We start from the raw sequence: 57,671 nt of genomic DNA, 5'->3' as shown, positions 1-57,671 counted from the left end.
CCTGGTCGGCCGGCACGAAGACACCCGCCGACCAGCGAGGACCTCGCGCGGACTCCACCGTACTCGGTAGTCGCCGTGCGCCCCAGCGTGACCTCACAGGGCGAGTCGCTTGGCTCCGCTCCGACGTTCTCGACGAAAGAGACCACTGATGCCTTCGAGCGGAATCGAGATGGTCAGACTTTCCCAGGTGACGTGCATTGCGCGTCGTGTGCCTGCTGATACATGTGGGCGAGGTCTATCAGATCGATGAACGTTCTGAAGGAAACGTCGGAGCCGTGTGCCACGTCGCTGAGGACAGTGGCAAGGTCTGCAGCGAGTCGCACGTCCAGGTGAGGTCGGATGCGAACACGCTCGGGTCCACGACAACCGGGCCCGTTTTCACTGTCCGCCCCGTTTCTGAGAAGAGCCGCGTCTAGGCTTCAGCGATGCGAGCCCGGGTGACGGCCGACCTCTCCTCAGTGAGGGTACCCGGCTGTGCCTCGTCGATTTTCGACATGTCCGCTCCTTACACATCTGCCCTGCGGCGGGCGTTCACATGGTGGTGTGGCCAGGACGCGCCGGCGTCGGCGTGACACCGTCTTGCTGCGCGACGCGCCCTGACCGGAAGGCGAGGATCGCCATCGCCACGAGCATGCGGTGACTCGATATCCAACCAACCCATGTTCGCGCCTGTGCGTCCCTTCGCGGACCGCTCTCGAGCGCTTACTTCAATCTGCAAGATCACCTACGCCGCGATCCTTGACGAGCCATCGCGGACGGCATCGACGTTGTCGAGTCGTACGAATCATCCGGTCGGTTCAGCCTGCTCTACGGCGGCCCATGAGCCGCCGACTTCTGAGATTTCAGCTCTCCTTGGTTGAGGCCTCGCCCAGCGCGGCAAGCGCCTTGCGAAGCGTCTCGGTCCACGCACCGGCGGTGGCGGGGTCGGTGTGCGAGCCGTGGTGACCCGGGAAGGTCACGAACGGCACCCCGAGCTCGTCGGCAATCCGGCGCGAGGTGCGACCGAACGGCAGGCCGAGGCTCAAAGCGCCGGCACCGACGACGACGTTCACGCCGTTCCCGGCGATCGCGGCCAGGTCGGGCTTGTAGTTCGTGAGCGGCAGCATCTGGTATTTCACGTAGAAGTCGGCGAACTCGAGTCCTGGCATGGCGTCGGCGTTCGGCCGCAAGGCCTCGACTTCGGCCTGGGTGAACGGCTTGCCGGCGTTGAACGGCAGCTGCGAGAGCAGAAGGAAGTCGAGGAAGCCCTGCTTGGGTCCTTCCGTCCACGCCGTGCGGTAGATCTCGGCGATCTTCGTCTGCAGTTCGCCCGCATCGGGCAGCACACGGATCACCGGTGGCTCGTGGACGACCAGACCCGCAACGACGTCGGGGATGTTCTTGCCGAGTTCGAGTGCGACCTCGGCTCCTGCGCTGTTGCCGAAGACAGTGGCTCGTTCCACCCCGGCCGCTTGCAGGACGGCAGCGACATCGCGGGCCTGCTGGCCGATTTCGTAGCGGCGCGGTTCGCGGCCTGTGCTGCGTCCGAACCCGCGCGGATCGTAGGTGATCACCGTGTGGTCGGTGGCGAGCGGGCCGGCGACGAGAGAGTAGACCGAGGCATCGCCCGGCGTGCCGGGGAGAAGGACGATGGGTGCGCCGTCGCCGCGAACGTCGAAGACGATCTCGTCGCCTTCGGCCGTGACGCGGTCGGTGCGGATGTCGGTGGTGAGAGTGTTCTGGATGGACATTGTCGTTGACTCCTTGCCATTTGGGCGGTGACTTCGGTCGCCGCCGGATATTGGATGGCCTCCGCCGTTGCGGTGGTTGATGTACACGATCCCGCTCGCTCGCGGGTCATCGCGCCCGTAGAACTCCCGGGTCGCACCCGGGCATCCACGCCAGACCCCTGGTGGAAGCGGTAGTGGCACGGATTGTGGGAACTGAAAGCGCGCTCGGCTGGTGGTTGACAATCGTTGGCGCCGTACTTGGGGCCGCGGCCGCGCTCCTCTTCACGATCGGTGCTCAGGGTTCGGCTCTCGCGGCGGCCGGAACCGGGTGGTACCGACCAAAGCTCGGCGAGCGCGCGATTAGTGGCTGCACCCGCCCGCAGAAGGACCGGCAATCGAGCCGTGACGTGCGGGGCGGATGCTCGGTTGTCGGGCTGGTCGACAATGGGCTGCATGGATGCCATTGAGGGCGCTCCCGAGGTTTACGAGATCGTCTTTGAGAATGAGCGTGTGCGCGTACTTCGTTTCGTGACCCAGCCGGGTCAGGCGTGGCCGTTGCATCAGCATCCGGATTCCGTGGCCGTTTCCCTGTCGGACTATCGCATCCGCAACACCATTCCCGGTTACGCGCCAACCGAGCGCGCAAGCCGACTCGGGGACGTTCGTTGGATCGACGCCACATCGCATACGGGACAGAACACCGGAGACACGGAGATGGTCGGCCTGATCGTGGAACTCAAACCATGACCGTCGCGATCTGCGGAACCAGCCCGCGTCCGGACCCCCCTTCCTACGGAGCTCACGTCTAGCCTGATGCGTCCATCCTCCGACTCACCACCCTTGGCCAAGGTCTTGACCTGCACCGGCGGGCTCGCTGACGGGAGGATCGCGGAACCGCGGGCGATCTCGTTGTCGTGCTTGCTGCTGGGTCCTTTACGCGATTGAGCAAGTGCCGTGGCGGCGGCGGCGGCGTAAAGTGAGTCGCCTGGTGGTGTTGTCAATGACGAACACGAAGCTCCCTTGTTTGGCCGGGTTGCACGCGTCATGCGCGTCCCCTCCCTATAGGCGTCCCAGCGCCCACGGCGCGCATCAATGACCATCGCGCGATGGCCGACTTCTTCACACCCTCGACATTCGACTGGCCAGAGCGCCCCGATGCATCCCCGGCGGGTGGTTTCCTGATCCAACGCCGTAGCGGGAACCGAAACTTCGAGGTCGTTGTCGCATGGCCCCACGGCGGGCTGGCGTACTTCGCGCGGGACAACGGCCCGGTGCCACCGCGATGGATTGGACCGACACGCTTCGGCCACGGTCACTACCTGGGAGCATCGGTCACCGAGTCAGACAACAGCACATTCAACTACTCCGATGTCAAGAACCTCGAAGTGGCGGCCGTCCGCGACAACGGCACGGTGGAGCACTGGTGGATGGAGAACGGTGGCGGCTTCGTCTGGCATCAGGCGGAGACCGTTCTCTCCGGCGCTATTGGTGTCCCCGCATTGGTCTATGGCGGCGCGGAGCTGAAGCAAGGCGTCCTGGGGATCGATCTCGACCAACACCTCAGCGGTGAGATGCACCTCATCTGCCCCTTGGCGGGCGGCGGCTTCGCGTACCAAAGCAAATTGGATGTCAACGGCACTGAGCTTTCACCGGCGGCCATGGCGCTCCCCGATTTGTCGGCATGGAAGAACCATCAGGCTCCCTTGCCGTCTGGCCCGGAGATCCTGAGCGACCGTCAATTCGTGGGCGCGGCCGTTGTCCTGCCGCCCTGGCCCAGCGCCCGTTTCGCGGCCAGCTGGAGCCAATTTCGGGAGAACAGCAACATCCTCTCGGCCGGGGTGCTGGTCGCCGTGGTGTCGGATCGGGGGGCGCTGACACTCTTCGAGTGGGGACCGAAACAGGTACTGGGCGCGCCGGGCGGGGTCGTGCTCGGATGGCAGCAAGGACTGAGTATCACCACCCCAGAAACCGGCGACGGAGCCCCTGGACAGGTGCTGCGACCGTGCCGTGGGCGTCCCAGCATGTTCCAAGGCGACTACGACTTGGACGACACTGTGTTCTTCCCCGTCGACAACGGCAAACACTTCGGCAACATCGAGCTTGTCGCCCCCAACAAGACCGGCGGCATCCATCACCTGTGGCGAGACTGCGGTTCCCCGTACGCGTCAGAGCCCCTCGACAGGATCTGGCGCTATGCCACCCTCATCGGGTCAGAACTCTACGACGAGGTCTCGCTCATCCAAAGCAACTTCGGCAACGCCGACCATGGCAACCTGGAACTGGTCGCGCGCCGCTTCGACCAGAATGGCTTCGACTTCTTCTGGCGCGACGAGAACTTCAACTGGCACGGCCCCGAACACGTCGGCCCCCCGGGAACGACGTCCGCACCACTGACCATCGCATCCGAGCCGACCGCGGACGACTTCGTCCACTGGCATACCGCCGACGCGAACGGCGCCACCGGAACACTGCACGATGGTGTCGTGACCCTGACCGGCCCCATGGGCACGGCGTTCTACTTCCACGATGACTACCCGAACTTCAGTTCCGAACGATTCACCCCACGGCTGAGCGCAACCGGCATGGTCGAGATCAGAGGAGGAGTCGAGCGCTCTTCGAATGCGGGCTTCCCCCACAGCGAGGTCGTGGAGTGCGTGGGATCGAACTTCGCCGTCTTCTTCGCGCCCTGGCCATCCTCTTATGGAGGACTTCCGATCGTTCGACGTGTATCAGTGTCAGCCGCGCGCGGAGACAATTACGCTCGTCCTCACTGCGCGCCTTACGGTGGTCGTGGCACCGCACCGAATTGCGGACGGTGACGCGAGCGCCGAGTCGTCGAGACGGGAGGCGGAGCTGGAAATGGTCATGTCTCAGCTGTTCTCCTCGGCGCGGACGTACCGGGCGCGGACGCCGCTCATCGGATCGCGTCGAAAGTCCCGGCGTGCGATCATCGTGCCTACCAGGCCGATGCTCGCGATGATCGCTCCCATTGTGCAAAGCAGTGGGAGCACCCACAGCCCCGCCGTTGCGGTCAGCACCGCAATGGCGACGCAGAGGATGACGACCACAATGAGCGTGATCCCCATCCTGCGTTGCGAGTCCCGCTTGCTGTTCAGCCATGCCGACCACTGGGGTTCTTGTGGCAACCACCACTCCCAGTCGGCGGGGAGCGGCATCAGGCATCCAGGCGGTCTTCGGTACTCGGTGACAGACAACCCGATGTACTCCGACACCCACTCCTGGCCTGGCTGAGGCCACCCAGGTGGCGGGTTGAACCGCATCGGCAGCTCCTCCCGCCAGCCCTGCTCCGACGTACCCGTCTCGGCCTCGAAGGCCTTGGAAGGCGCCGCGGCGCGCCTGCCCATCCGCCAAAGTTTGTACCAGCTCGCTGAGAGCTCCGAATCGGCCGCGATTTCCGCGGCCTTCTCATCATCGAGGAGCAGACCCATGTTCCGTCGGGTCACGTCGTGTGTCAGCGCGAGCCGGAACTGTTCCAGCGTCGTGTCGCCACGGTCGTCGCGATCGGAATCTTCCGAGGCCGGCCGCGACGGTGCAGCCTCGTCCTCCCGCTCCCAGCGGGAAACACCTGGGGCCGCTTGCGATGACTGAGACGCCGCGGTGGGTCGATCGGCCGCCGCCAGCGCGATTGCCGATTGGTTGATGAGGGCAGCGAACCCGCGGGCGCTGGCCACGACGGTGCGATTGTTCTTTCGCGCAACCGCACAAACGAGGAATGTCGTCGGTCCCTCGACGATGAGATACAGATCGCGATCATCCACCCGCTCGGGCAACGCCGACGTCGTCATCCCGATAGCTCCTGCTCGCCCGACCGTGAGCCGTCGGTTTACAGTGTCCGAGTCGTCAATGCTCGCCCTCAGTCCCGCGAGAGGGTGCACCAAGCCGTTCTCGTACCCCTCAATCAGCGACGTGCTCGTGAGCCGGAGCGTCACTTTCCATGTCGACAGCGTCGCGATGACGCCATCTGACACGTTCGCCGCCTTATGTTGCCGCACGATGCGAATCATGGTTACGACGAACGAGACGAGGAAGATGACGAGGACGATTGCCAGCACAACGCCGAAACCGATCATCCCCATGTCGGCGAGCATAGCCACCACCGGCAACGGCAGACGGAGTGATTCCTATCGCGCGGCGTCTTCTGTGCGCGTGATGAGGTTGCGCATGTCGAGGTGGGTGGCGAGCATCGCCGGCAGGTCGGCGTCGGGGGCCGACGAAGCCGACGCCATCACGCGCCCAGGCGTGCCATGAGACGTACCCACCCCTGCGCGTTCCCCTACCGGCAACGAACCACCAGAGTGCGGAGACACTCGAGGAGTCACCACGTCGCCTGGCGCACGAACTGAGAGGCGAGTAGCGTCTGCGCCAGCGCGGGAAAGGTGAGCGCATGGCGACCCCAAGTTCTGACAACACCGCCGAGGTGGCGGGCCCCAGCTCGGAAGCCGCGAGTCAGGCCGCGAACGCCGCATGGCAGCGCCAGCTCCCGATGCGGTTCAACCCGCCGCCCGGCTGGCCGATACCGAGCCGCGCATGGATTCTGCAGCACATGGGACGGGGAATGTCCGACGCGTGGAAACCTGTGGATGCCCCGCCGGATCCGCCCGTTGACTGGCCGTGGTGGGTCCGGCAGGAACCCGCGTGGACTGCCTGGATCGAGAGGGAGAAGCGCTCCTTCCGGGGCCTGCCGTGGCTCGTCGCCGCGCTTGTCGCCTCACCAGTCGTGATAGTCCTCCTACTCCCCCTGACGGGAGCGACGGTGGTCGCCACTTTCGCGGCGCTGGCTCTCGCCTGCGGCGTGATGGTGATCGCCACACGACGCAGTCAGTTCCGTAGGGACCCGGTGGCGCGATTCCGCGAGCAACACCGGGACGAATGGATGCCGATCCTGAATGAATCCGACTCTGATCCCGGAGACCAGGGCGGCTGTAGGCGAGCGCGCCGCATGGGGGGCGACGTTACCTGACTCCGCTTCGGCGGCGGCTCAGGCGATTGATTCCTATCGTGCCCCTTTGGGGTCGCGGGGCCAGACCTAGGCGTCCCTAAAGATGTGTGGCGTGCGGTCTTCCGCGTCTGCTGCATCCATTCACCCGTCCACTCCGTCCGCCCACCGGTGCCCATATCCGGGCATGGCTGGGATAGGGACCCGCCTACGAGGCCCGGCGATGTTGGTCCGGGAGCTTAGCCCGCCGCCAACACCAGCAGCAGGATCCCGGCGACGAGGACTGTCAGCAGTAGCCAGCTTCCCCATTCCGGCCATTTCCCGGGGTCCCACGGGCCTGGCGGGAGGTCGAGAGCCTTGTGTATGCGGGCTTCCTCTGTGGCCAGGTCATGTAGCGCGTCCGAACGGCCCTCGCTCGCGTCTTCGTGATTGGGGTCGACGAACGACCCGCCGAGCACCCGCGCCCGTTCGATCTGGATCTGCGCCAACCGTCCACGGAGCAGGTCAGGGTCGTCGCTGCTGGAAGAAGCGCTAATCCGTGTGCGACCGTGCACCTGGAGGCTCTTGCGCGTTTCGACGACAGGGCGCATGACGGCACGCTCGTACGGTGGAATGTCGGGCTGATGCCAGGTCAGAAGGAGTCCGCCGTCGAGTGTTTTGGCGATCATGCCGTGACCGCCGTGGCGGGTCAGAAGCGGCACCGAATCATGGATCCACCGGCCGGTGATGCGGCCCGTTTCGGACCGACTTATGCCCATGGCGGATCCATTGATGGTGGGACTGGACCACAGCATGACGAGTTGTCCCGACCGGAGGCGGTGCAGGAACGGGCCGGCACCGTCGCGCGTCGCCCAGGTCGCATCCGAAGCCTGGAACAGCAGGATGCGCTGTCCGACGGGATGTGTGAGGTCTGCACTGAGGCGTTGGGCCACGATCTCGCTGTCGCCGAACTGGGTCCGGTCGTGGCAGAACACGATCCACGGGTCACCGGCGTCGTCCAGGTGCAACGTGCCGCCGGAGCAATCCCACTCGACCGGTGTGAGTGGGCCGTCGCTCCACGGCAGATACGGCCCCGCGGGACGGTCCGCAACCAAAACCTGCGTCCCGCGGGCGACTCCGTTCGCGTCGAATGTCGCGAACATGAAGTACCGGCCCGCGTGTGCGTGCACTTCCGGTGCCCAGAAGTTGCGATCAGCCCAGAATCCCGCTGGCGAACGGAACGCGGGAAATGGTCCCTGCCAGGACTCCAGGTCGGTGCTGCGGTAGCAGTCGAATCCCGAGGCCAGGGAGTCCATGAACTCGACGTGTCCGCTGCCGAACAGGTAGTACGCACGTTCGCTGCTCACGGTGAGGAGGAATGGGTCGCGCACGCGGATGTCCGCGATGGGTTGAGTTTCACTGGGATCCATCGCGCCTCCTTTGACCTCTGTCGACGGGCTGGCGCGTTCTGCCGCCCTCGCTTCCATTGTGTGGCCACGGGCGGAAATGTCCACTGGGCCGCGAACGTTTGATTCCTGGTGACTCATAGGAGCGCCGCGTGAAGAGTTTGGTAATACTCGTGTGACCACATTGAGCTGGGCGAGCCTACTGAACAGGGTCATCGCTGCAGGGAAGGTCGGATGAGTGGACTCCTCTGAATGCGCCGCCGTGCATGGAGTGCGTGCCCAAGATGGTCACTCCGTCGCCCTCTGCCGGATTGGGCCCGATAATTCTCGCCGGGCGCAGCCGGCAACGGCACCGACCACGCTCTACTCACGGGCGAGGGTGGGATGGGTGCGATTCGTAGCCCCCTGGAAGGAGCGTTCACCAAGTGCTGGTTCGCACAGGGCGCGAAGGCACCGACCACCTGATCGGCAGCAGTGGTCGCAGGCCGCATCCGGCATGTATGTCTTTTGTAGTGAGCAGCGATGCGTGGCCTGGGGAGTGTCCGGCGAGTAATCTCTGAACCAGGCGGCCCTAAGGGGAGGTGAGGGCATGCCCGATGCGAGCGGGGACGTCACTGGTTCGGCGGGTTCCCCGGAGTTCGGTGCGGGTACCAGTGAGGAACAGTTTCGCCAGGCTTTGACCAGGCCGCTGTCCCGCCTGAAGTTGGGGATCGACATCAGCGACGAGGATGCCGCGTCCATCGCGGCGGACGAGACCCTGTGCGCTCGCTGCTACGACGCGTGGCTCGCGAGCAAGACGAGCAACGATTCTCCCGGCGGCTCGACCGAGAGGCGTCGATCGAACGGGGACGAGCAGGAAGCCTCCTGGCGACGAGCGCTGCCGATGCGCTTCAATGCTCCGCCCGGCTGGCCAGATCCTAGTCACGATTGGGTAATGGAGCACATCGGGTTGCCTATGGCCGATTATCGGAGGCCGCCAGGAGCGCCAACTGCTTATCCCGTGAACTGGGAGTGGTGGATACCCCAGGATCCCCACTGGACCGAGTGGGTGCAGGGAAAGCGGCGCTTCTACGGAACGTTGGCAGGTTTCCTTGGCTTTGCGTTCGTGGGATGTGTCGCGATTGCTGTCACGTCCGGCTGGCAGGGTGCGTGGCCCGGGGGCGCAATTGGCGCGATGGTTGCAGGCTTTGGCCTCGTCGGAGTAGGCGTCGAGTATGTGGCGTTCCGGAAGGACCCGATGCTCAGTTTCCGCGGCGAGTACTTCAGAGACGCGGAGTAGCTCCAGGAGGGCAGGAGCCTTCACCGTTGAGCGATGCCGACAACACCCATTCCCGTCGGTCTACCGGGCATCAGCCGCACGTTCGCGAAGCGGATCGGAGCGCGATTCGAGCCACGCCTTGATCTCCGGGACGCAGTAGCGAAGCTCCTTGCCGACGTGAAATCCTCTCGGCCCCTCACCGCCTCTGCGCAGATCGTAGATCACCTGCGGCTTGACGCCGAGGTATTCCGCGAGCTCGCTGTCGTGAGCATCCGGTCGAGTCCGTCTGCGGCGTAATCCCTCATGGCAAGGAGGTGCGCCAGGTGCTTCGCGGCGAGCCCAAATGACTCCATCCACACCCGCCCCAGACACGCACGATCGCCGCCGAGACCGCCAATATGGCGAATAAATGACCCGTCGGCCAATGGCCCAACCCCTTCCGGGGGCAGGAAATGCCAGATGATCAGGTGAGTGTGGAGCCACCTAAGGGAATCGAACCCTTGACCTATTCATTACGAGTGAATCGCTCTGCCGACTGAGCTAAGGTGGCGTGCCTCGCTCGGCGAGTTGCACGATCAACGATCTTACAGTGTCGCGAGAGCGCTCGCGAACCGGCTGAGGACCGGAGGCCCTATCCGCAGCGGAGGCCGTCTTCGGGGACGGTCCCGTCCACGAAGTAGTTCACGACAGCGCGGTCGACGCACTTGTTGCCCTTGTTGTACCCGGTGTGGCCCTCGCCGACACGTGTGATCAGCACACCGGACGACAGCTGGTCTGCGAGAGCGACCGCTTCCTTGTAGGGAGTCGCCGGGTCGTTGGTCGTGCCGATCACGACGATCGGCGCGGCGCCCTGGGCATGTATCGGCCCTGGGACGCCGGTCGCTGGGTAGGGCCACACCGCACACGGATCGGGAGCGAACCAGTAGGGGGCGATCGTCGGCGCCTTCTCGTCCAGGACGGCCTGGGCCTGGGCCTTCTGGTCGGCCGTCGCGTCGTGCGGATAGTCCATGCACGTGTACGCCCAGAACGGCTCGAGCAGGCTGTCGACGTATCTGCCGTCTTGGCGCCGGTAGTAGGAGTCCGCGAGGAGGAATGCGACATCCGGGTTTCCTGCGAGCGCATTGCCGAGGGCGACGGTGAGAGTCGGCCAGCTGGCCTTCACGTACAGAGCCTCAACGATGGCCTGCGTAAGGCTCGAAGCGCCGAGCATGCGGCCATCCGAACTGGGCAGCGGGTCGCGTTCGACGCTCGACAAGAGCGTGCCCAGATCGGCCAGCGCCTCATCGACCGAGCCGCGGAACGGGCAGTCGTTGCCGGCGAGGCAATCGCTCATATACGCCCGCAGCGCCGATTCGAAGCCGATGCCCTGCCCTACGGCCGAGTCCAGCAGCGACACCGATGGATCGATGCCGCCGTCGAGGACGAGTCTGCCGACGCGCTCGGGGAAGAGCTTCGCGTAGGTCGCTCCGAGGAGACTCCCCCACGAGTAGCCGAGGTAGTTGAGCTTCCGGTCGCCGAGGACTGCGCGAAGCAGATCCATGTCGCGCGCGGCGTTCTCGGTCGATATGTACGGCAGGATTCCGTGGCTGTTCGCGTCGCACGCGTGGACGTAGGCGCGGTTGCTGTGGGTCACCTCGTCGGTCCAGGCTTTCGAGCCACGAGCAGCAGCCGGGATGTCGAACAGGTAGGAATCCATCTCCGCCGCGTCGTAGCACTTCACGGCCGTGGACTTGCCCACGCCCCGCGGGTCGAAACCGATGACGTCGTACGAAGCGCGCAGGTCGCCCACGAAGAAGTCGAGCGAATCGCGGACATAGGGGATGCCGCTCGCGCCGGGTCCGCCCGGGTTGGTCAGAAGCGACCCGATGGCGTGGCCACTGTCGGCACGATGGCGGATCACGGCGAGCTGGATGTCTCCCCTCGCCGGGTCGGACCAGTCGAGCGGCGTTCGGACGGTCGTGCACTCGAACGTCTTGTGGCACACGGACCAGTCGAGTTTCTGCTCGTAGAACGGGAGCAGACCGGAGTCGACAGCCGTGGTGTCCGGCGCCTTGCTCTCGGTCGAGCGGGGCGCCGCCTCGGGGATCTGCGAGTACAGACACCCGCTCATCGCCTGGGACGCCAGAGCCAGTCCCGCGATGACAGCAAGGAGGCGGGAGGCGCGGCGGGGGCGGTGATTCACGGGGTCCTTCCGCTCGCGACGGTCACGAGCATGCTCTCGAGGGCGAGGGCGGGGGCGGCGTTCTGTTCGAGGTTGCGCCGCGTCTCGGCGATGCGGTCGACGACAGCCAGCGTGCGCTCAGGGCTCCAGCCGCGTGCAAGCGCGCCCAATTCCGCTGCGAGCTCGGTGTTGATGAGCTCATCGCCGCGGCCGAACTGCAGCATGAGGACGTCGCGGAACATCGACTCGAGGTCGGTGAGCACGCGATCGAGTCCATCGCGGAGGCTGCGGGTCGCCCGCCGCTTCTGATCGTCTTCGAGGGCCGAGAGCTGTGCACGCACCGCAGGGGGCACGGGCGCACCGTCGGCGAGGCCGAGCGTGTGGAGCAGGCTCGCCCGCTCCGCCTCGTCGCGCTCCGCGGTGAGGGCCTTCGCATCGTCGGTCGCCGCGAGGACGATCCGCCCTGCGACCTCGACGGCGTCGCCCACGCCGCGGACTCCGAGTACGGCACGCAGCGTGTGATCGCGGCGCGCGCGGGCCGCGGCATCCGTCGCCAATCTCTGCGCCATGCCGATATGTCGCTGGGCATGGCGAGCGGACTGCTCCGCGATGGCGCGATCGACCCCGGTGCGCTCGGAGATGAGGGCCGCGACATCCGCGACTTCGGGCTCGCGCAGGCGCAGCGTGCGCACGCGCGAGCGGATCGTGGGCAGCAGGTCGGCGTCGCTCGGCGCGCACAGTACCCACACGGTGCGCTCGGGAGGTTCCTCGAGCGCCTTCAGCAGGACGTTGGACGTCCGCTCGGACATGCGATCAGCGTCCTCCATCACGATCACGCGGTATCGGCCGAGCGACGGCGAGAAGTAGGAGCGCTCGACCAGAGCGCGTGCGTCCTTGATCGAGATGATGACGCCCTCGGTGCGCAGCGCGGTCAGGTCGGGATGCGTGCCCGCCAGCACCTGGCGCATGGCCGGTTCGTCGTCCGCCTCGGCGATGAGCGCTGCTGCGAATGCATATGCCAGCGTCGAGCGACCCGACCCTGGAGGACCGGTGATGAGCCAAGCATGGGTCATGGCGGACGGGTCGGATGCCGCCTCCTGCAACGCCGTGACGGCGTCGGCCTGCCCCCAGACGGCTCCCCAGGGGATGTCGGCGGCAGTGGCGACGGCAACCGCGCCGTTCTCAGCGGCGTCCCCGTCGAGCGCCCTGGAGTCCATGAACTCAGCCTAATCCGCGGTTGGGACGTGCCCGGTCCACGTGGATCCGATGACCAGTGAGACCCGCCCGCGCACCTCGGCTGCGAGCTCGTCGGCGGAGCGCGCGGCATCGAGCACCAGGAATCGCTCAGGCTCAGCTGCGGCCAGGGCGAGGAACTCGGCGCGTACGCGGACGTGGAATTCGTCCTGCTCGGACTCGAGCCGGTCGAAGGGCTTGTCGTCGGCGTCGAGGCGCCGGCGTGCGTCATCCGGATCCAGATCCAGCAGCACCGTGAGGTCGGGCAGCAGCCCTCCGGTGGCCCACACCGAGAGGTCACGGACTTCGTCGCGGCCGAGGACGCGGCCGGCTCCCTGATAGGCAACCGAGGAGTCGAGGTAGCGGTCCTGGATCACGATGTCGCCGCGGGCGAGGGCGGGGCGCACCACCGTCTCGACGTGGTGGGCACGATCAGCCGCGTACAGCAGCGCCTCGGCGCGGGGCGCCACCTCGCCGCGATGATGCAGCACGATGTCGCGGATGAGCCGCCCGACGTCGGTTCCTCCCGGCTCGCGGGTGCGCACGACCGTCATGCCCTCGGTGGTCAGCCACTCCTCGAGCAGCGCCGCCTGCGTCGTCTTGCCGACGCCGTCGCCACCCTCGAAGGTGACGAACAGACCCCGGTGGGTCACTTCTTCGCCGGCGCCTTTCGGGTGGTCGTGCGCGGGGCCGTGGCACGCTTGGGCGCCGGACCCTTTGCCCGCTTGTCTGCGATCAGCTGAACGGCGCGTTCGAACGTGATCTCCATGGCGTCCTCGCCGCGCGGGATCGTCGCGTTGGTCTCGCCATCGGTCACATACGGTCCGAAGCGGCCGTCCTTGAGCTTGATCGGCTTGCCGCTGGTGGGGTCCGCTTCGAACTCCTTCAGGGCGCTGCTCGCGCCACGGGCGCCGTACTTCGGCTGGGCGTACACCGCGAGCGCTTCGTCGAGGGTGATGTCCAGGAGCTGCTGCTCACTGGCGAGCGTCCTCGAGTCGGTGCCCTTCTTCAGGTATGGACCGTAGCGCCCATTCTGGGCGGTGATCGCATCGCCCGACTCGGGATCGGTGCCGACGATGCGGGGCAGCTCGAGCAGGCGCAGAGCGGTGTCGAGGTCGACGGTGTCGACCGACATCGACTTGAAGAGAGAGGCGGTGCGGGGCTTGGGCGCGACCTCCTTCTTCGCGCCGCGCTTCTTCGGCGCGGGCTCCGGCGCCTCGATCACTTCGCCGGTCTCGTCGTCGATCTCCTCAGCAGTGGGCGGGTCGACCTCCTGCACGTACGGCCCGTAGCGACCGTCCTTGACGACGACCAGCTTGCCGTTGGCAGGATTCTCACCGAGGACCCGATCACCGGCGACAGGCGCGTCGATGAGCTCCTGCGCCTTGGCCGGCGTGAGCTCATCGGGAGCCAGATCCTCGGGTATGTTCACCCGCCGCGGATCCGCGTCGGGATTCGATGGGTCGGCGATCTCGAGGTATGGCCCGTACTTGCCGAAGCGGAGGGTCGCCACGTCGCCGATCGGCGTGGAGTTCAGCGCGCGCGCATCGATCTCGCCGAGGTTGTCGACGATGTTGCGCAGGCCCACCTGCCCTTCGGACCCGAAGTAGAAGTCCTTCAGCCAGTCGACCCGCTTCTGCTCGCCCCGGGCGATCGCGTCGAGATCGTCCTCGAGCGCGGCCGTGAAGTCGTAGTCGACCAGATCGGCGAAGTGCTCCTCGAGCAGGCGCACGACGCTGAACGCGAGCCAGCTCGGAATGAGCGCCTGACCGCGCTTGGTCACATAGCCCCGGTTGAGGATGACGTCGATGATGCTGGCGAAGGTCGACGGCCGGCCGATGCCCTTCTCTTCGAGAGCCTTGACCAGGCTCGCCTCGGTGAACCGGGGCTTGGGGCTCGTCGCGTGGCCCTTGGGCACGACGTCCTTGAGACGCAGCACATCACCGACCGCGAGCGCGGGCAGCGCCTGGTCCTCCGCCTTGTCCGCGTCGCCGCGCTTCTCGTCGTGGCCCTCCTCGTACGCGTCGAGGAATCCGCGGAACGTGTAGACGGTGCCGGATGCCGTGAACTCGGCCTTGCGGCCACCGGCATCCACCGCGATGGTGACAGTCGTCGTCTCGTACTTCGCGTCCGACATCTGGCTCGCCATGGTGCGCTTCCAGATGAGGTCGTACAGGCGCTGCTCGTCACGGTCGAGTTCACCCGACACCTCGGAGGGCGTGCGGAACGTCTCGCCCGACGGGCGGACGGCCTCGTGGGCCTCCTGCGCGTTCTTGCTCTTGTTGGCGTAGACCCGCGGGTTGAGCGGCACGGCCTTCTCGCCGAACAGCGCAACGGCCTGCTCGCGCGCGGCCTGGACGGCCTGCGTGCTGAGGGCCGTCGAGTCGGTGCGCATATAAGTGATGAAGCCCTTCTCGTAGAGACGCTGGGCGACGTTCATGGCGTGCTTGGCGCTCATCGAGAGCTTGCGCCCGGCCTCCTGCTGAAGGGTCGACGTGGTGAACGGTGCGCGGGGGCTGCGCGTGCCGGGCTTCGACTCCACATTCGAGACGGATGCCGGCCCCGCGGTCTCGATCGCCGCCGCCAGAGTGCGGGCGGCGGTCTCGTCGAGGACGAGCACGGCCTTTTTGAGCTCGCCGCGGTCGTCGAAATCGGTGCCGCGCGCGAGCGGTGCGCCGTCGACGCGGGCGAGACGAGCGGCGAAGGATGCCGCGTCCTTCACCGCGAGGGTTTCGATGTCCCAGTACGACGCCGACACGAATGCCATGCGGTCGCGCTCGCGCTCGACGATCATGCGGATCGCGGCAGACTGCACGCGGCCCGCGGAGGTGCCCTGCTGGACCTTCATCCACAAGACAGGGCTGACGTCCCAGCCATAGAGGCGGTCGAGGATGCGGCGGGTCTCCTGGGCGTCGACCAGGGCGAGGTCGAGATCACGCGTGTGATCGACGGCCTCGCGGATCGCGTCCTTGGTGATCTCGTGGAAGACCATGCGCCGCACCGGCACCTTGGGTTTGAGCGCCTCGAGCAGGTGCCACGCGATGGCCTCGCCCTCGCGGTCCTCATCGGTGGCGAGCAGGAGTTCGTCCGCGCTCTTGAGCGCTCGCTTGAGCTCGGCAACGGTCTTGCGGCCGCGCTCGCTCTCGACGTAGTAGGGGTCGAAGCCGTTCTCGATGTCGATCGAGTACTTGCCGTACGCCTGCTTCTTGTCGGCAGGGATGTCCTTCTTGTCCGCCAGATCGCGGATGTGCCCGACCGAGCTGAGCACCTCGTAGCCATCGCCGAGGTAGCCCTGAATCGACTTCATCTTCGTCGGGGACTCGACGATGACGAGCTTCTTTCCTTCTGCCAACGGGGCTTCCTTTCTTCGACGCACACCATACACGCCGAACACCGGGGTTCAAGCTGTGAGCACCAGATCAGCCCGGGGGCCCCGCACGTGCCGACGCCGTGGCTGTGACCAGTCCGAAGCGGCCCGAGATGCTCACCGTCGCCGTCACGCCATCGATCTCGCAGCCGTCGATCACGCCGCCCGAGACGGTCGCGAGGCGCGCCGCGAGTTCGCACGGTACACCCGGCACCGCACCGGACGCCGCGTCCGCCGCGGCCAGTGCCGCGGCATCCGCACCCGCTGCCAGACGCTGGCTGAAGACGGCGGCGGATCCGACGGTGGCGAGCCCGAACGTAAGCGCGGTGGCGCAGCCGATCAGCCCGACGGCGGAGAGTGTGCCGGGCATCAGAGGCCGCCGGCCAGAGCGCAGCTCGAGACGCTCACCGTGAGCGGAAGGCCGACAGCGGGTGCGGTCGCCGTCACGCACACGAGGTCGTCCCGCTGCCGGATCCCTGCGACAGCTCCGGCCACCGCCTCGCCCACCGCGCTCCGCACCCGCGCGTCGGCCTCGCCGCGCGCCGCGAGCCGGGCGGCATCGGCCACGGCGTCCTGCAGCCGCACCTGGCGCGCACTGGTGCCGAGGGCAGCGACCCCCAGCATGAGCACGAGCACCACGGCGGGCAGCGCGACGGCGAACTCCGCGACGACCGATCCACGGTCGTCGACTACGCCCATCACGCAACCGTGAGAGCGCGGCGAACGAGATCCGTCAGGATGCCGCGCACCTCATCGCTTCGCATGATGACGACCAGCAGGCCCGCGAAGGCGACGGCGGCCATCGTCGCGATGGCGTATTCGGCGGTGGCGGCACCCGTGTCGTCGGTGAACAGCCGGGCCGCGCGGCGGCGGGTGAGAGGGGGAAAGGACATGTCAGCTCCTGTCGTGGGCGGTGATGGGCACGGTCGTGTCAGAGCGAGAGCGACATCGTCGCCATGACGCTCAGGAGCATCGGTGCGACGCCGAGCAGAAGGAAGGCGGGGAGCGTGCAGACTCCGAGCGGAAGCAGCAGCCGCGACGACAGTCGGGAGGCCCGCAGTCGCCCGTCGATGCGGGCGCGCTGGCGCGCAAGCGCGGCCGAAGCACGCAGGAGGTCGACGGCCGGCGCGCCCGCGGTGCGCGAGAGCGACAGGACGGCCGCGGACTCGGCATCCACCCCCCGCTCGGTCGCCTGTTCGACGATCGCGGTCGCCCGGTCCAGTGAGACTCCGCCGCTGACGGCGATCGCCAGCAGTTCGGCGTCGAGGCCCGGGATGCCGTCGGCCGCCGTTGCTCGTCGAACGAGCACCGCGTTCCATCGATGCGCGGCGACACTCAGCGCCACGCCGCCGAGCAGGCACAGAAGTCCCACAGGCGTGCCGAGCAGGACACCCATGGTGTCGAACCCGAGACAGGCCCCGAGTGCGAGACCCACCAGCGGAAGCCAGCCGATCAGTCGCGCGGTGCCCGCCGGCTCGGCGAGTGCGACGCGCACGTCGTCGACCGCCTCCGCCGCGTCGCGCAGCGCCGCCGCCAGCCCGCGGAGGCTCTCTGCCAGGGGTGCGCCGACCGTCGTCGCCACCCGCCACGCCGCGGCCACCTCAGGCCAGGTGCTCCGACTCTGCGCCCTGCGCCGTCTCGATCGCGGCGGGGACGGCGGCGCGGCCTCGAGGATCGCGTCGGAGAGCGGGATGCCGCGGCCCACAGCGTCCGTCACCCGCGCGGCACCGGCATCCCCCGCGTCGGCGAGGTGACTCCATGCGCGGGCCGGCGGGATCCCCGCCTGCAGCAGCACGGCGAGCCTGAGCACGGTCTCATCCGCAGACGCGGAAGACACCGCGACCCCTGCGGCAGCGGCGCGCGCAGTCAGGCGGTTCACCATGCGACTTCCTCGATCCCGAGTCGTCCTGCCCCGTCGAGCACGGGCCGGCCCACGCCGGCGAGCCGGCGCATGCCGCCGGGATCGTGGGCGACGTGGAGGACCAGCCCGATCGCGCTCACCACCTGGCGGGCGAGGGCCTGATCGCCGAGCCCCGCGAGGGCGCCGAGTGCCTCCAGTCGCGCGGGAACGTCGTCGAGGCTGTTCGCGTGAAGGGTGCCCGCTCCGCCGTCGTGGCCGGTGTTGAGGGCCGCCAGAAGTTCGCGCACCTCTTCCCCGCGGCACTCCCCCACGACGAGCCGATCCGGCCTCATCCGCAGGGCTTCGCGCACGAGCCGAGCCAAGTCGATGCCGCCGGCGCCCTCGAGATTCGCCTGCCGAGCTTCGAGGCGCACATGGTGCGGGTGGTCGATGCGAAGCTCGGCGACATCCTCGATCGTGACGATCCGCTCCCCGAACGGCGCCGCCGCGAGCAGTGCCGCGAGCAGCGTGGTCTTGCCCGCTCCGGCCGCCCCCGTGACCAGCAGGTTCTCGCGCCGGCGGACGGCGTCGTCAAGCAGCACGCGCGCAGCGGCGTCGAACATTCCGCGTGCCTGCAGCGCATCCAGCGAGACGAGCCCCAGACGCGGGACGCGGATCGAGATCGCGGTGCCCTCCGCGGCGACCGGTGAGAGGACGGCATGCACACGCACGCCGTCCTCATAGCGGACGTCAACACACGGCGTCGCGTCGTCGATGTGGCGGCCGCCGATCCCGATGAGTGCCACAGCGAGCGCGCGCACCTCTTCTTCTGCGGCCCGCCACGAGGCGACGGGCACTGCGCCACCGCCTCGGTCGACGAACAGGCCGGATGCGCCGTTCACGAAGACGTCGGTGACGTGGGGGTCATCGAGGTACGCCGACAGCGATGCGAGGGCGGGATGACGACGGTAGCGGGCGGGCGGGGCATCCGGTCGAGGCTGGGTCTGTGGCGCGCGTTCTGCCGGCATGCGTGCAGGCTCGGGCGTCGAAGGCGAAGACGGCGTGGGCGCCGTTCGCTGCTGGACGACGAACGGATGAGGCATGTCATGACGCTAGGCGCCGTGCACGCCGCCGATCGCGGGCATGCGGTCGGCGGTGGATGACGGCGGCGAATCTCCGCATTGGGGAGGAGGCTTCAAGAAAGAGGGCGGCATCCCATGGGGGGAATGGGATGCCGCCACGCGCGACACCACACTTCGGGGGGTGATTCGGGTGCCGCAATGCCAGAATCGAATGTTCGGCCGCTGAAGAGCATATGCGAATTCATGCATCGTTCCAAACAAATCCAAGCCGCGCCGCGCGATATATCAGTCGGGTCCAAATTCCCCGACCACCCACTAACGGAGGTAGTGCCGAGGACCCCCCCGTGGGTACATTGCGTGACAGACTCGCCGGTATCCGGCCGCCGAATCGAGTGCGGCGCAGCCGTGCATCGAGACCACCCATTCCGCCGCAAGGGAGCGCGCCCATGAGCAGCCAGATCGACCACCTCCTCACCGAGACGCGCCGCTTCGCGCCGTCCGCGCAGTTCGCGGCAGACGCCGTCGCGACCCGCGAACTCTACGAATCCGCCGCCGCCGATCGCGAGGCGTTCTGGGCCGAGCAGGCGCGGGCGCTGCACTGGCACACTCCGTTCACCCAGGTGATCGACTGGTCCAACCCTCCCTTCGCGAGGTGGTTCGACGACGGCGCGCTCAACGTCGCGTACAACTGCCTCGACCGCCACCTCGACACCGGCAACGGAGACCGTGTCGCGCTGCTCTGGGAGGGCGAGCCCGGCGACGAGCGCCGCGTCACGTACGCGGAGCTCACCGACGAGGTCAAGCGGCTCGCGAACGTCCTCGAGGGCCTGGGCATCGGCGAGGGCGATCGCGTCGCGATCTACATGCCGATGATCCCCGAGGCCATCGCCGCGATGCTGGCCGTCGTCCGTGTGGGCGCGATCCACTCGGTCGTGTTCGGCGGCTTCTCGGCTGACAGCCTCCGCGCCCGCGTCGACGATGCCGGCGCCAAGCTCGTGATCACCGCCGACGGCGGCTACCGCAAAGGCAAGGTCTCGCCGCTCAAGCCCGCTGTCGACCTCGCCCTCGCCGACCGGAACGGGTCCGGCGTGCAGGAGACGGTCGAGCACGTGCTGGTCGTCCGCCGGGGCGGGAACGACGTGGAATGGACCGAGGGACGCGACCTGTGGTGGCACGACGTCGTGCCGGCTGCGTCCGCAGAACACGAGGCGAAGGCGTTCCCCGCCGAGAACCCGCTGTTCATCCTCTATACGTCGGGCACCACCGGCAAGCCCAAGGGCATCCTCCACACCTCAGGCGGGTACCTCACGCAGGCGGCGTTCACCAACCGGGTCGTGCACGACATCCACCCGGAATCCGATGTCTACTGGTGCACCGCCGACATCGGCTGGGTGACCGGGCACAGCTACGTGACCTACGGCCCGCTCGCGAACGGGGCGACCCAGGTGCTGTACGAGGGCACCCCCGACACTCCGCACCCGGGCCGCTGGTGGGAGATCGTGCAGAAGTGCGGCGTGACGATCCTCTATACGGCGCCCACGGCGATCCGCTCGTTCATGAAGCTCGGCCGCGCGATCCCGAAGAAGTTCGACCTGTCATCGCTGCGGGTGCTCGGCTCGGTGGGCGAGCCCATCAACCCCGAGGCATGGATGTGGTACCGCAACGTCATCGGCGGCAAGACTGCGCCGATCGTCGACACGTGGTGGCAGACCGAGACGGGCGCGATCATGATCTCGGCCCTGCCCGGCGTGACCGAGACGAAGCCCGGCTCAGCCCAGGTGCCGCTGCCGGGCATCTCGATCGATGTGGTGGATGAGGACGGCACGCACGTCGGCAACGGCAACGGCGGACTGCTCGTGGTCACCGAGCCGTGGCCCAGCATGCTGCGCGGCATCTGGGGCGACCCGGAGCGGTTCGTCGAGACGTACTGGCAGAAGTTCCAGAAGCAGGGCTTCTACTTCGCGGGCGATGGCGCGAGGCTTGACGAGGACGGCGAGGTCTGGCTGCTCGGGCGGGTCGACGACGTCATGAACGTGTCGGGGCACCGCCTCTCGACGACCGAGATCGAGTCCGCGCTCGTCGCCAACGAGGCCGTCGCCGAGGCCGCGGTGGTCGGCGCGTCGGATGAGACCACGGGTCAGGCGGTCGCCGCGTTCGTCATCGTCAAGCAGTCCTATCTGGCCGAGCACTCCCCTGACGGCCTCGCCCAGTCGCTGCGGGCATGGGTCGGCGAGCAGATCGGCCCGATCGCACGGCCCCGCGACGTCTACATCGTCGAGGAGCTGCCCAAGACCCGCTCGGGCAAGATCATGCGGCGCCTCCTCAGGGATGTCGCCGAGGGCCGCGAGGTCGGCGACACCACGACCCTCGCCGACACCGCCGTGATGAGCGTGATCAGCGCCCAGGTGAGGTAGTGCGGAGAGTCCCCGACGGCTACCCGCACGGCCCGGCCGCCGCACTCGCGGCGGGCGCCGCGCTGGAAGCGCTGGAAGCGCTCGACGAGCCTCGGGCGATCATCCTGGTCGAGGGCGTCAGCGACCAGATCGCAGTCGATGCGCTCGCCCGCCGACTCGGCATCGACGTCGAACGCACGGCCACCCTGCCCGTGGGCGGCGCGCAGGGACTTCGCCGGATGCTGCACACCATCGTCGCCCGGTTCCCCGACGCCCGCCTCGGGGGGCTGTACGACATCGCCGAGGCCGACGTCGTCCGGCGCGCCCTCGAGGACTCGGGTCTGCTGCAGCACGGCGGCCGGCCGCAGGATGCGGGATTCTTCGCGTGCGCCGCCGACCTCGAGGACGAGCTTCTCCGCGCCTGCGGGCCGGCACTCGTCGAGGAGTGCCTCGCGGTCAACGCCGACCTCACCGCGTTCCGCAGGCTGCAGCAGCAGCAGGAGTGGCGCGGTCGCCCCTTCGACGAACAGGCTCGGCGCTGGATCGCGAGCGGTGCTCGCCGCAAGCTCCGGTACGCCCGGATCCTCGTCGACGCTGCGCCGCTCGAGCGGATGCCGCATCCCCTCGTCGCGGCGCTCGAGTGGGCGCGTCAGACGTAGGAGAAGACGACCTCGACCTCGACCGGAGCGTCGAGCGGAAGGACCGGCACCCCGACCGCCGAGCGGGCATGCCGGCCATTCTCGCCGAAGATCTCGCCCAGCACCTCGCTCGCTCCATTGATGACGCCGGGCTGCCCGGTGAACTCGGGAACGGATGCGACGAACCCGGTCACCTTGACGACGCCGGTGAGCCGGTCGACGCCCCCGACCGCAGCCGCGGCAGCGGCGACGGCGTTGAGGGCGCACTGGCGCGCATGATCCTTCGCGTCGGATGCCGGCACGAGACCGTGTCCGTCGCCGACCTTGCCTGTCTCGGGCAGCGAGCCCGACACCACGGGCAGCTGTCCCGCGGTGAACACGAGATCGCCGTGCGCCTTGGCGGGGACGTAGGCGGCCACCGGGGGCACGACAGCCGGGAGGTCGATGCCGAGTTCGGCGAGTCGCTGCGACACGGTCATCGGATCAGCGCTCCTCGAACTGCTTGGCGGCCTGGGCCGCGGCATCCAGGCCCGCGTTCGCGGAGGCGCTGGAACTCGAGTCGGCGGGTCGCTTGAGATACGCGACGAGACCGCCCTCGGGGCCCTGCACGACCTGCACGAGCTCCCACCCCTGCTTGCCCCAGTTGTTCAAGATGGCGGAGGTGTTATGGATGAGCAGCGGCGTGGTGAGGTATTCCCACGTGGTCATGGATTCTCCGGAAATCGCGGCGGATGCGGGGTGAACGGCGCTCTGGCGCGGGTCCGTCAAGGGATCGCCCAGGTATCTCCCCTACGATCAACCCTATGCCTGATACGAAACGAACGGCTAGCGGTGTGCTCGGCGGTATCGCCGGCCTCGTCGGCCTGAGCGCTGTCGCGGGTGTGCTGATCGCCGCCACCGTGACCCCTGCCGTCGCCCTATCCGGTGCCGCTGCCTCGAGCGCCATCACGATGTTCGACCAGCTTCCCAGCGTCCTCAACATCGACAAGCTGATGCTTCCGACGACCCTGTACGCCAAGAACCCCGCGACCGGCAAGTACATCGTGATGACGCAGTTCTACGATCAGAACCGCTCTCCGGTCCAGTTCGACCAGATCGCGCCGGTCATGTACGACTCGATCCTCTCGAGCGAAGACCCCCGCTACTACCAGCACGGCGGTGTGGACCTCATCGGCACGACGCGTGCCATTCTCACCAACCTCAAGGGTGGCGGCGAGACCCAGGGCGGATCCTCGATCAGCCAGCAGTACGTCAAGAACATCCTCGTGCAGCGATGCGAGGCCACCGCGAAGACCGACGACGCGCGTTACAAGTGCTGGACCGACGCGACGACGGCGGTCGGCACCGAGGGCGTCCAGCGCAAGCTCCAGGAGATGCGCTACGCCATCGCCCTCGAGCAGAGGTACTCCAAGAACGAGATCCTCCTCGGGTACCTGAACATCGCCAATTTCGGCGGCACGACCTACGGCATCGACGCGGCATCGCGGTACTATTTCGGCGTCGCGGCGAAGGACCTGAATCTCGCGCAGGCGGCTACGCTCGCCGGCATCGTCCAGAACCCCAACACATACCGCATCGATCAGCCCGGTGGATCCATCAGCGACTCGAAGGGCAACACGTACAACAAGGCGCCCGACGGCTCGATCAAGGATGTCCCCAAGGGACAGCTGGCCGCTCTCGACACAATGCTCGCGCAGGGCAAGATCGACAAGGATCAGTACCTCAAGGCAGCCGACGGCTACAGCGCAACGAAGGGTCGTGAGCTCTACGTGCTGAGCCGTCTGCTCAACGACGGCAAGATCACCCAGGCCCAGTACGAGCAGGCGGTGCTCGCGCCCATCAGCCCGAAGATCACGTCACCCAAGACGGGCTGTGCAGCAGCGACCGGTGTGGAGTACTTCTGCCAGTATGTGCGCTACATCATCGAACGTGACCCGGCCTTCGGCGCAACTCCTGAGGCGCGCACCGAGATGCTCCGCCGCGGCGGCCTCAACGTGTACACGACGATCGACCTGAATCTGCAGTCGATAGCGCAGAGCCGAATGAACGAGGTCACCCCGACTTCGGTACCGGGCGCACGGTTCGGTTCGACGTCCGTCTCTATCGAGGCCTCGACTGGGCGTGTCCTGTCCATCGCGCAGAACACGAAGTTCAGCGAGACGGTCACCGGCGACGACAACTATTCGGCGGTGGTCTTCGCGGGCGACAAGAAGTTCGGACAGTCCCAGGGCTTCAACGCGGGCTCGACGTTCAAGCTGTTCACGCTCGTGGACTGGCTCGAGAAGGGTCACTCCCTCAACGAGGTCCTGAACGGCCGCAACCGGGTCATCAGGACCTTCCCCGACAGCTGCTACAACGGCGGCACGTACGTGAACGTCGACAACTGGAAGCCCGGCAACTTCGGCGGCGGTGGAGGGTTCTTCGGCACGCCGATGCGGTTCACCGCGCAGTCGCTCAACTCCGGATTCATCGCGATGGCGTCGCAGCTCGACCTGTGCGACATCGGCAAGGTCGCGAGCAAGATGGGCGTCACCCGCGGAGACGGGGACCCGATCCAGATGCAGGGCCCCAACCAGGTCATCGGCTCGGACAACGTCTCGCCGATCGCGATGGCTGGCGCCTATGGGACGATCGCGAACAACGGCATCTACTGCCAGCCGCGGGCGATCGACAAAGTCACCGACTCCGACGGCAAGGAGATCACACTTCCGGCACGCACGTGCACCCAGGTGGTCGATCCGAAGGTCGCGGCCACCGCCGCCTACGCGCTCAAGGGAGTCATGGCGAGCGGAGGCACCGGCTCGCAGGGGAACCCTTATGACGGCACGCCGCTCATCGGCAAGACCGGTACGCACCAGGCGCTGCAGACGTGGCTCATCGAGGCGAACACGAGAGTTGCGACCGCCAACTGGGTCGGCAACGTCGAGGGCAGCCTCGACCTGTTCCACACATACGCCAATGGGATGGTGCTGTCGCAGATGCGGTACAGCCTCGCGAAAGCCATCCAGGGATACGTCGACTGGACCTATCCCGCGGGCGACTTCCCCGCCCCCGACAGCAACCTCATTCGCCAGGTGCTGACCGATCTCCCCAACGTCGTGGGCATGTCCGTCACCGATGCGACGAACACGCTGAACGCCGCCGGTTTCGACGTCATCCTGGGCGCCCCTGTCGACTCCTCCGAGGCGGACGGGATCGTCGCGGCGCAGAGCCCCGGCGCGGGCAAGGTCGCCGGCGGCACGCCCGTCACGATCAGCCCGAGCAATGGCCAGGGCATCGCGATCCCCGAGGTGTCGGGCATGCCGATCCAAGACGCGATCAGCACCCTGCGCGGAGCCGGGTTCGGCAATGTCAAGCCTGGTACCTGCAAGCAGGACGACTCGGCGGATAAGCCGGTGGCCACGGGCACGTCGCCGAGCGCCGGCACGGTCGTCAACCGCAACTCCGGGATCGCGGTCGACTACGCCTCCAAGGTCTGCGCAGGCGGCAAGGGCAAGGGCAACAACGGCTAGTGCCGACATCCGCATCTCGCACCGCCCTCACCGCGCTCACCGCGGTGGGGGCGGTCGGTGCGGGGGCCGCGATCTGGGGCATCGGCATCGAGCGCTACCTCTTCGCGATCCGCGTCCACGAACTGCCGCTCCTCCCGCCGGGGGCGGCGCCGATCCGCGTGCTGCACCTGTCGGATGCTCACATGGCGCCGTGGCAGCACCGCAAGCAGCGCTGGATCGCCTCGCTCGCGTCGTCGCTCGAGCCGCATCTGGTCGTCAACACGGGCGACAACCTCGGCCACACCGATGGGCTGCGCGGGCTGCGAAGGGCGTTCGACCCGCTGCGGGGCATCCCCGGCGTCTTCGTCCACGGGTCGAACGACCACGCGGCGCCCTCTCCGCGCAATCCGCTTCGGTACTTCACCGGCCCCTCCAAGATCAAGACCATCGCCGAACCGCTGGACACCCGAGCGCTCGACAGCTACCTGACGGATGAGCTCGGATGGCTCGATCTCAACAACCAGGTCGGGTCGTTGGATGTCGCGGGCGCGCGCGTCGATGCGTTCGGTGTGAGCGACGCGCACCGTCGCTGGGATCGGCTGGACGCCCTCGCCGATCCGCTCGCCGATCTGCAGGAGGACGAGGACCCGGTCGTGACCCTCGGGGTCACGCACGCGCCCTACCGACGCGTGCTCGACACCTTCACCGACCTCGGCGCGGACATGATCTTCGCCGGCCACACGCATGGCGGGCAGGTGCGGGTGCCGGGCTTCGGCGCACTGGTCGCGAACTGCGACCTGCCTCTCCGCCAGGCGAGGGGACTCAGCACCTGGTCGCATCGCGCCCGCACCGTGCCGCTGAACGTGAGCGCCGGTCTCGGGCAGTCGATCTACGCCCCGGTGCGCTTCGCCTGCCGCCCGGAGGCGTCGCTCATCACGCTCGTCCCCCGCGACCCCGACGCGTTCGGAGCAGGGTCCGCCATCGGGTAGACTCGGGGGGTTGCCACGGGGTGTGGCGCAGCTTGGTAGCGCGCGTCGTTCGGGACGACGAGGCCGCAGGTTCAAATCCTGTCACCCCGACAGCAGAGAGGCTCCGCCACCACGGCGGGGCCTTTCGCCGTCCGATGAGGGGATCACGAATGACGACACCGCGGCTCGTGGCTTTCGATCTGGACGACACACTCGCGCCATCCAAGAGCCCCGTCGATCCGCGCATCGCGCACCTGCTCATCGCCCTCGCCGAGCGGGTCGACGTGGCGATCATCTCGGGCGGCCAGCTCGCGCAGTTCACGTCGCAGGTCGTGGATCGGCTTCCGGATGCCGCCCCCGCCGTCCGCTCACGGATCCACCTGCTGCCGACGTGCGGCACGCAGTACTACCGGCTCACCGCGACCGGCATCGAGACCGTCTATGCCCACTCGTTGACGGACGACCAGAAGTCTCGGGCGCTCGGCGCAGTGGAGACCGAGGCGAAGCGACTGGGGCTGTGGGAGTCCCAGACGTGGGGAGACATCCTGGAGGATCGCGGCTCGCAGATCACGTTCTCGGCGCTCGGCCAGCTGGCTCCGCTCGCGGCGAAGACGGCGTGGGACCCGACGGGCGACAAGAAGAACGCCCTTCGCGCGGCGGTCGCGGTTCGCCTTCCCGACCTCGAGGTGCGTTCCGGCGGCTCGACCTCGGTGGACATCACGCAGCAGGGTATCGACAAGGCGTACGGCATGCGGCAGCTCGCCGAGCAGTCCAGCATCCCCCTCTCCGACATGCTCTTCGTCGGCGACCGGCTCGATCCCGACGGCAACGACTACCCGGTGCTGGCGATGGGCGTCAAGTGCCACGCCGTCGACGGCTGGGAGGACACCGCCGCGTTCCTCGAGACGCTCATCCCGACGCTGCCCGAGCGCTGAGACGCGGTTCGCGTCAGGCCTTGGCGACGGGCCGGGCGCGAGGGGCCCGAGCCACCGCTGCGGGCTGCGCGATCGGCACGAGCCGCGCGAGCTGCGTCACGTGCTTCGGCTCGAGCTCGGCGAGGCTCGACACTCCGAGCAGCCGCATCGTGCGCTCGATCTCGGTGCGCAGGATCGTGATCGTGCGGTCGACGCCCTGCCGTCCGCCGGCCATCAGCCCGTAGAGATACGCGCGGCCGATGAGCGTGAACTTCGCGCCCAGGGCGATGGATGCCACGATGTCGGCGCCGTTCATGATGCCCGTGTCGATCATCACTGTCGCGTCCTTGCCCACCTCGCGCACGACCTTGGGCAGCAGGTGGAACGGGATCGGAGCCCGGTCGAGCTGGCGCCCGCCGTGGTTGGAGAGGATGATGCCGTCCACCCCGGCGTCGATGAGGCGCGCCGAGTCCTCGACGTTCTGCACGCCCTTCACGACGATCTTGCCGGGCCAGAGGTCGCGGATGACGGCGAGGTCGTCGAAGCTGATCGTCGGATCCATCGCCGCATTCAGCAGCTCGCCGACAGTGCCCCCGCCGGTTGAGGAAAGCGATGCGAACTCGAGCTTGGGGGTGGTCAGGAAGTCGTACCACCACCACGGGCGCGGAATCGCGTTGATGATCGTGCCGAGAGTCAGCTGCGGCGGGATGGAGAACCCGTTGCGCTTGTCCCGCAGCCGGGCCCCCGCGATGGGCGTGTCGACCGTGAACTGCAACGTGTCGAAGCCGGCCGCCGCCGCGCGCCGCACCAGCCCGTACGAGATCTCACGGTCGCGCATGACGTAGAGCTGGAACCAGTTGCGCCCGTGCGGGTTGGCCGCCTTGACATCCTCGATCGAGGTCGTGCCGAGGGTGGAGAGCGTGAACGGGATGCGGGCGGCGCCGGCCGCGGACGCTCCGGCCGTCTCACCCTCGGTCTGCATGAGCCGCGTGAAGCCGGTGGGTGCGATGCCGAACGGCAGCGCGCTCGGCCCGCCGAGGATCTGCACCGACGTGTCGACCTCTGGGGCCGGACGCAGGATGCCCGGGTGGAACTCGATGTCCTCGAATGCCTGCCGCGCCCGCGCGAGCGAGAGCTCGCCCTCTGCGGCACCGTCCGTGTAATCGAAGGCCGCCTTCGGTGTGCGGCGCTTCGCGATCGCGCGCAGATCGTAGATCGTCAGCGCGGCGTCGAGGCGGCGCTTGCGTCCGTCGAGCTCGGGCTTCTTGAATTGCATGAGCTCGAGCAGCTCAGCGGGCCGTGGTATCTGACGCGCAACCATGGTGGTCCTTTCAGGGCGTGGTGCGGGCGAGGCCCGCTTCGGCGTAGTAGTCCGTGATGTGGGCCTCGACCAGGCCGCGGGCACGAGCCGCGTCACCGGCGTCGACGGCGTCGAGGATGTCGCGGTGCTCGCGGCGCAGGCGTGCGGCGGTCGCCTCCCAGTCCGGCAGCCGGGCTGCACCAGACTGGACGTACGACTCGATCGCGGTCCGAAGTCCCCCCATCATCGCCGCGATGACGGAATTGCCGGATGCCTCGGCGAGGGCGAGGTGCAGCTGGGCATCCAGGGCGAGGAACTCTGCCGTGGTCAGGTCTGCGGCATCCATCGCATCGAGCACGAGGTGCGCATCGGCGGTGGAGTGCACGCGATCGCCGGCGAGCCGGTCGACGACCGCCGACTCGAGGACCAGTCTCGTCTGCACGACGTCGTCGAGCGGAAAGCCCTGAGCGGCGACCTGCAGTCGCAGCAGGGTCGACATGCCGCCGTCGGGCGTCGCGATGATGATGGCGCCGGATGTCGGACCCGAGCCGGTGCCGGTGCGGATCAGTCCCATCACCTCGAGCACCCGCAGCGCCTCGCGGACGCTCGACCGCCCGACCCCGAGGGTCGCGGCCAGCTCGCGCTCGGGAGGCAGCCGGTCGCCGGGAACCAGGCGGCCGTCGAGGAGATCGGTCTCGATCTTCTCGAGGACGACTCGCCACGCGCGCGCGGTGTCGGTCACAGTCCTCCTCGAGTATGGTCTGACCACAGTAGCGCGTGGTCTGACCACATGCAACCGATTACGCTCGGTGACATGGATCCGCTCCTCCTCGTCCTCATCGTGGCCGCCGTGACCTGCGGGTTCTGCTGGATCGCCTCGCTCATCACGAAGGACACCTCGTGGGTCGACCGCATCTGGTCGATCGTGCCGGTCGTCTACGTCTGGATCTTCGCGGTCTCGGCGATCGTCGACGGCCGGGATGCCGCGCGCGTGGTCGTCATGGCGGTGCTCGTCACCGCCTGGGGGGCCCGCCTGACCTTCAACTTCGCCCGCAAGGGCGGGTACACCGGCATGGAGGACTACCGCTGGGCGGTGCTGCGGGGCCGCATGACGCCGTGGCAGTTCCAGGTCTTCAACCTCCTTTTCATCGTGCTGTACCAGAACGCCTTGCTGGTGCTGATCACCACGCCCGCATACATCGCGTGGCAGAACCGCGCACCGTTCGGCCCCTGGGACCTGGTGTTCACAGTGCTCTTCGCCGCGTTCCTCGTGGGCGAGTTCATCGCCGATCAGCAGCAGTGGAACTTCCACGAGGCGAAGAAGGCCGCGGGCGGCTCGCTCGAGCCCGGCTTCGTCACCACGGGGCTGTTCGCGTTCAGCCGGCATCCCAACTTCTTCTTCGAGCAGGCGCAGTGGTGGGCGTTCTATGCGATCGGCGCGGCCGCGGCCGCGGCATCCGGTCTCGGGGTCTGGGGCGGCGCCGTCAACTGGACGATCCTCGGCGCCGGGCTGCTGACCCTGCTGTTCATCGGGTCGACCATCTTCACCGAATCGATCACGTCGTCGAAGTATCCCGCGTACGCCGACTATCAGCGGACGACCTCGATGCTCGTCCCGCTCCCCCGCCGGCATCGCGGCACAGGCGAAGCGGCATCGCGCGCCTGACGGGCCGCTAGGGGCGGGTGGCGCCGAGTCGACCGCCCGACTCCCTCAGGTAGCACGAGGCGCACAGCGACTCGTAGCTGACCTCTGCACCGTCGATGGCGACCTGGTCGCCGTCGAAGACGAAGCGGCCGTCGACGAGCCGGCCGTTGAAGAGAGCCTTCCGTCCGCAGCGGCAGATCGTCTTCAGCTCCTCCAGTGTGTGCGCGAGTTCGAGAAGACGGCGCGACCCGGGGAACGCCTCGGTGAGGAAGTCGGTGCGGATGCCGTATGCCAGCACCGGCACGTCATCCAGCACCGCGATTCGCAGCAGGTCGTCGACCTGCTCGCGCGTGAGGAACTGCGCCTCGTCGATGAGCAGGCAAGCGACGTCTGCGGGAGGGCGCGAGAGCCCCACCAGCTCATCGTGCGTGTACCGCACGTGCGCGCGATGCTCGGCGAAGAGGTTGCGCGCCGAGTCCCCGGGACCGATGAGGAAGTCGACGGGACGCGTCATCCCCAGCCGGCTCGAGATCTGATGTGCGCCCTTGGTGTCGATCCGGGGTTTCGCGAGCAGCACATGCTGGCCGCGCTCCTCGTAGTTGTGCGCCGCCTGCAGCAGGGCAGTCGACTTGCCGGAGTTCATCGCCCCGTAGCGGAAGTACAGTTTCGACACTCGGCGAGTCTACGGAACCCGGGATGCCCGCGGTCCCCGTTCAGATCCGCTCCCACGGCTCGATCGGCCCGGGAATCTCGACGAAGCTGGGCGCGGCGACCGCGACCTCGGGGATCCTGGGCAGCCACGCCACGTCGCGGACCGCGACCTTGGCCCGAAGATGCGCCCGCTCGAAGGCGAGCTGTCCGTCGGTCAAGGGGATGCCCGGGCTCACGGCATCCATCCGCAGCACGCGTGAGCCGTCGAATCGATAGCCGCGGACGCATGCCTCGGCCTGCAGCGCCGCCAGGTAGTGCCCGATCGCATCGAGCGGATCGGCACACGCCCGGAAGCGGTCGAGCTGCGGGTGGCGGGTGTACCCGCGGGTCGCGCCGGTGAGCACCTTCTGCGCGAGCAGCGCCTCGCGCCAGCAGGCGACGAGCGCCACTCGGTCGAGCGTGGCAGGATGCAGGGACCAGAGTCTCATCGGCCTCCGAAGCCCCCGCCGCCACCGCCGCCACCCGAGAAGCCGCCGCCCGAGGACCCCCCGGACGATGACCAGCTGCTCGAGAACGACGAGCCCGACGAGCTGCTCGAACCGCCCCCCGAGACCGGCGTCGCGGCGAGGTGGCCGATCGACGACGAGGCACGCGACAGCGAATTCGAGGTGACGGAGTCGAACAGGGCCAGCCGTGGCCCGATGGCCACCGGGTGCGCGACCGCACGGATGACCTCCACCCACTGCTGCTCCATCCCGAACAGCACGGCGTAGGGAAGCAGCCGTTCGTACAGATTCACCACGTCGGCGCCCGGCGCGTTCGGCCGGTCGCCGTATGGCCTGCGGCCGCCCGAGACGAGATCGGCAGTCCGCGGCGATTGCGCGGCGCGCAGCCGATCCTCCTCGGCGAGACCGAGGTACTCGCGAATCCCCTCGAGATACGTCCGGTGCGTGCCGCCGGCGACGGTGAGGGTCGTCTCAGGCAGGCGGATGAAGGGCAGGACGAGGAATGCGGCGAAGGCGCTGACGATCGAGAGCAGGTAGATCCAACCCCCGAGGGCCCCCAGGGCGGTCAGCACCGACGGCACCGCGCCGATGAAGAACAGCATGACGATGGCGACGACGAACCCTCCGAACTGCAGCGCGGCGCGGACGCCGCCGATCCAGCCGGGCCGCCTGCTGCGGTACCCGCGGTCCACTGTGGCGGCGTCGATGCGGCGCACATAGGTGACGGCGCGCACCGGCGGGTTCGCGGCGAACACGCCGAGATCGATGCTGTCGCCCGGTGCGGCGTCCTTTCCGTAGAGGGTCGTGACGATGCGCCGGTCGTCGTGTCCGAGGCCGGAGTCGTCGCGCAGGATGACGCGGAAGTCGTCGGCATCCCCGCGGTCTCCGGATGCCGTGATCTGGAGCTTGTCGCGGACGGCCAGGTCCACGACATGGGCCGCGAAAGCGCGCGCGGGCACACCGAGGACACCCGCGGAGAGCGTCGGCGACTCGTCGACGGGTGGGGCGTACTCCACGATGACGGGCGAATCGTCGGGGTTGCGTCGCAGGAAGGCCCTGATCACGACGAGGAACACGAGCCCGCAGAGGCCCGCCAGGAGACCCAGCACAGGGAGGATCCACTCCCACCACGGGTACGGCGGCGGTGGCGGGGCGGTCGGCGCGGCGAACGTGCGCTGGGCGAAGCCGATCGCGACGGTGACTCCCTCGTTCGCCTCGACGTCGGTATCGGCGGCCGTGAACACGATGGCGGATGCCGCGGCATCCCGACCGCTCTTCGACGACGCCCACAGCGCCACCTCGTCGGGCCACGCCGTGTCGGGCTCGGGTCCGGCCATCTCGCATCTGTCGGTCGACCCCGGAGCCCCGCGATAGCAGTACGCGCGGCCGCCCATCTGGCCGTGCGCGGCGTCGCCGGCGACGTGGACCCTGCCCTTCACGGTGCCGAACGGCTGCGCGTGGTCGGCGCCGACCATGTCCCAGTAGAACTCGTCAGCGCCGGTGTCCTGATACCGGACCACGACATCGTCCATCGTGTAGGAGATCACGTACGTGTGCGCGCCGTGGACATAGGAGTCGTCGCCGGTGAGGACGTAGACCCATTGATCGTCAGCTTCGGTCCACCAGGGGATCGGTGCTCCGCCCGCTCCCGTGACATTGACGACCGTGGTGTCGTGGGTTATGCCGGAGTCCGCCTTGGGTATCCGGCGCACGATCCCCTTGTTCTGGTCGCCCTCCGGGAAGAGCGCGACGATCGTCTCGGTCGTGTACAGCTCACTCGTTCCTGCGGCCGACCGGACGAGCCAGTAGTCGGCATCGAGCGATTCGTAGGTGAAGTCGTCGACGGCTGCCGGGACTGCGCGGGAGCGGTGCGGCGGCTCGGCCGCTACGGCGGCGGGCGCGACCCCGACCAGCAGGATGAGCGCCGCCACGAGCGCCATCGCACGCTCCACGTGCCGTCCCCGCAGCCGCATGAGCCCACCCTAGGGCTAGGCGGTGAGAGCGAGCGCCTGCGCGGTTTCGGTGAGGACTTCCTGCGCCTCGGCCGGGCGGCCGTTGAGCGTCTCGCCGTAGCTCGGGATGAGCTCGCGCAGTCGAGGCTCCCATCCCTCGATCCGGTCGGGGAAGCACGTCTTCATGAGACCGAGCATGATCGACACCGCGGTCGAGGCACCTGGCGAGGCGCCCAGCAGCCCGGCGATGGAACCGTCCGCGCCGGTGACGACCTCGGTGCCGAACTGCAGGACGCCGCCCTTGTCCGGGTCCTTCTTCATCACCTGGGCACGCTGACCGGCCTGGATGAGCTCCCAGTCCTCGTCCTTGGCCGTCGGCATGAAGGTGCGAAGGCTGTCCACCTTCTTCGCGTGGTTCTTGAGCAGCTCACCGACCAGGTACGTGATGAGCGACGGGTTGTCCCAAGCGACCTTGAGCATCGGCCCGAGGTTGCCGAACCGCACCTGCGAGACGAGGTCGAAGATCGATCCGTTCTTCAGGAACTTCGGGCTGAACGTCGCGAACGGTCCGAACAGCAGGGATGCCTGCCCGTCGACCACGCGGGTGTCGAGGTGGGGAACCGACATCGGCGGAGCGCCGACCGACGCCTGCGAGTAGACCTTCGCCTTGTGCTGCGCCACGAGCGCGGGGTTCGTGGTCTTGAGGAACTGACCGCCGATCGGGAAGACGCCGTATCCCGAGATCTCGGGGATGCCGGAGCTCTGCAGGAGCTTCAAGGCCCAGCCGCCGGCGCCGACGAAGACGAACCTGGCCCGGATCTCGCCAGGCGTCCGGCCGATCGAGCGCCGGTACTTCACTCGCCACGTGCCGTCGTCGAGGCGCTTCAGGCTGCGGACCTCGGTGTTCGTCCTGAGTTCGGCACCGCTGTCGGCGAGATGCTCGAACAGCTGGTGGGTGAGAGCTCCGAAGTCGACGTCGGTGCCGGCGGGAACCCGGGTCGCCGCGAACGGCTCGCCCTTGCGGCGCTTCTGCATGAGGAGCGGCGCCCAGGTGTTGATGATCCGCGAGTCCTCGCTGTATTCGATCCCCGCGAACAGCGGCTGCTGCTTGAGGGCCTCGTACCTCTTCTTCAGGAACGCGACATCCTTCTCACCGCGCACGAAAGTCATGTGGGGAGCCGAGTTGATGAACGTGGACGGGGCATCCAGCACGCCCTGGTCGACCAGAGCCGACCAGAACTGGCGGCTCTGCTGGAACTGCTCGTTGATCGAGATCGCCTTGGCGGGGTCCACCGAGCCGTCCTCGCCCTCCGGCGTGTAGTTCAGCTCGCAGAGGGCGGCGTGCCCGGTTCCGGCATTGTTCCAGGCGTTCGAGCTCTCGAGCGCGACATCGTGGAGCCGCTCGAAGACGCTGATCTTCCAATCGGGCTGCAACGCCGACAGGAGGGTGCCGAGGGTCGCACTCATGATCCCGCCGCCGATCAGAAGGACGTCGACGGTGCCCGCAGGCAACTCGCTGTCGTCGGGATGGGGGAGGCTCGCGTCGACGGTTTCGGTCACACACCAAGTCTAGGCGGGGTCGCGATGCCGCTCGACAGGGTCAGTCGGCGGCGGACTTCGCCCCGCTCAGCGAACGCGCCGCGATGACCTCCGCGATCTGGACGGCGTTGAGCGCGGCACCCTTTCGCAGGTTGTCGTTGCTGATGAACAGGACGAGACCCTTGCCCTCGGGCGCGGATTGGTCGGCCCGGATGCGGCCGACGAAGCTGGGGTCCTTGCCCGCGGCCTGCAACGGCGTGGGGACCTCTTCGAGCGTGACACCGGGAGCGGCGGAGAGGAGACTCCGCGCCCGCTCCGGCGTGATGTCACGGGCGAACTCCGCGTGGATGCTGAGCGAGTGCCCCGTGAACACCGGCACGCGCACGCAGGTGCCCGCGACGCGGAGGTCGGGCAGCTCGAGGATCTTGCGGCTCTCGTTGCGGAGCTTCTTCTCCTCGTCGGTCTCGTTCAGGCCGTCGTCGACGAGGTTGCCTGCGAACGGGATGACGTCGAACGCGATCGGCGCGATGTACTTCTCCGGCTCGGGGAAGTCGATGGCAGAACCGTCGTGCACGAGGCGAAGGGTGTCGCCCTGGGCGAGCACGCCCTCGACCTGGCCGAGCAGCTCCTCGGCGCCGGCGATCCCCGACCCGCTGACGGCCTGATAGGTGCTGATGATGAGCCGCTCGAGTCCGGCGTCGGCATCCAGCACCTTCAGAACGGGCATCGCGGCCATGGTGGTGCAGTTCGGGTTCGCGATGATGCCGCGTCGCGCCTCGTCGATCGCGTGCGGATTGACCTCGCTCACGACGAGAGGGACGTCGGGATCCATGCGCCATGCGCTGGAGTTGTCGATCACCGTCGCGCCGGCCTCGGCGAATCGAGGAGCGTGGGCGCGGCTGCCGGTGGCTCCGGCAGAGAAGAGGGCGATGTCGATGCCGGCAGGGTCTGCCGTCTCGACATCCTCCACGATGACCGTCCGTCCCCCGAACTCGATCGACGTCCCGGCCGAGCGCGCGGTCGCGAGCAGACGCAGCTCGCGGATCGGGAAAGCGCGTTCCGCGAGGATCTCGCGCATGACGGTGCCGACCTGGCCGGTGGCGCCGACGACGGCGACGGACAGTCCGGAGTCGGAGATGCGGGTCATGGGTTGGATCCTACCTTCGGGGAGAAGTGTCAGCGGCCGGTGCCGGCGTGCACCACGGCCTCGGTATCGCCGTCGAGTCCGTAGGCCGTATGGACGACGCGGGCCGCCTCGGCGAGGTCGTCGCCGCGTACGACGACCGAGATGCGGATCTCGGAGGTCGAGATCATCTCGATGTTGACACCCGCGATCGACAGCGCCTCGAACAGCGTCGCCGAGACCCCCGAGTGGGTCCGCATTCCCGCGCCGACGACGGAGAGCTTGCCGATCTGGTCGTCGTGGACGAGGCTCTGGAATCCGATCTCGGCCTGGTCGCCGGAAAGCGCTCGCAGCGCTGTCGCCGCGTCGGTCTTGGGGAGCGTGAACGAGATGTCGGTGCGCCCCGTTGAAGCCGCCGACACGTTCTGCACGATCATGTCGACGTTCGCGCCGGACTTGGCGATGACCTTGAAGATCTCGGCGGCCTTGCCTGGGACGTCCGGGACCCCGATCACGGTGATCTTGGCCTGGCTGAGGTCCGTCGCCACTCCGGCGACGATCGGCTCTTCCATCTCTTCTCCCTCTTCGCCATCGGGGAGGCTCATCCCCGGGCCGAGCACATAGGTCCCGACGCCCGAACTGAACGTCGAGCGCGAGTGGATCAGCACGCCGTGCCGGCGCGCGTATTCGACAGCGCGGATGTAGAGCACCTTCGCCCCGTTCGCGGCGAGCTCGAGCATCTCCTCGCTCGAGACATGCGTCAGCTTCTGGGCGCGTGGCACGACGCGCGGGTCGGCGGTGAAGATGCCGTCCACATCGCTGTAGATCTCGCAGACGTCGGCCTCGAGCGCCGCCGCCAGGGCGACCGCCGTCGTGTCGGATCCGCCTCGGCCGAGCGTGGTGATGTCGCGGGTGTCGCGGTTGAAGCCCTGGAATCCGGCGACGATGACGATCGCGCCCTCGTCGAGCGCGTCGCGCAGGCGGATCGGCGTGACATCCACGATCCGAGCCGCGCCGTGCGTGGCATCCGTGATCATGCCGGCCTGGCTGCCCGTGAACGAGCGAGCCTCGAACCCCATCGAATGGATCGCCATCGCCAGCAGGGCCATCGCGATGCGCTCGCCGCTGGAGAGCAGCATGTCGAGCTCCCGCGGCGCCGGGATCGGGGCGACCTGGTTCGCGAGGTCGAGGAGCTCATCCGTCGTGTCGCCCATCGCACTGACGGCGACGACCACGTCATGGCCGGCCCTACGAGTGTCGACGATCCGCTTCGCGACGCGCTTGATGCTCTCCGCGTCGGCGACGGACGAACCGCCGTACTTCTGGACGATCAGCGCCACGATGAAGACTCCATGGTGAGTGAGCGGGCGGATGCCGCGCCCGAACGTCCATCTTACGGACGACGTCATTCCGCACCCGCCATGTGTCCGTCCGGACTCCAGGAGGCTCGCTAGGTCTTGAGGCTGCTGGGCGCGCGCTCGTATCGGTCGGGTGTGATGGTCAGCTGCCCCTGTCCTCCGGTGAGCGAGCGCAGTTCGAGGACGTAACGGCCGAGCTCGGCATCCGGAGCACTCGCCACGATCCGGGTGTCGCCGTGATCGGTGGACTCGGTCGAGTTGACGCGCGCGCGCCGCGACGAGAGGTCGGTCAGCACCGGACCCTGCAGGTCTGCGGGCACCGTGATGGTCACGATCGACACCGGTTCCAGCACGACCGTGCCGGCCACGGCCAGCGCCGCCTTGACCCCCAGCGAAGCCGCCGTGCGGAAAGCCATCTCGGACGAGTCGACCGAGTGCGACTTGCCGTCGTACAGCTCGACGCGCACGTCCACGACGGGGTGTCCCTGCGGGCCGCCCGCGGCCAGGGCGTCCCTGGCGCCCTTCTCGACGGCAGGGATGTAGGAGCGTGGCACCGCGCCTCCGACGACGGCGTCGACGAACTCGAAGCCTCCGCCCGGCGGCAGCGGGCTGACCCGCAGCTGCACCACCGCGAACTGGCCATGCCCGCCCGATTGCTTCTTCAGCTTCCCCTCGGCCTGCGCGGACCCCGCGATCGTCTCGCGATAGGCCACCGGGGCCGGGCCGGTGGTCACGTGAACACCGAGGACGCGGGCGAGCCGTTCGACCGCCACCTCGACGTGCGTCTCGCCGAGGCCACGCAGGATGGTCTCGCCTCCTGCCCGGTCGATGAGCAGGGTCTGGTCCTCTGCGAGGAGCCGGGCCAGAGCCGTGGAGAGCTTCGCGTCGTCGGACTGCGTCGCCGGTGCGAGACTCACCGCGTACACCGGCTCCCGGCGCGGAAGCGTCGCGGGGCGCGCGCTGCCGTGCGGACGCGACCACAGGACCGAGCCCGACGGCGAGCCCGTCAGCTTCGCGACAGCCCCGACCTCGCCGGTCGCCAGGGCGTCGGCCGGGACGTGCTGGGCCCCGCGCAGCCGGAAGAGGGCGGGGATCCGCTCCTCCGTGCCGGTCGTGGCGTTGCGGAGGCGATCGCTCGGTCGCAGCGTGCCCGAGAGGATCCTGAGCATCGCGATCTGGCCGACGAAGGGGTCGGCCACCGTGCGGAAGACATGGACGACGGTGTCGCCGTCCGGATTCGGAGCGACCTCGACATCCGCGCCGCCGCTGCCGTCCTCGGCGGCGCCCACCACGATCCGGCTGTCGTGATCACCGCCAGAGGGTGCGAGCGCGCAGATCAGGTCGAGGATGCGGTCGACTCCGGTGCCGGTCAGACCCGAGCAGAGCAGGACGGGCACCGCCTCCCCCGTTGCGACCTCGGCGGCGAGCGTGTGCTCGAGCTCACCGGGCGACGGCTCGGCGCCCTCGAGATAGGCCTCGAGCTGCGCATCGTCGTGCGACACGATCTCTTCGGTGACGCTGACGTGCAGATCGTGCTCCTCGGCCTCGGCGGCCGCGGGCACCGGCTCCTCGTGGTGATGGCCGGCGTCGTCGTCGTAGACGAGCGCGTGCTCGCCCAGCACATCGGCGATGGCGCGGAAGTCCTGCTCCTCGCCCAGCGGCAGCTCGAGCGGCCACAGATGCTCGCCGAACGCGGTTCGCAGGTCGGCGAGCACGCGGCGGAAATCAGCCCGGGTGCGATCCTCCTGCGTGACCACGATGATGCGCGGCACACGCGCCTGCTCGGCCGCCGCCCATACGGCGCGTGTCCCCGCGCTGACGCCGTCGACGGCGCTCACGACCACGGCCGCGACATCCGCCACCGACAGCGCCGTGTCGACACTCCCGATGAAGTCGGGATGGCCCGGCGTGTCGATCAGCGTGACAGTGCGTTCATCGCCGTCATCGCTCCAGGTGAGGTACGCGAGCGAGATCCCCAGCGTGGTCTGGCGTGCGACCTCCTCGGGATCGCTGTCGCAGACGGTCGTGCCCTGCTCGACTGTCCCGCGGCGCTGGATCGCGCCCGCGCGGAAGAGCATCCCCTCCGCGAGGGTGGTCTTTCCTGAGCCCGCGCCGCCCACCAGGGCGACAGTGCGGTGCGTCGAACTGGGGATCGAGTCCATGTGGCCTCCCACGCCGGTGTGAGTTGTTGACCATCGTGCCCTGTCACCGCACATCCACGCCAGGGGCATGCCGTCACAGATGTGCCGCCCGCGCTGCGATCCCCAGCATGGCGGGCGTTCTCCAGTCGTGATCGGACGCCTAATGTCGCCCTCGTGGGGCCACCGCGGCCTTGGCCCGACTCGCGATCGTGGCCGCAGCGTCAACATCGCCGAGATCATCACGTCCTTAGACGTTCACCGCGCGTCGCGCGGCCGCGAGGTGCATGCGACGCGAATGATGTGCGGCCATCCCGAGCCCGCGCACAGCGGGCGGCTCCTCAAGTCCGCCCTCGGCTTCGCGCCGATCGCGTGCTGCGCTGACCGCAGGCCGGTCGGTGGATGCCGTCAGCCCGGCGCGATCGGCGGCAGTTCGCTGACCGGGGCCTGCGCCCGGATCCTCCCGCCGGTGGCTGCGAGCCAGCATCCCGCGATCACGAGCGGGAACCCGATGACGAGCCCCATCGTGACCTGCTCGCCGAGGATGATGACCCCGAGGAGGATCGCGACGACCGGGTTGACGTAGGTGAACAGCGGTGCGCGCACCGGACCGACGCGCGCGATGAGGGCGAAGAAGACGACGAAGGCGACCGCCGTGCACAGCACCGCCAGAGCGACGAGCGACACGGTGCTCCGCGCGGTGGGCACTTCGTGCTGCGTGAGGAGGGCGATCGGCAGGTAGAACAGGCCGACGGCGAAGAGCGACAGCGTCACGGTGCCGAGCGCCGGGATGCCGTCCAGCCGATGTGCGACGATGAACGGCGCCGTCGCGTAGCAGATCGCGACGAGCAGCACTTCGCCGATCGCGACGAGGCTGCCCACGCCGCCGACGGCGAGACCCGGTCCAGCGACGATGATCGCGACACCGGCGAACCCGACGACGAGCCCGATCGCGCGCGAGGGCTTCAGGACGGAGCGGTCGCCGCCGGTGAGCGCGATGATCGCAGCGAACAGCGGGACCGTCGCGACCAGCAGCCCGGTGAGGCCGGACGGAAGCGTCTGCTCCGCGTGGCCGAGCAGGAGGAACGGCCCCGCCATCTCGATCGCGCCGAATGCGAGCACCCAGCCGATCCTCGAGAGCGCCGGGCGCAGTGCCCTCTGCCGCAGCGCGAACGGAAGCAGCAGCAGGGCCCCGAGCAGGGTGCGGCCGGCGACGATGGATGCCGGTGAGTACGAGTCGACGGCCTGCTTGATGAACAGGTACGGGATGCCCCACAGCACCGCCATGGCGGCGAACAGCACCCAGGCACGGGTGTCGAACCGCTGAATCGTGGAGCTCATCAGATCGAGCGGCGTCCTTCGAACGCCCGCCCGAGCGTCACCTCGTCGGCGTATTCGAGATCACCGCCGACGGGGAGGCCTGACGCCAGGCGGGTCACGCTGATCTCGAGCGTGTGCAGCAGCCGGCTGAGGTACGTCGCGGTGGCCTCGCCCTCGAGGTTCGGATTGGTGGCGAGGATGACCTCCTGCACAGTGCCGTCGGCGAGCCGCTGCATGAGCTGGGTGATGCGCAGGTCATCAGGCCCGATGCCTGCGATGGGGCTGATCGCGCCGCCGAGCACGTGGTACAGACCGCGGAACTCTCGCGTGCGTTCGATGGCTGCGACATCCTTCGCGTCTTCGACGACGCAGATCAGCGTCTGGTTGCGGCGGGGATCACGGCAGATCGAGCAGCGATCCTGCTCGGAGACGTTGCCGCAGACCTCGCAGAACCGCACCTTCTCGCGAACCTCGCTGAGCAGCAGCGCGAGACGGGACACGTCGAAGGACGGCGACTGCAGGATGTGGAAGGTGATGCGCTGCGCCGACTTCGGCCCGATGCCGGGCAGTCGCCCGAACTCGTCGATCAGATCCTGGACGATTCCGTCGTACATGCGTCAGCTGAACCTCGTCGGCGGCTCGTACGGCTCTTCTCGCACGAAAGTGGCTCCGAGCACCTGCCGCACGACCGCCTCGCCGTAGCGCTGCCCGCCGTCGCTTCGGGCGGACGTCGTGCTCGGCGCTCGCACCACCACCGGCGGGACGGGCAGGTCGATGGCTTCGGCCTCGGCCTCGTCCTCATCGGGCTCGATGGAGGGGGCGACGTCGGATTCGGGCAGCACATCGCCCTCGCGGACGGGAGCGGGCGCCGCCGCCGGCATGCCGACAGCCTCTTCGGGCTCATCGTCCACGGCGAGCGCTGCGGGGCCGCCCGGGTCGTCGACCACTTCGCCGGCGTCGGAGGGGATCGACGCGACCGCCCACTCGGTCACCGGTGCGGTCGCGGCGGACGCGGTCACGCGGGCCGGCGCCGTTGCGCGGGACCCTGGCCTCGGTGCGGACGGCTCGGGGCCTGCTCCGCCAGGACCCGCATCGTGCTTGGCGAGGTACTTCACCCGGATGCCGAGCACGGCGAGGATCCCCTGGCGCAGATCCTCGCTCGGGCCCGCGCCCGCCGAGAGCTGCTTGAACTTCGCGACGTCGCTCTGGCTCTGGAACGACAGGGTCAGCACATCGTCGTCGAGAGCCGTCACGCGGGCCGCGGACGCGATGAGCCACGAGGAGCGGCTGATCTCTTCGAGCCGCGCCAGGACCTCGGGCCACGCGTCGCGCATCCGCTGCAGCGATACCGGACCCCGCGGCGGCGCGACGGGTTTGGCGACCGCCGGATTCGCGTCCTCCGCGGTCGCCTCCGCTTCCGCTTCCGCCCTCGCCTCCGCGGTCGCCCTCGCCTCCGCGGTCGCCCTCGCCTCCGCGGTCGCCCTCGCCTCCGCGGTCGCCCTCGCGTCCGCGGTCTCCGGCGCCGGGATGAGCTGGGCGGAGGACACGGCCGGTGCGGCGGACGCGGCTCCGGTGCGCGCGAGCACACGGGCCACCATGAGCTCGAGCTGCAGGCGGGGCGACGTGGCGCCCGTCATGTCGTCCAGCGTCGCGATCACGATGTCGGCGGTGTGGGAGAGGCGTGATGAGCCGAAGGCGTCGGCCTGGCGCGTCATGCGCGCGAGGTCGTCGGCCGAGACTCCGCGCAGCACCGCCGCGGCGCCCTGACCGGTCGCGGCGACGACGATCAGGTCGCGCAGGCGCTCGAGCAGGTCGTCGACGAAGCGCCTCGGATCCTGCCCCGTCTGCACCACACGGTCGACCGCCGCGAACGCGGCCGCGGGGTTCTGTGCGGCGAACGCGTCGACGACCTCGTCGAGCAGCTCGGCGTGGGTGTAGCCGAGGAGCGACACCGCACGCTCGTACCGGACGTTGCCGTCCTCCGATCCGGCGATGAGCTGGTCGAGCAGCGACAGCGTGTCTCGCGGCGAGCCGCCACCGGCTCGGACCACCAGCGGCAGCACGCCCGCCTCGACCGAGACGCCCTCGGCGTCGCACAGCTTGTCGACGTACTCGAGCATCGCGGCGGGCGGCACGAGCCGGAACGGATAGTGGTGCGTGCGCGAGCGGATCGTGCCGATGACCTTCTCGGGCTCGGTGGTCGCGAAGATGAACTTGACGTGGTCGGGAGGCTCTTCGACGAGCTTCAGCAGGGCATTGAAGCCCTGCGGCGTGACCATGTGCGCCTCGTCGAGGATGAAGATCTTGAAGCGGTCTCGGGCGGGGGCGAACACCGCGCGCTCGCGAAGGTCGCGGGCGTCGTCGACGCCGTTGTGCGACGCCGCGTCGATCTCCACGACATCGAGGGATCCGCCGCCGTCGCGGCCGAGCTCGAGGCAGCTGTCGCACTCGCCGCACGGGGTGTCGGTCGGGCCCTGCGCGCAGTTGAGGCACCGCGCGAGGATGCGCGCCGAGGTCGTCTTGCCGCAGCCGCGGGGACCTGAGAACAGGTACGCGTGCCCGACGCGGTCACCGCGCAACGCCGTCATGAGCGGCTCGGTGACCTGCGCCTGACCGATCATCTCGCCGAACGCCTCGGGGCGGTACCGGCGGTAGAGGGCTGTGGTCACGCCCCCAGCCTACGGCGTGCCCGCGACATCCCGCCCGGCCGCTGCGCCCTGGCGGAGGGGCCGCATTCACACATCGGCGCCGTGCTCGACATCCGCCTCCACCCCGATGATCGGGATCGACGTCGTCACCGTCGGCACAGAGGCCGAGAGCCGGGTGCCGTCCTCGCGTCGCGCGTCCATGAACTGCTGGAGCGACGGCTTGCCCGCGATTACCGGGCCCTGTCCGTCGAGCGGCACGATGACCTCTTCGCCCGAGCCGAGAGCGAACGGCTGACCGCGTACGCTGAACACCACCGGGTCGCCGTCATCCGCCTTCACTCGCAGCTCGTGCGTGGACACCGTGACGCTCAGACGTGTGCCGTGCCAGTGCAGCACGTACGACAGCTCCGGCCAGTCGGCGGGCAGCCGTGGATCGAACGACAGCTCGCCGAAGTGATCGCGCATGCCGCCGAACCCGCTGACGAGGGCTGTCCAGACGCCTCCCGCCGATGCCACGTGCACCCCGTCGGATGCGTTGTGGTGCAGGTCGGCGAGGTCGACGAAGATCGACTGCCGGAAGTACTCCAGCGCCAGGTCCTGGTACCCGACCTCTGCGGCGAGGATCGACTGAACGACCGCGGAGAGCGTCGAGTCGCCGCTGGTCAGCGGGTCGTAGTACTCGAAGTCGGCGAGCTTCTCCCCGGCCGTGAAGTGGTTGCCCTGCAGGAACAGCGCGAGCACGACATCCGCCTGCTTCAGCACCTGGTAGCGGTAGATCACGAGCGGATGGAAGTGCAGCAGCAGGGGCCGCTGCTCGTCCGGCGTCTGCTCGAGGTCCCACACCTCCCGCTCCAGGAACACCTCGTCCTGCGGGTGGATGCCCAGCGCGGTGCTGTACGGGATCTGCAGCGCCTCGGCGGCCCGCTCCCAGGCTTCGGGCTCGCTGGGATCGAGGTTCAGGCGCTCGGCCATCGCGCGGTATGCATCGCGATCGTCCTCGGCCATCTCCCGGACCGTGCGCGCCGCGAAGCGGAGATTGAAGCGCGCCATGACGTTCGTGAAGAGGTTGTCGTTGACGACCGTCGTGTACTCGTCGGGCCCGGTCACCCCGTGGATGTGGAACGACTCGAAGGTGTTGCCGTTGCTCGACCGCCAGAACCCGAGTGTGTTCCACAGGCGGGCCGTCTCGACCGCGATGTCCACGCCCTCGCGGTGGAGGAACTCGTTGTCGCCGGTCGCCCGGATGTACTTCGCGAGCGCGAAGCACACGTCGGCGTTGATGTGGTACTGCGCGGTGCCCGCGGCGTAGTAGGCCGATGCCTCTTCCCCGTTGATCGTGCGCCACGGGAAGAGCGCCCCGGCCTCGTTGAGCTGATGCGCCCTGCGCCGGGCGGCCGGGAGCATGAGGTACCGCATGCGCAGCGCATTCCGCGCCCACAGCGGGGTCGTGTACGCCAGGAACGGAAGCACGTAGATCTCGGTGTCCCAGAAGTAGTGCCCGCTGTACCCGGACCCCGAGACCCCCTTGGCAGGCACGCCCTGGCCGTCCGCGCGCGCAGCAGCCTGCGCGAGCTGGAACAGGCACCACCGGGCAGCCTGCTGGATGTCGTCGTGTCCGGCGATGCGCACGTCCGATCGCTCCCAGAACGCCTCGAACCACCGGCGCTGCTGCTCGTACTGGAACTCCACGCCTTCCACCCCGGCGCGATCGAGCGTCCGGCGGCACCGATCGACGAGCTCTCGGGCGGGGACGCCGCGCGAAGTGTGATAGCTCACGAGCTTGGTGAGGCGGATGGGCACACCGGCCTTCGCCTGCACCCGGAAGACGTTCTTTGCGATGTCCGGCTCGATGAGGCGACGCGCGGTGTACTCGTTGTCGGTCTCGATGATGTGGTCGGCGACGACCGCGATCGTCATGGCGGACTCGGTCACGCGATACGAGAGCGCGGACCGCCCGGCATCCTGCCAGTACTCCTGGGGCTGCAGCACGCGCTCGTGGATGCGCTCGGCCTTGCGCGGGTCGAACCCGGCCCGCTTCGGGGCGGCCGGGGTGCCGCCGTAGACGTCCTCGCCGTCCTGCCGGTTGATCAGCTGGCAGCTGATGGTCACCGGCGCGTCCGCGTTGAGCACGGTGACTTCCAGCCGCAGGATCGCGAGGTGCTTCTCTTCGAACGAGACGAGCCGGTCGTCTTCGACGAGCACCTCCTTCCCGGACGGCGTGTACCACCGGATGCGGCGGTGCAGCACTCCGCTGCGCAGGTCGAGCGTGCGCTCGTACTCGCGGACGTCGGCGACGTCGAGCGACAGCGGCTCGTCGTCGACGTAGACGCGCATGACCTTGGCGTCGGGGGCGTTGATGATCGTCTGCCCGACTTCGGCGAATCCGTACGCCTGCTCGGCGTGGCGGATCGGGAACGTCTCGTGGAACCCGTTCACGAAGGTGCCGTGCTCGTGCGCGAAGCGTCCTTCGGCGTGGTTGCCCCGCAGGCCGAGGTAGCCGTTGCCGATCGAGAAGAGGGTCTCGGTGACACCGACGTCATCCAGCGAGAACGAAGTCTCGACGAGACGCCATGGGTCGATGGGGAACCGGTCGCGGTCCATCATGCGGTGAACTCCTTCAGATCCGTCACGACGACGTGGGCGCCGGCTTCGCGCAGCACCTCGGGTCCGACGCCACGGTCGACGCCCACCACGAGGCCGAAGCCTCCGGCCACGGCGGACTGCACGCCGCTCAGGGCGTCCTCCACGGCGACGCTGCGGGTGGGGTCGACTCCCAGCATCCGCGCCGCCTCGATGAAGACGTCAGGGGCCGGCTTCGACGCGAGGTGGTCTCGCTCGGCGATGATGCCGTCCATCACGACGGGGAAGCGGTCCCGGATGCCGGCTGCCCGAAGCACCTCTTCGGCGTTCTTCGAGCTCGACACGACGGCGACGAGCGTCCCGGCCCGTGCGAGTTCGTCGAGGAGGGCCATGGAGCCCGGGTAGGGGTCGATGCCCTCGGCTCTCAGGACGCGCTCGAAGTAGGCGTTCTTGCGGTTGCCGATTCCGCACACCGTGTCCGCCTCGAGCGGGTCGGACGGTTGGCCCCAGGGCACCTCGACATCCCGGCTGCGCAACAGGCTCGCGACCCCGTCGTACCTCTTCTTGCCGTCCAGATAGTCGAAGTAGTCACGCTCGGTGTACGGCGGGGTGATGTTCCACTCCGCGAAGAGCTCCTCGAACATCCGCTGCCACGCGTGCATGTGGACTTCGGCGGTCGGCGTTATGACGCCGTCCAGATCGAAGAGAACAGCGTCGTACGTGGTCAGGTCGGGCAGGGCAGACGGGGTCACATGACCTCCAGAGAGGTGCGGATTGACGGAGTGCGGCTCTTCGTCGCGCCGTTCTGCAAGCGTAGTGTGCGCGGATGTCGTGAACCACACACTCAGCCCGCGGCGCTGAGGGTCTGACGGGCGATCTCGAGCTCCTCGTTCGTGGGGACGACGAGCACGGCGACGCGCGAGGCATCCGTCGAGATGATCCGGATGCCGCGCCCCCTGGCGAGGTTGCGTTCCGGGTCGATCTGCACGCCGGCGAAGCCGAGCGTCTCGAGGGCGCCCGCCCGGACAGCGGGTGCGTTCTCGCCCACCCCGGCCGTGAACGAGATCACATCGACTCCGCCGAGCTGCGCGAGGTAGGCACCGGCATACGCCCGGAGCCGGTGCACGTAGACGTCGAAGGCGAGAGTCGCACCGGCATCCCCCCGCTCCACTCCGGCGCGGAGGTCGCGCATGTCCGACACTCCGGCGAGTCCGATCAGGCCGCTGCGCTTGTTGAGCAGGTCGTCGAGGTCGTCGACCGACATGCCCGCGCGGCGCGCGAGGTGCAGCAGCGCGGCCGGATCGATATCGCCCGACCGGGTGCCCATCACGAGCCCCTCGAGCGGTGTGAGGCCCATCGACGTCTCCACCGAGCGCCCGCGGTCGATCGCCGTGACCGACGCGCCGTTGCCCAGGTGGAAGACGATCTGCTTCAGCTCGGCGAGCGGGCGGCCGAGAAACGCCGCGGCCGCCTCGCTCACGAACTTGTGCGACGTTCCGTGGAATCCGTACCGGCGGATGCGATGGGATTCCGCCAGCGCTGCGTCGATGGCGTAGGTGTACGCCGCGGGTGGGAGCGTCTGGTGGAATGCGGTGTCGAACACCGCGACGTGGGGGACGTCGGGGAAGGCGTGCTTCGCGGCGATGATCCCCTGCAGGTTCGCGGGGTTGTGAAGCGGGGCGAGTACGGACAGCTCGTCGATGTCGACCTCCACGCGAGGCGTGATGAGCGTCGGCTCGAAGAAACGCGCCCCGCCGTGCACGACGCGATGCCCGACGGCGACGGGCGGCCGGTCCTCGAGCGAGGGCCCGTGCTGGGCGAACGCCTCGATCATCACGGCGAACCCGGCGGTGTGGTCGGGGATCGGCAGCTCGCGGGAGTAGGTGGCGTCCAGGTAGGTCGCGATCCCCGCGCCCGGCGATGGCGGGGGGGCGAAGACGGTGTGCTTGGACGAACCCGCCTGCTCGCCGATTCGCTCCACGAGGCCCGATGCCAGGACGGCTTCGGCATCCATGTCGATCAGCTGATATTTGAACGAGGACGAACCGCTGTTGACGACCAGGACGATGCTCACTTGTTCGCCCCCTTCGGGCGATCGGCGCGCTTGCGCGCGCTGGGTGCGTGCCGCGTGCTCATGCGCGGGGCTGCCCCTGCGCTTGGATCGCCGTGATCGCGATGGTGTTGACGATGTCGTCCACGAGGGCCCCGCGCGAGAGGTCGTTGATGGGCTTGTTGAGGCCCTGCAGGACCGGGCCGATCGCCACCGCGCCGGCCGACCGCTGCACGGCCTTGTAGGTGTTGTTGCCGGTGTTGAGGTCGGGGAAGATGAACACCGTCGCACGGCCGGCCACCGTCGATCCCGGCATCTTGGCAGCGGCGACGGCGGCATCCGCTGCGGCGTCGTACTGGATCGGCCCCTCGACGAGCAGTTCGGGGGCGCGTTCGCGGACGAGCGCCGTCGCGGTGCGCACCTTCTCCACCTCGGCGCCCGACCCCGACTCCCCCGTCGAGTACGACAGCATGGCCACGCGCGGCTCGATGCCGAACTGCGACGCAGTGGCGGCTGACGAGACGGCGATGTCGGCGAGCTGCTCGGCGGTGGGGTCGGGGATGACGGCGCAGTCGCCGTACACGAGCACCCGATCGGCGAGCGCCATCAGGAACACCGACGACACCACCGAGACACCGGGCTTGGTCTTGATGATCTCGAACGCCGGACGGATCGTGTGCGCGGTGGTGTGGGCCGCGCCCGACACCATCCCGTCCGCGAGTCCCAGGTGCACCATGAGGGTGCCGAAGTACGAGCCGTCGGTGACGGTGTCGGCGGCCTTCTCGTAGGTCACGCCCTTGTGGGCCCGCAGGCGCGCGTACTCCTCCGCGAACTTCTGCACGTGCACCGGGTCGAAGGTCGAGAGGACCTCGGCGGACTGGATGTCGACGCCGAGCTCGATCGCCCGTGCGCGCACCTCGAACGGCTCGCCCAGGATCACGAGGTCCGCGATGCCGCGCTTGAGCACGGTCCCCGCTGCGCGCAGCACCCGATCGTCGTCGCCCTCGGGCAGCACGATCCGGCGTAGGCCGGAGCGCGCGCGGTCCATGAGCTCGTACTCGAACATGAGGGGAGTGACGACCGTCGACCGCGCGACGCCGAGCAGGCGCGTGAGCTCCTGCGTGTCGATGAAGCGCTCGAAGTTCGCCAGCGCGGTGTCGTACCGCCGCTGCGAATCGGCGGCCAGGCGACCGCGGGTGTTCATGACCCGCACCGTGGTCTCGTAGGTGCCCAGATCCGTCGCGATGATCGGAAGCGCCGACCCGAGGCCGTCGATCAGCCGGTCGATCTCGTCGGGAAGGGGGAACGGTCCGTTCAGCACGATGCCGGCCAGCGACGGGAACGTCCCCGAGGTGTTGGCCAGCAGCGTCGCGAGGAGCACCTCGGTGCGGTCCGCCGGGATCACGACGATCGCGCTCTCGGTGAGGCGCGGCAGCACGTTGACCATCGACATCCCGGCGACGACCACTCCGAGCACCTCGCGGGTCATCAGCTCCGGGTCGCCCTTGACGAGGCGTCCCTCGACCGACCGCAGGACGCCCCGCACCGACGGTGCCACGAGGAAGCGATCCTCGGGGAGCGCCCACACCGGCACCGATCCGCCTGCCCCGGCTGAGTCGGCGAGGTGGGATGCCGAGACCACCGCCCGCAGTGATTCGGCGATCGCGTCGAGCTGGTCCGGATCGGCCCGGTTGGCGACCACCGCCAGCAGCCCGGCGCGTCCGTGTTCCAGCTCCGCGAGCGCCAGCGACGCGATCTGTCCCATCTCCGCGGGCGTGCGGGGGATCGTCGCGCCGAGCTGCTCGGGCTGGCCCTGGGCCGCGCGGCCGCCGAGCACGAGCAGGACCGGCGCACCGAGGTTCGCCGCGATCCGGGCGTTGTAGGCGAGCTCGGCAGGGCTGCCGACATCCGTGTAGTCGCTGCCGAGGATGACGACCGCGTCGCACTGCGCCTCGACCGCCTTGTAGCGCTGGACGATCGTCGAGAGGGCGGCATCCGGATCATCGCGCACGTCGTCGTAGGTGACGCCGATGCACTCGTCGTACGGGAGGTCGACGCCGTCGTGCGCCAGCAGCATCTCGAGCACGTAGTCCTGCTCGACGGTCGAGCGCGCGATCGCGCGGAACACTCCGACCCGGGGGGTTGCGCGACTCAGCGCATCCAGGACGCCCAGGGCGACCGTCGACTTGCCCGAGTGACCTTCTGCCGACGTGATGAAGATGCTCTGCGCCACGAGTTCAGACTACGGGCGGAGGGTGATCGCCGGGGAAAAGAAAGACTCTCCGCGAACCCGGCAGAGCCTGGTTACCCTTGCTACGTTTCCGTCCTGGGGGAGTTGGCCTGGATGCCGCCTCGCGGAGAGCTGACACCATTCTAACCCGCAGCGCACGGTGCACCTGCCCACGCGTCAGTCGGCGAGAGGGGTCACTCGCGCTCCCCCGCCGGGCTCGGCGACGACCAGCACGCGAGCCGCCGAGAGGGCGTGGAGCGACTCGAGGAGGGCGGGGATGTCGCGCTCAGCCAGAAGCGCCTCGGCATCCGCGGCGGACCAGACGGTGACGGATGCCCCGGTCGCGGCCCGGATCGCCGCCGCCTGCGGTGCGGCGTCACCCGCGGTGACCAGGATGACCCGCCCGATCTCCCTCCGCGCGGTCCTCGGTGCGCGCGCACGATCGTGACGCCAGATCGTGAAGTGATAGCCGAAGACGATCGCCGTCGCGCTGAGCAGGCCGAGCGGCGCGCGGATGTGCTCCAGCAGGCCGCCGCCGCCTGCCACGCCGAGCGCGAACTCGAATACGCGGTACCCGATGATGAGCAGCGTCACCAGGGCGACGATCGCGCTCGCACCGAACACGGCGACGAGGTACACGCGCCTGGCCGGGTCTGCGGCATCCGTCGCGGCGCGATCGGGCCGCCAGGCCAGCCACCAGGCCGGACCGCCGACGACCAGCGCGCTGATGCCGCCGAGCAGCAGGGCCCGGGGATTCTCGTCGACGAGCGTCGGGCCGAGCGTCGCGAGGAGCGCGTTCACGACGACCCCGAATCCGCTGGCTGCGCCGATCAGCGCGACGCCCGAGACCACGAGCCGACCGGCGCTGCGCGTCGTCTCCGGCCGGCGCGCGATCACCTCAGCGTGATAGACCCACACGATCGCGCCGACCAGGGCGGCGGCACATGAGGTGTCCAGCGGAGCCAGCACCTCTGCGACGGGTGCGGAGTCGAACAGGAGTCGCAGCACCACATAGAGCAGGGTGCCGACCGACAAGAGCGTGGTCGCTGCCGCGAGGCCCACCACGATGACGATCAGCACGGCCGCGAATTTGCCGGGCGCATCGCGAGCGCGCTCGCGGAACCAGTGCCACCACCAGACGAGTGCCCCGATCGCGAACCAGACCAGCGCCTGCAGCACCGGCACCGCCCAATGCTGGGACGCCATCAGCAGCACCGTGACGTCGGACAGTGCCTCGGAGATGAGCGACGCGAGGGCATCCACGGCCCCCACGGCCCCGATCACCAGCCCGTAGAACGCTGCGAGCTCGACCGGCAGAGCGACCAGCCGGGCGGGCGCGGTGGCGGGGCTGCGTCGCATCTGCCGATGCCACAGCCAGATCCCGCTCCACACGATCGCCGCGGAGAGCTCGCCGGGGCGCCATTCGCCGTCGATGCCGGCGCCGGCGGCGGACGCCAGCGACACCGTGGCGACGATGAGCGATGTCAGGCTCATGGCGGTCACGTACAGCGCCCAGACGAGCGACGCCCGTTCGGCGGGATCGGCGAGCCGGCGCCGCTGCCACCACCACAGCCCGGCGGCCAGGGGAACGCCGATCAGGGTGAAGGCGAGCGAGCGAGCGAGCCCGGCGTCGTCGCCGGCGATGGTGCGATCCGTCCCGATGGCGCGCTCGATCAGTCCGCTGAGACCGATCGCCGCGACGACCACCAGCGCGTACAGGATCGTGAACAGGATGATGCGGCGCACGACGGTGCCCGCGCCGCCCGCCCGTCGTGTGGAGTCGGCGGTCATTGCAGCCCGTAACACACTGCGAGCTGCCACGGGGCCGACTCGACGAGCCACGTGTCCCCGTGCTTCACGAGGCGGAAGACCTCGTCGCTCGCGTATTCGTTCGTACCGAGCGGCCCGGAGCCCGAGACCGTGACGACCTGGACGTCCACGTTGGCCGTGGTGTCGTGCTCCACCGTCTTGACGAGCGTGACACGGATGTCGCCACTGGTGCCGGTCTGCTCGCACGAGCCGGCCACGTCGGGCACCACGTAGGTGAGGGCGGTGTCCACGTCGCCGGCGACCACGGCCTGCGAGTACCGCTGCACCACGCCCTCCGGCGTGTCAGCGGCGAACTGTGCCGGTGCACCGTGTGCGAACACCGCGATCAGCGCGATCACCACGACCAGTCCGACCCCCGCGAGCAACACGATCAGCGCCCAGCGTGGCCGTCGGGCGTCTTCGCTCATGGCAAATGATGCACATGGCCTCCCGATCCGCTCGTTCCGCCACGCCGGAGCAGGGCGCATCGCCCTCGAGGATGGTCAGCGATCTCCAGGCCCGAGCACCCGTTCGCATTGTTACGATCGACGAGTGGGGGCGGCGCAGCCCCTGCTCGCCGGCTGACCGGCCCGATGGGCGGTCTGAGGAGGTCGCAGTGGTCGATACCGCGATGACGGATGCCGGGCCCGCTCCGGCGGGTCCCATGACCGCGGAGCGCTTCGCCCGCCTGACCGACAGCATCCTCGCCTCCGTGGGGCGTGTCATCGACGGAAAGCCCGAAGCCGTGCGCAGCGCCCTGCTGTGCCTGCTCGCCGAAGGGCATCTGCTCATCGAGGATGTGCCCGGGGTCGGCAAGACCATGCTCGCGCGCGCGCTCGCGGCATCCGTCGACGCCACCGTCCGCCGGATCCAGTTCACGCCCGACCTGCTCCCCGGCGATGTCACCGGCGTGAGCGTGTTCAACCCGGTGGACCGCGAGTTCGAATTCAAGCCGGGCGCGATCTTCGCGAACATCGTTATCGCCGACGAGATCAACCGGTCGTCGCCGAAGACCCAGTCGGCGCTGCTCGAGGCGATGGAAGAGGGACAGGTGACCGTCGACGGGTTCACCCATCCGCTGCCAGGGCCGTTCCTCGTCGTCGCGACCCAGAATCCGCTCGAGATGGAGGGCACGTACGCGCTGCCCGAGGCGCAGCGCGATCGATTCATGATGCGCATCTCGATGGGGTATCCCGACAGTCGCTCCGAGGCGCTCATGCTGCGTCAGCGCGATTCCGCCAACCCGCTCGAGGACCTGAGCGCCGTGGTCACCTCCGCGCAGGTGACCGACCTGATCGCGTGGGCCCGTGCGGTTCACGTCGCGCCTCCGATCGAGGATTACGCCGTCGCCCTCTCGCACGCCACGCGCACGCACTCGGACCTGCGGCTGGGAGCGAGCCCCCGCGCCACCCTGCAGCTCGTCCGTGCCGCGAAGGTGTGGGCGGCGCTGGACGGCCGGGGCTTCGTCATCCCCGACGACATCGCCGCGCTGCTCGCACCGGTGTTCACCCACCGCCTCATCCCGACCCGCTCCGCCGGAGGGGCCCGCGCTCGCGGCACGACCGACGCGATCACCTCGATCCTGCAGCGCATCGCGGCAAGCGTCCGCGTGCCGATCGCGCCACGGCATTGAGCACGCCATGAGACGCCTGTGGCCGCTGACCGTGCGTGGCACGGGCGCTCTCATCCTGTCCCTCGCCTGCTTCGTCGTCGCCGGTGAGACGGCCGTGGAGGAGCTGATCTACTTCGGGATCCTGCTGCTCGCCGTTCTCGGGGCGAGCATCGGGTCCCTGTACTTCGCACGCCGCTCGGATGTCGTCGCGCGGGCGCTGATCCCGGATGTCGCATCGGTCGGGCGCGAGACGCTCGTGAACGTGCGGGTCGGCGTGCGCACGGCGGTGCCGACCGCACCGGGATGGTGGATCGACACGATCCCGAAGGGCCTCTCGGGCAGCGCCGAGGGCATCTTCCCGGCGCTCGGGTCGGGTCTGCGGGGCAATGAGCGGGTCGTGGAGCTCTCGTACCCCGTCCGAGGCGAGAAGCGCGGCGTCCACTACTTGGGCCCGCTGTCGGTCCGCTCGACCGACCCCTTCGGGCTCGCACGCCGCAGCAACGTGTTCGGTCAGAGGACCGCGGTCACGGTGGCTCCGGCCATGGTCGACCTGCCCCCGCTCATCGACTACGCCGGCGCCGCGGGCGGAACGCTGCACACCACGACCCACCAGCTCGGCCAGGGTGCCGACAACCTCGTCGCGCGACCGTATGTGCCCGGCGACTCCATGCGGCGCATCCACTGGCGCGCCACCGCGCATCGGGACGCCCTGATGGTGCGCCAAGAGGAGCAGGAGTCGACGCCCGAGGCGAGCGTGGTGATCGATCGCAGCGCACTGCGATGGGGCGCCGAGGCGATGTCGGCGCCCGGCGAGGACCCGGGCTTCGAGGCCGCGGTCGTCGCGTGCGTCTCTGTCGTCGCACGACTCGTCCACGACGGATACGCCGTGGACGTGCTCGACACCGACGGCACCGTCCTCGTCGAGCGGATCGACGGCGGCGACATGACCGAGGTGGACGTGATGCTCGCCCAGTTCGCGACGTTGATCGCGCGCCGCGACGACACCCTCGCGCGCCTGCCGCGCCTGTTCGGCGGAGTGTTCACCGGGCCGATCATCCTGATCGTGGGGCGCTTCGATCTTGCGGACGCCGAGGCGGTCGCGCCCGTCGCGCAGCACAGCAGCCTGCCGCTGGTCTTCGCCGTGGCTCCCGTCGGCGATGCGCTCGAGCGCGCCGCCTTTTCCGGCTGGCACATCGGCGTGATCGATCCGGGCGCGGATCTCGCCGTCGCGTGGAGCTCGGCCGTCGGGCGGGGAACGAACCATGCCCTCGTCTGAGTCCGGCTCGGTCAAGCGGGCCCGCGGCGGCGAGACGGCGCTCACCCTCGCCGTGCTCGCGACTCTGGTCGCAGCGCTCCTTCCCGTGGTCCGCGTCGCGCGCCCCGGCGCATGGTTGGTGGGATCGGTGGTGGTGGCGGCGCTCGTCCTCGCCGCGGGGTTCGTCGCGCGCCGCTTCCGCCTGCCGGCCGTCGCCGTCACCCTCATCGAGGCCGCGGTGTGGGCGGCCTTCATGACCTTGATCTTCCTCAACGGCACAGCGCTGTTCTGGATCGTGCCCACGCCCGAGACGATCCGGGAGGTTCCCGATCTGTTCACGACCGCGATGCAGGAGATCGCGCTCGGAGCCGCACCCCTCCAGGGCACCAAGTCGCTCTCATTCCTCATCGTCGGGGCGATGGGTCTGCTCGCGATCATCGTGGATCACGTGATCGTGACGGCGCGGATGCCGCTGCTCGCCTGCATCGGGATCGTCGCGGTGTCGCTCATCCCCGCCATCGCCGTCCCTCGCGAAGCCGACGTCCCCGCGTTCGTGTACCTGGCCGTCGCCGTGCTCGCACTGCTGCGCGCAGAGACGCGCTCGCGGGAGCAGCCGGTCGAGCGCGCCGCGGAGCGCACCGTCGGCGTGCCGGCCACCGCCATCGGCATCGGCGCGATCGCGATCATCGTCGCGCTCGTCGCCACGCCGTTGCTGCCGGCCCCGGGCGTGCGTGCCACGAGCGCTTTCGGACCGGGCAGCGGGATCGACGCCACGCTGCAGCTGGGCGACGACCTACGGCGACCGGCATCCGTCGAGGTGCTCCGCGTGTGGACCGATGCACCCGGCGCCCCGTACCTGCGCGCCACCACGCTCTCCCGCTTCGACGGCGCCGTCTGGGAGCCCGACCGCCTGCGGAGCGTGTCGCTCGCCACCGGGCCGGGACTCGGTCCCGTCACGGTCGCTGCGGACATCCAGCTCAGCGAGTACAAGACCACCGTCCAGGTGACCAATCTCGGGTCCCGCTGGGCGCCGGTCGCGTATCCCGCGGTCGAGGTGACCGGGCTCAATGGAGCATGGACCGCCGTGCCCTACAACCGCACGGTCCTCTCGCAGACCGCGTCGACGCAGGGCCAGACATACGAGGTCGTGACGGATGTGCCTCGTCCCACCCTGCAGCAGATCCGGGCGCTGCAGGCGCGCTCCCCCGACCCGCTCGACCAGACGACGGCTCTTCCCGACCACATGCCCACGATCATCGGCGAGCTCGCCAAGCAGGTGACGGCCGACGCCACCGACGACTACGACCGGCTGACCGCACTGCAGCGCTGGTTCCGTGGGGGTGACTTCACGTACTCGCTCAACGCTCCGGTGGAGAACGGCTTCGATGGCAGCGGCGCCGAGGCCGTGGCGAAGTTCCTGCAGCAGCGCGAGGGATACTGCATCCACTTCGCGTCGGCCTTCGCACTGATGGCACGGACGCTCGGGATGCCGTCCCGCATCGTGGTCGGATATCTGCCGGGCAGCGCGACCGGCGACAAGGTCGACAATCAGCAGGTGTACACCGTCTCCAGCCAGCTTCTTCACGCCTGGCCCGAGGTCTACTTCGACGGCCTCGGATGGGTGCCGTTCGAGCCGACCGTGAGCCTGGGCGTGCCGACCGCGTTCCAGCCCGCCTCGTCGAATCCCATCGGCCCGACTCCCGGCGCGACCCCGGGCGCCACGCCGCAGCCCACCGACAGCGCCGCCGCCAACCCGAACGACCCGAACCTCGTCCGCGACCACGAGGCATCCGGAACGCAGACCGGCAGCACCAACCCATGGCCGAGCCTGAGCATCGTGTTCGGCATCCTGCTGCTGCTCGCACTGCCCGCCGTCGCCCGGAACGTCCGCAATCGGCAGCTGGCCGCAGCCGCGCGGGCAGGCGACACCGCCTCGGCCTGGACGATCGTGCAGGATGCCGCGATCGACCTCGCGATTCCGGTCGCCGCCAGCGAGACTCCACGCGGCTTCGCGTACCGGCTCGTCGGCGAGTACGGCGTGCCGCCCGCCGAGGTGAACACGCTCCTGGTCGCCATCGAGACCGCCAGCTACGCGCCGAGACGAGCGAGCGGCTTCCTCGAGTCCGACGAGGTGACGGATGCCGCGCTCGCCGTACGTGCCTCGCTCCTGCGCAACGCCCCCGCCTCGCGCCGGCTGCTGGCACTCCTTGCGCCGCGTTCGCTGATCGTACGCCCGGGAAGCATGTACGCCGCGGGCGCGCCGAAGTCGCGGGCGGGGTGAAGCCGGGGCGTCAGATCGCCCTTCACTCGCACGGTAGGATGTCTGTGGCCCTCCGGGGCCCCAGGAGGATTCGCCTAGTGGCCTATGGCGCACGCTTGGAAAGCGTGTTGGGTGAAAGCCCTCAGGGGTTCGAATCCCCTATCCTCCGCGTTGTGATGAGTCGCGACATAGGAGTCATCTGAGTCGCGACATAGGTGACATTCAACGAGAGCCCGGCCATCGGCCGGGCTCTCGTTGTTGGTTGCGCCAGTAGGTTTTGTCGGGGTCGATGTGGTGGG

Annotated in this window: 47 protein-coding genes, 3 tRNA genes and 1 other RNA gene (1 of these 51 running past the window's edge); 14 read left to right on the top strand and 37 right to left on the bottom strand. The window is 68.8% G+C overall.

The genetic code is table 11. The features are described 5' to 3' along the window. On the bottom strand, positions 1-16 hold the 5' end (the start) of the coding sequence (locus ABD212_RS17215) for a hypothetical protein (protein ID WP_344097142.1). Its footprint begins 137 nt before the window's first position; the window shows 16 of its 153 coding nt (coding positions 1-16); its start codon is at positions 14-16; the stop codon falls past the left edge of the window. Between the two features lie 826 nt (positions 17-842). Beyond that, the gene (locus ABD212_RS17210) at positions 843-1,730 is read right to left on the bottom strand and encodes an alpha/beta fold hydrolase (protein WP_344097008.1); all 888 of its coding nucleotides are present in this window, start codon (positions 1,728-1,730) and stop codon (positions 843-845) included. 432 nt (positions 1,731-2,162) lie between these two features. On the opposite strand from ABD212_RS17210, the gene ABD212_RS17205 reads away from it, so the two are divergent. After that, on the top strand, positions 2,163-2,456 hold the full coding sequence (locus ABD212_RS17205) for a cytoplasmic protein (RefSeq protein WP_344097006.1): 294 nt from the start codon (positions 2,163-2,165) through the stop codon (positions 2,454-2,456). Positions 2,457-2,815: 359 nt separating this feature from the next. Then, the gene (locus ABD212_RS17200) at positions 2,816-4,528 is read left to right on the top strand and encodes a hypothetical protein (protein WP_344097004.1); all 1,713 of its coding nucleotides are present in this window, start codon (positions 2,816-2,818) and stop codon (positions 4,526-4,528) included. 51 nt (positions 4,529-4,579) lie between these two features. On the opposite strand, the gene ABD212_RS17195 is transcribed toward ABD212_RS17200, so the two are convergent. From ABD212_RS17195 to ABD212_RS17185, 3 genes are all read right to left on the bottom strand, one after another. Beyond that, entirely contained in the window at positions 4,580-5,818 is a 1,239-nt protein-coding gene (locus ABD212_RS17195; protein WP_344097002.1) for a hypothetical protein, read from the bottom strand. Positions 5,819-5,851: 33 nt separating this feature from the next. After that, on the bottom strand, positions 5,852-5,989 hold the full coding sequence (locus ABD212_RS17190) for a hypothetical protein (protein WP_344097000.1): 138 nt from the start codon (positions 5,987-5,989) through the stop codon (positions 5,852-5,854). 916 nt (positions 5,990-6,905) lie between these two features. Next, on the bottom strand, positions 6,906-8,075 hold the full coding sequence (locus tag ABD212_RS17185; RefSeq protein WP_344096998.1) for a glycoside hydrolase family 43 protein: 1,170 nt from the start codon (positions 8,073-8,075) through the stop codon (positions 6,906-6,908). Positions 8,076-8,640: 565 nt separating this feature from the next. On the opposite strand from ABD212_RS17185, the gene ABD212_RS17180 reads away from it, so the two are divergent. Further along, on the top strand, positions 8,641-9,330 hold the full coding sequence (locus tag ABD212_RS17180) for a hypothetical protein (protein ID WP_344096996.1): 690 nt from the start codon (positions 8,641-8,643) through the stop codon (positions 9,328-9,330). Between the two features lie 60 nt (positions 9,331-9,390). Here the strand turns inward: ABD212_RS17180 and ABD212_RS19035 are convergent, their stop codons facing one another. From ABD212_RS19035 to ABD212_RS17130, 11 genes are all read right to left on the bottom strand, one after another. Next, on the bottom strand, positions 9,391-9,666 hold the full coding sequence (locus ABD212_RS19035; RefSeq protein ID WP_425561291.1) for a helix-turn-helix domain-containing protein: 276 nt from the start codon (positions 9,664-9,666) through the stop codon (positions 9,391-9,393). Between the two features lie 117 nt (positions 9,667-9,783). Beyond that, positions 9,784-9,859: transfer RNA gene (locus ABD212_RS17175), tRNA-Thr, on the bottom strand. Positions 9,860-9,940: 81 nt separating this feature from the next. Further along, positions 9,941-11,419 carry an alpha/beta hydrolase gene (locus ABD212_RS17170; RefSeq protein WP_425561294.1) on the bottom strand — a complete coding sequence of 493 codons (1,479 nt, stop codon included), beginning with the start codon at positions 11,417-11,419 and terminating at the stop codon, positions 9,941-9,943. Positions 11,420-11,487: 68 nt separating this feature from the next. After that, entirely contained in the window at positions 11,488-12,687 is a 1,200-nt protein-coding gene (locus tag ABD212_RS17165; RefSeq protein ID WP_344096992.1) for a DNA polymerase III subunit delta', read from the bottom strand. Between the two features lie 9 nt (positions 12,688-12,696). Further along, positions 12,697-13,356, bottom strand: coding sequence for a dTMP kinase (gene tmk, locus ABD212_RS17160; RefSeq protein ID WP_344096989.1), 660 nt, complete (start codon positions 13,354-13,356; stop codon positions 12,697-12,699). After that, a complete protein-coding gene (gene topA / locus ABD212_RS17155) occupies positions 13,353-16,055 on the bottom strand; it encodes a type I DNA topoisomerase (protein ID WP_344096987.1) in 2,703 nt (900 codons plus the stop codon). Before topA ends, tmk begins: the two co-directional genes overlap by 4 nt. Positions 16,056-16,122: 67 nt before the next feature. After that, positions 16,123-16,440, bottom strand: a complete 318-nt coding sequence (locus tag ABD212_RS17150; RefSeq protein ID WP_344096984.1) for an Rv3654c family TadE-like protein — start codon at positions 16,438-16,440, stop codon at positions 16,123-16,125. After that, positions 16,440-16,769, bottom strand: a complete 330-nt coding sequence (locus tag ABD212_RS17145) for a TadE family type IV pilus minor pilin (protein WP_344096982.1) — start codon at positions 16,767-16,769, stop codon at positions 16,440-16,442. Before ABD212_RS17145 ends, ABD212_RS17150 begins: the two co-directional genes overlap by 1 nt. After that, positions 16,769-16,963, bottom strand: coding sequence for a DUF4244 domain-containing protein (locus ABD212_RS17140; protein ID WP_344096980.1), 195 nt, complete (start codon positions 16,961-16,963; stop codon positions 16,769-16,771). Before ABD212_RS17140 ends, ABD212_RS17145 begins: the two co-directional genes overlap by 1 nt. A 38-nt stretch (positions 16,964-17,001) precedes the next feature. After that, entirely contained in the window at positions 17,002-17,952 is a 951-nt protein-coding gene (locus ABD212_RS17135) for a type II secretion system F family protein (RefSeq protein ID WP_344096978.1), read from the bottom strand. After that, positions 17,946-19,013, bottom strand: coding sequence for a TadA family conjugal transfer-associated ATPase (locus ABD212_RS17130; RefSeq protein WP_344096977.1), 1,068 nt, complete (start codon positions 19,011-19,013; stop codon positions 17,946-17,948). The genes ABD212_RS17135 and ABD212_RS17130 overlap by 7 nt, the downstream gene beginning before the upstream one ends. A 425-nt stretch (positions 19,014-19,438) precedes the next feature. Here ABD212_RS17130 and acs point away from each other — a divergent pair, with 425 nt between their 5' ends. Together acs and ABD212_RS17120 are read left to right on the top strand one after the other, a co-directional pair. After that, entirely contained in the window at positions 19,439-21,406 is a 1,968-nt protein-coding gene (gene acs, locus ABD212_RS17125; protein ID WP_344096976.1) for an acetate--CoA ligase, read from the top strand. Beyond that, positions 21,406-22,044, top strand: a complete 639-nt coding sequence (locus tag ABD212_RS17120; RefSeq protein WP_344096974.1) for a TOPRIM nucleotidyl transferase/hydrolase domain-containing protein — start codon at positions 21,406-21,408, stop codon at positions 22,042-22,044. Before acs ends, ABD212_RS17120 begins: the two co-directional genes overlap by 1 nt. On the opposite strand, the gene ABD212_RS17115 is transcribed toward ABD212_RS17120, so the two are convergent. Beyond that, complete coding sequence (locus ABD212_RS17115) at positions 22,035-22,502, bottom strand: RidA family protein (protein WP_344096972.1); 468 nt, start codon at positions 22,500-22,502, stop codon at positions 22,035-22,037. The two genes, ABD212_RS17120 and ABD212_RS17115, sit on opposite strands and share 10 nt — an antisense overlap. Positions 22,503-22,506: 4 nt before the next feature. Beyond that, positions 22,507-22,731: a Sp36 family protein gene (gene sp36, locus ABD212_RS17110; RefSeq protein ID WP_344096970.1), complete on the bottom strand. Its 225-nt coding sequence runs from the start codon at positions 22,729-22,731 to the stop codon at positions 22,507-22,509. 95 nt (positions 22,732-22,826) lie between these two features. Between sp36 and ABD212_RS17105 the strand changes: the two genes are divergently transcribed. The 4 genes from ABD212_RS17105 to ABD212_RS17090 all read left to right on the top strand — a co-directional run bounded on the left by ABD212_RS17105 (position 22,827) and on the right by ABD212_RS17090 (position 27,417). Next, positions 22,827-25,535: a transglycosylase domain-containing protein gene (locus ABD212_RS17105; protein ID WP_344096968.1), complete on the top strand. Its 2,709-nt coding sequence runs from the start codon at positions 22,827-22,829 to the stop codon at positions 25,533-25,535. Next, positions 25,535-26,503, top strand: coding sequence for a metallophosphoesterase (locus ABD212_RS17100; RefSeq protein WP_344096965.1), 969 nt, complete (start codon positions 25,535-25,537; stop codon positions 26,501-26,503). The genes ABD212_RS17105 and ABD212_RS17100 overlap by 1 nt, the downstream gene beginning before the upstream one ends. Positions 26,504-26,519: 16 nt before the next feature. Beyond that, positions 26,520-26,593: transfer RNA gene (locus ABD212_RS17095), tRNA-Pro, on the top strand. 59 nt (positions 26,594-26,652) lie between these two features. Next, positions 26,653-27,417: an HAD-IIB family hydrolase gene (locus ABD212_RS17090; protein ID WP_344096963.1), complete on the top strand. Its 765-nt coding sequence runs from the start codon at positions 26,653-26,655 to the stop codon at positions 27,415-27,417. 13 nt (positions 27,418-27,430) lie between these two features. Here ABD212_RS17090 and ABD212_RS17085 read toward each other — a convergent pair whose 3' ends face one another. Together ABD212_RS17085 and ABD212_RS17080 are read right to left on the bottom strand one after the other, a co-directional pair. After that, entirely contained in the window at positions 27,431-28,717 is a 1,287-nt protein-coding gene (locus tag ABD212_RS17085; RefSeq protein ID WP_344096960.1) for an alpha-hydroxy acid oxidase, read from the bottom strand. A 10-nt stretch (positions 28,718-28,727) separates the two neighbouring features. Next, complete coding sequence (locus tag ABD212_RS17080; RefSeq protein ID WP_344096957.1) at positions 28,728-29,438, bottom strand: FadR/GntR family transcriptional regulator; 711 nt, start codon at positions 29,436-29,438, stop codon at positions 28,728-28,730. A 72-nt stretch (positions 29,439-29,510) separates the two neighbouring features. On the opposite strand from ABD212_RS17080, the gene ABD212_RS17075 reads away from it, so the two are divergent. Continuing rightward, positions 29,511-30,362 (top strand): DUF1295 domain-containing protein, encoded by an 852-nt coding sequence (locus ABD212_RS17075; RefSeq protein WP_344096955.1) that lies wholly within the window; start codon positions 29,511-29,513, stop codon positions 30,360-30,362. 7 nt (positions 30,363-30,369) lie between these two features. Here the strand turns inward: ABD212_RS17075 and ABD212_RS17070 are convergent, their stop codons facing one another. The 17 genes from ABD212_RS17070 to ABD212_RS16990 form a co-directional block, all read right to left on the bottom strand. Next, positions 30,370-31,014 carry a thymidine kinase gene (locus ABD212_RS17070; RefSeq protein WP_344096953.1) on the bottom strand — a complete coding sequence of 215 codons (645 nt, stop codon included), beginning with the start codon at positions 31,012-31,014 and terminating at the stop codon, positions 30,370-30,372. A 40-nt stretch (positions 31,015-31,054) separates the two neighbouring features. Then, complete coding sequence (locus tag ABD212_RS17065; RefSeq protein WP_344096951.1) at positions 31,055-31,480, bottom strand: pyrimidine dimer DNA glycosylase/endonuclease V; 426 nt, start codon at positions 31,478-31,480, stop codon at positions 31,055-31,057. Then, a complete protein-coding gene (locus ABD212_RS17060) occupies positions 31,477-33,471 on the bottom strand; it encodes a DUF2207 domain-containing protein (RefSeq protein ID WP_344096949.1) in 1,995 nt (664 codons plus the stop codon). Before ABD212_RS17060 ends, ABD212_RS17065 begins: the two co-directional genes overlap by 4 nt. A 15-nt stretch (positions 33,472-33,486) precedes the next feature. Continuing rightward, positions 33,487-34,962: a malate:quinone oxidoreductase gene (locus ABD212_RS17055; RefSeq protein WP_344097140.1), complete on the bottom strand. Its 1,476-nt coding sequence runs from the start codon at positions 34,960-34,962 to the stop codon at positions 33,487-33,489. 88 nt (positions 34,963-35,050) lie between these two features. Then, entirely contained in the window at positions 35,051-36,136 is a 1,086-nt protein-coding gene (locus ABD212_RS17050) for an aspartate-semialdehyde dehydrogenase (RefSeq protein WP_344096947.1), read from the bottom strand. Between the two features lie 29 nt (positions 36,137-36,165). Then, complete coding sequence (locus ABD212_RS17045) at positions 36,166-37,452, bottom strand: aspartate kinase (RefSeq protein WP_344097137.1); 1,287 nt, start codon at positions 37,450-37,452, stop codon at positions 36,166-36,168. A 110-nt stretch (positions 37,453-37,562) separates the two neighbouring features. Continuing rightward, positions 37,563-39,632 (bottom strand): elongation factor G, encoded by a 2,070-nt coding sequence (locus tag ABD212_RS17040; protein WP_344096945.1) that lies wholly within the window; start codon positions 39,630-39,632, stop codon positions 37,563-37,565. Between the two features lie 384 nt (positions 39,633-40,016). Then, positions 40,017-40,949: a DMT family transporter gene (locus ABD212_RS17035; RefSeq protein WP_344096942.1), complete on the bottom strand. Its 933-nt coding sequence runs from the start codon at positions 40,947-40,949 to the stop codon at positions 40,017-40,019. Next, entirely contained in the window at positions 40,949-41,542 is a 594-nt protein-coding gene (gene recR, locus ABD212_RS17030; protein WP_344096940.1) for a recombination mediator RecR, read from the bottom strand. The genes ABD212_RS17035 and recR overlap by 1 nt, the downstream gene beginning before the upstream one ends. 3 nt (positions 41,543-41,545) lie before the next feature. Next, positions 41,546-43,597, bottom strand: coding sequence for a DNA polymerase III subunit gamma and tau (locus ABD212_RS17025; RefSeq protein ID WP_344096938.1), 2,052 nt, complete (start codon positions 43,595-43,597; stop codon positions 41,546-41,548). Between the two features lie 66 nt (positions 43,598-43,663). After that, positions 43,664-46,180: a glycoside hydrolase family 65 protein gene (locus ABD212_RS17020; protein WP_344096936.1), complete on the bottom strand. Its 2,517-nt coding sequence runs from the start codon at positions 46,178-46,180 to the stop codon at positions 43,664-43,666. Beyond that, the gene (locus tag ABD212_RS17015; RefSeq protein WP_344096932.1) at positions 46,177-46,908 is read right to left on the bottom strand and encodes an HAD family hydrolase; all 732 of its coding nucleotides are present in this window, start codon (positions 46,906-46,908) and stop codon (positions 46,177-46,179) included. The genes ABD212_RS17020 and ABD212_RS17015 overlap by 4 nt, the downstream gene beginning before the upstream one ends. Positions 46,909-47,000: 92 nt before the next feature. After that, the gene (locus ABD212_RS17010) at positions 47,001-48,230 is read right to left on the bottom strand and encodes an acetate/propionate family kinase (RefSeq protein ID WP_344096930.1); all 1,230 of its coding nucleotides are present in this window, start codon (positions 48,228-48,230) and stop codon (positions 47,001-47,003) included. Positions 48,231-48,288: 58 nt separating this feature from the next. Continuing rightward, positions 48,289-50,439, bottom strand: coding sequence for a phosphate acetyltransferase (gene pta, locus ABD212_RS17005; protein WP_344096927.1), 2,151 nt, complete (start codon positions 50,437-50,439; stop codon positions 48,289-48,291). Positions 50,440-50,476: 37 nt separating this feature from the next. Continuing rightward, positions 50,477-50,573: signal recognition particle sRNA small type (gene ffs / locus ABD212_RS17000), an RNA gene on the bottom strand. Positions 50,574-50,613: 40 nt separating this feature from the next. Then, positions 50,614-52,227 carry a DUF5671 domain-containing protein gene (locus ABD212_RS16995; protein ID WP_344096924.1) on the bottom strand — a complete coding sequence of 538 codons (1,614 nt, stop codon included), beginning with the start codon at positions 52,225-52,227 and terminating at the stop codon, positions 50,614-50,616. Next, a complete protein-coding gene (locus ABD212_RS16990) occupies positions 52,224-52,673 on the bottom strand; it encodes a hypothetical protein (protein WP_344096922.1) in 450 nt (149 codons plus the stop codon). The genes ABD212_RS16995 and ABD212_RS16990 overlap by 4 nt, the downstream gene beginning before the upstream one ends. A 203-nt stretch (positions 52,674-52,876) precedes the next feature. On the opposite strand from ABD212_RS16990, the gene ABD212_RS16985 reads away from it, so the two are divergent. The 4 genes from ABD212_RS16985 to ABD212_RS16970 all read left to right on the top strand — a co-directional run bounded on the left by ABD212_RS16985 (position 52,877) and on the right by ABD212_RS16970 (position 57,541). Beyond that, the gene (locus ABD212_RS16985; protein WP_425561293.1) at positions 52,877-53,878 is read left to right on the top strand and encodes an AAA family ATPase; all 1,002 of its coding nucleotides are present in this window, start codon (positions 52,877-52,879) and stop codon (positions 53,876-53,878) included. 7 nt (positions 53,879-53,885) lie between these two features. Next, positions 53,886-55,133: a DUF58 domain-containing protein gene (locus tag ABD212_RS16980; protein ID WP_344096920.1), complete on the top strand. Its 1,248-nt coding sequence runs from the start codon at positions 53,886-53,888 to the stop codon at positions 55,131-55,133. Next, complete coding sequence (locus ABD212_RS16975; protein ID WP_344096918.1) at positions 55,120-57,393, top strand: transglutaminase TgpA family protein; 2,274 nt, start codon at positions 55,120-55,122, stop codon at positions 57,391-57,393. The genes ABD212_RS16980 and ABD212_RS16975 overlap by 14 nt, the downstream gene beginning before the upstream one ends. A 63-nt stretch (positions 57,394-57,456) precedes the next feature. Further along, positions 57,457-57,541 (top strand) — tRNA-Ser (locus ABD212_RS16970). Positions 57,542-57,671 lie beyond the last annotated feature (130 nt).

Source organism: Microbacterium deminutum (genome assembly GCF_039530205.1).
Classification (GTDB): domain Bacteria; phylum Actinomycetota; class Actinomycetes; order Actinomycetales; family Microbacteriaceae; genus Microbacterium; species Microbacterium deminutum.
Note: the sequence above shows the minus strand (reverse complement) of the source record. Positions and strands in the feature narration are given on the sequence as shown.

Excerpts from the sequence above, each read along its gene's own strand:
- ABD212_RS17210 (WP_344097008.1), bottom strand. The coding sequence starts at position 1,730 with ATGTCCATCCAGAACACTCTCACCACCGACATCCGCACCGACCGCGTC.
- ABD212_RS17205 (WP_344097006.1), top strand. The coding sequence starts at position 2,163 with ATGGATGCCATTGAGGGCGCTCCCGAGGTTTACGAGATCGTCTTTGAG.
- ABD212_RS17200 (WP_344097004.1), top strand. The coding sequence starts at position 2,816 with ATGGCCGACTTCTTCACACCCTCGACATTCGACTGGCCAGAGCGCCCC.
- ABD212_RS17195 (WP_344097002.1), bottom strand. The coding sequence starts at position 5,818 with ATGCTCGCCGACATGGGGATGATCGGTTTCGGCGTTGTGCTGGCAATC.
- ABD212_RS17185 (WP_344096998.1), bottom strand. The coding sequence starts at position 8,075 with ATGGATCCCAGTGAAACTCAACCCATCGCGGACATCCGCGTGCGCGAC.
- ABD212_RS17180 (WP_344096996.1), top strand. The coding sequence starts at position 8,641 with ATGCCCGATGCGAGCGGGGACGTCACTGGTTCGGCGGGTTCCCCGGAG.
- ABD212_RS17170 (WP_425561294.1), bottom strand. The coding sequence starts at position 11,419 with ATGAGCGGGTGTCTGTACTCGCAGATCCCCGAGGCGGCGCCCCGCTCG.
- ABD212_RS17165 (WP_344096992.1), bottom strand. The coding sequence starts at position 12,687 with ATGGACTCCAGGGCGCTCGACGGGGACGCCGCTGAGAACGGCGCGGTT.
- ABD212_RS17150 (WP_344096984.1), bottom strand. The coding sequence starts at position 16,440 with ATGCCCGGCACACTCTCCGCCGTCGGGCTGATCGGCTGCGCCACCGCG.
- ABD212_RS17145 (WP_344096982.1), bottom strand. The coding sequence starts at position 16,769 with ATGGGCGTAGTCGACGACCGTGGATCGGTCGTCGCGGAGTTCGCCGTC.
- ABD212_RS17140 (WP_344096980.1), bottom strand. The coding sequence starts at position 16,963 with ATGTCCTTTCCCCCTCTCACCCGCCGCCGCGCGGCCCGGCTGTTCACC.
- ABD212_RS17135 (WP_344096978.1), bottom strand. The coding sequence starts at position 17,952 with ATGGTGAACCGCCTGACTGCGCGCGCCGCTGCCGCAGGGGTCGCGGTG.
- ABD212_RS17130 (WP_344096977.1), bottom strand. The coding sequence starts at position 19,013 with ATGCCTCATCCGTTCGTCGTCCAGCAGCGAACGGCGCCCACGCCGTCT.
- acs (WP_344096976.1), top strand. The coding sequence starts at position 19,439 with ATGAGCAGCCAGATCGACCACCTCCTCACCGAGACGCGCCGCTTCGCG.
- ABD212_RS17115 (WP_344096972.1), bottom strand. The coding sequence starts at position 22,502 with ATGACCGTGTCGCAGCGACTCGCCGAACTCGGCATCGACCTCCCGGCT.
- sp36 (WP_344096970.1), bottom strand. The coding sequence starts at position 22,731 with ATGACCACGTGGGAATACCTCACCACGCCGCTGCTCATCCATAACACC.
- ABD212_RS17105 (WP_344096968.1), top strand. The coding sequence starts at position 22,827 with ATGCCTGATACGAAACGAACGGCTAGCGGTGTGCTCGGCGGTATCGCC.
- ABD212_RS17090 (WP_344096963.1), top strand. The coding sequence starts at position 26,653 with ATGACGACACCGCGGCTCGTGGCTTTCGATCTGGACGACACACTCGCG.
- ABD212_RS17085 (WP_344096960.1), bottom strand. The coding sequence starts at position 28,717 with ATGGTTGCGCGTCAGATACCACGGCCCGCTGAGCTGCTCGAGCTCATG.
- ABD212_RS17075 (WP_344096955.1), top strand. The coding sequence starts at position 29,511 with ATGGATCCGCTCCTCCTCGTCCTCATCGTGGCCGCCGTGACCTGCGGG.
- ABD212_RS17065 (WP_344096951.1), bottom strand. The coding sequence starts at position 31,480 with ATGAGACTCTGGTCCCTGCATCCTGCCACGCTCGACCGAGTGGCGCTC.
- ABD212_RS17060 (WP_344096949.1), bottom strand. The coding sequence starts at position 33,471 with ATGCGGCTGCGGGGACGGCACGTGGAGCGTGCGATGGCGCTCGTGGCG.
- ABD212_RS17050 (WP_344096947.1), bottom strand. The coding sequence starts at position 36,136 with ATGACCCGCATCTCCGACTCCGGACTGTCCGTCGCCGTCGTCGGCGCC.
- ABD212_RS17040 (WP_344096945.1), bottom strand. The coding sequence starts at position 39,632 with ATGGACTCGATCCCCAGTTCGACGCACCGCACTGTCGCCCTGGTGGGC.
- ABD212_RS17035 (WP_344096942.1), bottom strand. The coding sequence starts at position 40,949 with ATGAGCTCCACGATTCAGCGGTTCGACACCCGTGCCTGGGTGCTGTTC.
- recR (WP_344096940.1), bottom strand. The coding sequence starts at position 41,542 with ATGTACGACGGAATCGTCCAGGATCTGATCGACGAGTTCGGGCGACTG.
- ABD212_RS17020 (WP_344096936.1), bottom strand. The coding sequence starts at position 46,180 with ATGATGGACCGCGACCGGTTCCCCATCGACCCATGGCGTCTCGTCGAG.
- ABD212_RS16995 (WP_344096924.1), bottom strand. The coding sequence starts at position 52,227 with ATGACCGCCGACTCCACACGACGGGCGGGCGGCGCGGGCACCGTCGTG.
- ABD212_RS16990 (WP_344096922.1), bottom strand. The coding sequence starts at position 52,673 with ATGAGCGAAGACGCCCGACGGCCACGCTGGGCGCTGATCGTGTTGCTC.
- ABD212_RS16985 (WP_425561293.1), top strand. The coding sequence starts at position 52,877 with ATGACGGATGCCGGGCCCGCTCCGGCGGGTCCCATGACCGCGGAGCGC.
- ABD212_RS16980 (WP_344096920.1), top strand. The coding sequence starts at position 53,886 with ATGAGACGCCTGTGGCCGCTGACCGTGCGTGGCACGGGCGCTCTCATC.
- ABD212_RS16975 (WP_344096918.1), top strand. The coding sequence starts at position 55,120 with ATGCCCTCGTCTGAGTCCGGCTCGGTCAAGCGGGCCCGCGGCGGCGAG.